A 56,723-nucleotide genomic window follows, 5' to 3' on the forward strand; every position below is an offset into this window, starting at 1 on the left:
CGTACTCGGCGCCGAACAGCTCCTTGACCCGGTCGATCGCGATCTGCTCGGCGACATCGACATGCTCACAGCCGCCGTAGTAACGCCTACCGGGATAGCCCTCGGCGTACTTGTTGGTGGCGACCGAGCCCTGCGCCTCCATCACCGCGATGGGCGCGAAGTTCTCGGAGGCGATCATCTCCAGGGTGGACTGCTGACGCTCCAGCTCGGCATCGAGCGCGGCCGCGATCGCCGGGTCGACCTCGTGCAGGGACTGGTTGAACAGGGTCATCGACGGTCTCCTCGGGTGTGGGTGCGGTGGGCGGCGTGGGCGTCGGCGAGGTTCTCGACAGGGGGAGGTGTCGCGGATCGAGTTCGGATGACGCGTGGACACGACGGGAACCGCACCGTGGTCTTCCGCCGGCGGTGCGGCCGTGCGACCATGCCGGCGGCCGAGGGAGTCGGGTGTGCCGGGATCCGGGCGTCCGAGCCCTCCCGCACAACCCCCTGCGATCCCACGCACCCCATGCCTATAGTTGCGTCATGAGCAACCACACCGCAGATAACGAGACAACGGGTCACGCGGTGAGCGGGGTGCAGTCCGTCGACCGCGCCATCAGTGTCCTGGAGATCCTCGCCCAGCGCGGCGACGCGGGCGTCAGCGAGGTGGCCGCCGAGATCGACGTCCACAAGTCGACCGCGTTCCGTCTGCTCGGGGCGCTGGAGGCGCGCGGCCTGGTCGAGCAGACGGCCGAGCGGGGCAAGTACCGGCTGGGTTTCGGCATCGTGCGCCTGGCCGGCGGGGTCACGGGCCGCCTCGACATCACCCAACAGGGCCGGCCGGTGTGCGAGCGGCTCAGCGAGGAGATCGGCGAGACGGTCAACATCGCTGTCCTGCAAGAGCACTTCGCGGTCAACCTCTATCAGGTGCGGGGCCCGGGCGCCGTCGGCACCCACAACTGGGTCGGGCAGCTCACCCCGGTGTACGCCACGTCGAGCGGCAAGATCCTGCTGGCCCACCTGCCGGCGAAGGAACGCACGCGCGTGCTCGCGGAGTCGGGGGTGCGCAAGATGACCCCGCACACGCTGACGGCCAGGACGAAGCTGGAGCAGAACCTCGCCGAGGCGCGGGAGCGCGGATACGCGCTGGCGCTGGAGGAACTGGAAATCGGCCTGCACGCCATCGCGGCCCCGATCCGGTCCCGCGAGGGCAAGGTCGTCGCCGCGCTCAGCGCCTCCGGTCCCACGTACCGCTTCACCGAGGAACGCATCCACACCATCGCGCCGATGCTGATCGACGGCGCGGAGGAGATCGGCCACCGGATGGGCTATCTGGGCTGAGCCCGCACCGCCGAGCTCGCAACGGCGAGGTTCCACAGGGGCGTTCATGGCGTCAGGTGCTGCGTGGTCGCCGGCTCGGCGCCCCAGCGAGCCGTCACGCGTACCGCGTCGGCCGTCGAGGCGACGTCGTGCACGCGCAGGCACCAGACGCCCTGCGCGGCGGCGAGCGCGGACACGGCGGTCGTCGCGGCGTCCCGCAGTGGTGCCGGGCGGGGTCGTCCCGTCGTCGGGTCCGCCAGCAGTCGGCCCAGGAACGCCTTGCGTGACGCCCCCACGAGGACGGGCAGGCCCAGCGCCCGCACCTCCCCGAGGCGGCCAAGCAGCTCCCAGTTGTGCCCGGACTCCTTGGCGAAGCCCAGCCCGGGGTCGATGATCAGTTGGCCCGGCGCGATCCCCGCCTTCAGCGCGGCGCCGATCCGCAGCCGCAGTTCGTCGAGCACCTCGGTGACGACATCGCCGTAGACGGCCTTCGTCTGCATGCCCGCGGAGTGCCCGCGCCAGTGCATCGCGACGTACGGCGTGCCGGCCCGGGCCATCAGCGGCAGCATCGCGGGGTCGGCGAGGCCTCCGGAGACGTCGTTGACCAGCCGCGCACCCGCGTCCAGCGCGCGGGCGGCGACCTCGGCCCGCATGGTGTCGACGCTCACGACCGCGCCCGCCGCGGCGAGTTCCCGGACGACGGGCAGGACGCGCCGCAACTCCTCCTCCACGGGCGGCCGTCTCGCGCCGGGCCGGGTGGACTCGCCGCCCACGTCCACGATGTCCGCGCCCTGTTCGAGCAGCGCGAGCCCGTGCGCGACGGCCGCGTCCGCGGCGAACGACAGCCCGCCGTCGGAGAACGAGTCCGGGGTGACGTTCAGGACGCCCATGACCAGCGTCCGCCCGGGTCGCGGCAGCCCGTGCGGGTGGGGAGCGGTGGCGGCTTGGGCCACGGAGGTCATAGGAATCCCGCCTTGGAACGTACGGAGATCACTCACGGACTGCGCGTTCATACGGCGGCGGTGTCCCGCTCGGCCGCCTCGACCACGTTGGCCAGCAGCATCGCCCGGGTCATCGGGCCCACGCCGCCGGGCATCGGCGCGAGCCATCCGGCGACCGTCGCGGCTTCCGGATGCACATCACCGACCAGGCCCTCCTCGGTGCGGGTGATGCCCACGTCCAGGACTGCCGCGCCGGGGCGCAGCATGTCCTTGGTGATCAGCCCTGGCGAGCCGGCCGCCGCGATGACGATGTCGGCCTCGCGGACATGCCAGGCGAGGCCCTTGGTGCCGGTGTGGCACAGGGTGACGGTGGCGTTCTCGGAGCGGCGGGTGAGGAGGAGGCCTATGGGGCGTCCTACCGTGATGCCCCGGCCGACCACGCACACCCGCGCGCCCGCGAGGGGCACTTCGTGGCGGCGGAGCAGTTCGACGATGCCGCGCGGGGTGCACGGCAGCGGGGCCTCCACACCCAGGGTGAGCCGGCCGAGGTTGACGGGGTGCAGGCCGTCGGCGTCCTTGGCCGGGTCCATGCGTTCCAGTACGGCGTTGGCGTCCAGGTGGCGAGGCAGCGGGAGCTGCACGATGTAGCCGGTGCAGTCCGGGTCGGCGTTGAGCTCGTCGATCGTGTCCTCGACCTGCCGCTGGGAGGCGTCGGCGGGCAGGTCCCGGCGGATGGAGGCGATGCCGACCTGGGCGCAGTCGCGGTGCTTGCCGGCGACGTAGGCACGGCTGCCCGGGTCGTCACCGACCAGGACGGTGCCCAGGCCCGGCGTGCGGCCGGCCGTGGCGGTCAGCTTGGTCACGCGTTCGGCGAGTTCGTGGCGGATGTCGGCGGCGGTCGCCTTGCCGTCGAGCAGCTGTGCGTTCACCGGCGGTGCTCCTTTTCCTTCGGTGCGGCCGTGGAGCGGGGCGTATCCCGATGTACATCGCCATCTCATGCACGACTGACACCCAACTGATATACGACAGATCTGTCAACCCTGCCGCCCACCTCCGGGCGCGACCGACTCCCTCTCGCACCCTTGACCGCCGACGACCTGCCATATAGCGTCACCACAACTGGTATATCAGTCGCGTGTCACTTGAGGAGGTTCCCATGGCAGAGGTCCCCCAGCAGGCCAAATGCGTCGTGATCGGGTCCGGCATCGTCGGCAACAGCCTGGTCCACCACCTGGCCCGGCTCGGCTGGCGCGACATCGTGCAGCTCGACAAGGGCCCGCTGCCCAACCCCGGTGGTTCCACCGGTCACGCCTCCAACTTCATCTTCCCCGTGGACCACTCCCGCGAGATCACCGATCTGACGCTGGACTCGGTGCGGCAGTACAAGGAGCTGGGCGTCTTCACCGAGTCCGGCGGCTTCGAGATCGCGCGCACCGAGGAGCGCATGGAGGAACTGCGCCGCCGGATGTCCAGCGCCAAGGCCTGGGGCATCGAGTCACAGCTGGTCTCCCCCGCCTTCGTCAAGGAGAAGGTGCCGTTCATCGAGGAGGACCAGTTCATCGGCGCCTTCTGGACCCCGAGCGTCGGCGTCGTGGACTCGCTGCGCGCGGGCACGATCATGCGTGACGGCGCCATCGAGAGCGGCGCGCTGACCAGCGTGCCCAACGTCGAGGTGACCGGCCTGGACGTCGAGGACGGCCGGATCCGCCGGGTGCGCACGAACAAGGGCGACATCGAGGCCGAGTACGTCGTGATCGCCTGCGGTGTGTGGAGCCCGAAGATCGGCGACATGGCCGGCGTCAGCATCCCGCTGACCCCCGCCGTCCACCAGATGATCTCCGTCGGCCCCTGCCCGCAGCTGTCCGGGCTGCCCGGCGAGATCAACTTCCCGATCGTCCGCGACATGGACACCTTCTGCTACGAGCGTCAGCACGGCGCCGACATGGAGGTCGGGTCCTACGCCCACCGGGCGATCCTGCACGAGCCGGAGGACATCCCGAGCATCGAGCAGTCCAAGCTCAGCCCCACCGAGATGCCGTTCACCTCCGACGACTTCGACCCGCAGCTGGAGCAGGCCTACGAGCTGATGCCCGAACTGCTGGGCGCCGAGGGCGCGGAGATGCGGTACGCGATCAACGGCCTGCTCTCGCTGACCTGCGACGGCAGCCCGATCCTCGGCGAGAGCGAGGTCAAGGGGCTGTGGACGGCGGCCGCGGTGTGGATCAAGGAGGGCCCCGGCGTCGGCCGCGCGGTCGCCGAGTGGATGGTCCAGGGCCACAGCGAGATCGACATCTCGCACTGTGACATCGCCCGGTTCTACCCCCACCAGAAGCGCCGTGACCACACCCGGCTGCGCACCACCGAGTCGTTCATCAAGACCTACGGCATCGTCCACCCCGCCGAGCAGTACGAGTCCGACCGCGAGCAGCGGCTCTCCCCCATGCACGAGTCGCAGAAGAAGCTCGGCGCGGTCTTCTTCGAGGCCGTCGGCTGGGAGCGGCCGCAGTGGTACGGGTCCAACGCCGACCTGTTGGAGGAGTACGGCGACCGGGTGATGCCGCGCGAGAACGAGTGGGACGCGCGCTGGTGGAGCCCCATCGTCAACGCCGAGCACCTGCGGATGCGTGAGTCCGCGGGCGTCATCGACCTGACCGCCTTCGCCATCTTCGACATCACAGGCCCCGGCGCGCTGGACGCCGTACAGCGCACCTGTGTCGCGCAGTGCGACGTGGCGGTCGGCAAGGTGATCTACACCCCGGTCCTCGACGGCAAGGGCGGCTTCCGCTCCGACCTCACCGTGATGCGCCTGGGCGAGAACCACTTCCGGGTCGTCACCGGCGGCGCGCACGGCATGGCGGACAAGAAGTGGTTCGCCGACCAACTCGGCGACGACGCCTCGCTGGTGGACCTCACCGACCAGGTCTCCACCATCGGGCTGTGGGGCCCCAAGGCCCGCGACATCCTCGCTCGGCTGACCGACGCGGACGTGTCCCACGGCCGTTTCGGCTTCCTCAGCTGCCGCGAGATCGACTTCGACGGCATCACCGTGCTGGCCTCCCGGATCTCCTACGTCGGCGAGCTCGGCTGGGAGTTGTACGTCCCCTTCGACCAGGCCGCCGCGGTGTGGGACAAGCTGCTCGCGACGGGTGCGCCCCTGGGCGCCCGCCCGGTCGGCATCGGCGTCTACGTGACCACGGGCCGGATCGAGAAGGCCTACCGCGCCTTCGGCCTCGAACTCGACGGCGAGCGCACCATCGTCGAGGCGGGCATGCAGCGGCCGAAGGTCAAGGGTGCCGACTTCATCGGCAAGGAGGCCTACCTGGCGCAGCGCGCCGCCGAGCCCGCGACCGTGCTGTGCACCCTGTCCGTGGACGACCACACCTCGGCGTCCGGGGTGAAGCGGTACATGCTCGGCGGCGAGCCGATCCTGACCCGCTCCGGCGGGACGCTGGTCGACGGACACGGACACCACCCATACGTCACCACCGCGGGCTCGGCTCCCTCGCTGGGCAAGCACCTGCTGCTGGCGTACCTGCCGGTCGATCAGGCGCGGGTCGGCACCGAGCTCGCGGTCTCCTACATGGAGGAGCTGTACCCGGTGACCGTGATCGGCAACGACGCCACCCCGCCCTTCGACCCGGCCAACGAGCGGATCCGCTAAGCCTGGAGAGGTGAACGATGACGAACGTTTTGGTCTGTATCAAGCGGGTCCCCGACTCCTCCGGTGAGGTCCTGCTCACCGACGACCAGCAGGGCGTCGACGGCAGGTACGTCGGCTTCACCGTGAGCAACCACGAGAGTTGTGCGGTCGAGCTGGCGGTCCAGACCGTCGAGGCGACCGGCGGCACGGTCACACTGCTCACGGTCGGCCCGTCCGAGGCCACCGAGCAGCTGCGGGACACGCTGGCGCTGGGCTGCCAGGCGGCCGTACTGGTGGAGGCGGAGCCGACCCGGCTCGGCCCGGCCGACGTGGCCCGGGAGATCGCCCACGTGGTGCGTGAGAAGGAGGCCGAGGGGACGACGTACGACCTGATCCTGCTCGGCAACGACGCCGCCGACAGCGGTGACTTCCAGGTGGGCATCCGGCTGGCCCACGCGCTCGGCCGGCCGGTGGTCAACGGCGTGTCGACGGTCGAGGTGGCCGACGGCCATCTGACCGCCCGCGGTGACGGCCCCGACGGTGAGGAGACCTACTCGCCGCCGTTGCCCGCCATCGCCACGGTGCTCGAGGGCGGGGTGGAGCCGCGCTATCCGACGCTGAGGGGCCGGATGGCGGCCAAGAAGGTCCAGATCGAGACCCGGCCCCTGTCGGCCGAGCCGGTCGGGGCGAGCCGGGTGCGGCTGCTGCTGCCCCCGCCCGCGCCGTCGACGGTCGAGGTGCTGGGCGAGGGCCCGGAGGCGGCCGGTGCGGTCGCCGACCTGTTCGGAAAGCTGGGGGTGACCCGATGATTCTGGTCCTTGTCGAGACCGAGAACGGCGCCGCGAGCGAGATCTCCCTGGAGACCCTCGCCTTCGCCCGGGCGCTGGCGGCCGAGGGCGGTGGCATCGCCATCCGCGCGGTGGTGGTCGGCGCGGTCGAGAACCGCGACGCGCTGGCGGCCGAACTCGGCACGCACGGCGCGGCCGAGGTCCATCACGCGGTGGGCGAGGCGTTCACGTCGTACGCCGGGGCCGCCTGGGCGGCGGCACTGCAGGCGATCCGCGAGTCGACCGGCTCGGTCGTGGTCACCGCCGCGGGCTCGCCCCGGGGCAACGAGGTGCTGGCGCATCTCGCCGCCCGGCTCGATGTGCCCATGGCCGCCAACGCGACCGCGTTCCAGGGCCTGGCGCCGTTCGTGGTGACCCGGCAGGTGGTCGGCGGGGCGGCCATGGAGGAGATGACGCTCGACCAGCGGCCCGCGATCCTCACCGTCGCCGGCCACTCATGGGCCGCGTCGCCGGTGTCGGGCGCGTCACCCGCCGCCTGGGTGGAGGTGACCCCCGAGGTCGCCGAGTCCGACCTCCTGGCGCGGGTCGTGTCGACCGGCACGAAGGAGGTCGACCACTCCGGCTCGCTGAAGTCCGCCAAGGTCGTCGTGGGAGCCGGACGCGGGGCGGGCGGTGCGGACGGCTTCGGCGCGGTCGCCGAACTCGCCGAGCTGCTCGGCGGCGCGGTCGGGGTGTCCCGGGTGGTCACCTCGCTGGGCTGGCGTCCCCACCACGAGCAGGTCGGCCAGACCGGCTCCCGGATCAGCCCGGACCTGTACATCCCGTGCGGGATCTCCGGTGCGATTCAGCACTGGGCGGGGTGTGCGTCGTCCAAGACGATCCTCGCGATCAATACGGACCCTGAGGCGCCGATGATGACCAAGGCGAACTACTCCGTTGTGGGCGATATGCATGAGGTGTTGCCCGCGATCATCGAGGAGCTGAAGTCGCGTGGGGTGCGCGGCTAAGACGCGCTCCGTTGGAAGGCCGAATGTCGCCTGCGGGTGCGTTGTGGCTGGTCGCGCCCGCGCGGCGGAGCCGCATATCGATGCAGCCCCGCGCCCCTTCCGGGGCGCGGGCACTCCCTGAGGAACCCTGATGCAGATCTTCGCCCTAGTGGCGTCGGCCGCACTCACGTTGGCCGCCCTCCTCGTTCTCGTCCCTGCGGTACGTCGCATGCTCCGGGTTGTCCGGATGGGCGGGCCCGCGAGTCCGGGGCGCACCGATGAACCGGTCGCTCGAACGGTCACCATGCTCAAGGAGACCGTGCTGCACACCCGGATGCTCCAGTGGACCTGGGTCGGCGTCATGCACTGGTTCGTGTTCGCGGCCTTCCTGTTCCTGAGCACCGCGGTGGCGGGCGCGTACGTCCAGCTCTTCGACCCCACGTGGGCGTGGCCGATCGTGGGCCACTGGTATCTCTTCGAGTGGTTCAGCGAGTTCATCGGGGCGCTGAGCACCGTCGGCATCGTCTGGCTGATCGCCTACCGGCAGAAGCACCACCCCCGCAGGGAGGGCCGTAAGAGCAGGTTCTACGGCTCGACGTTCTGGCAGGCCTACTTCGTGGAGTACCTGGCGCTGCTGGAGGGCGCGGCGATCCTGTTCATACGAGGTGCGGAGTATCACCTCGTCGACCAGGACCACGCGACGCGCGCGCACTTCCCCCTCTCCTCCTGGATCGGTGAAGCGCTCTATCCGGTCGGCCAGGGCGCCAACGAGAACCTCGTGTACTTCATCGCGTTCTTCAAGATCGCGTTGGCGATGGTCTGGTTGATCGTCATCGGCCGCAATCTGACCATGGGCATCGCCTGGCACCGGTTCACCGCCTGGTTCAACATCTGGTTCAAGCGGGAGGCTTCGGGCCGTACGGCGCTGGGTGCGGTGAAGCCGCTCGCCGTCGAGGGCCGGGCGATCACCCTGGACGACATCGACGACCTGGACGAGGACGTCTCGCTCGGCGTCGGGAAGATCGAGGACTTCTCCTGGAAGGGGCTCCTCGACTTCACCACCTGCACCGAGTGCGGTCGCTGCCAGTCGCAGTGCCCGGCCTGGAACACCCAGAAGCCGCTGTCGCCGAAACTGCTGATGAAGGGCCTGCGCGAGCACACCTACCTCAAGGCCGCCGGCCTGGCCGGACACACCGACCGGGCCCTGATCGGCAAGGGCGCCGCGGACCAGGGGGCCTACAACCCCGAGGGTGGCGAGTACGTCGTGGACGCGGACGTGCTCTGGTCGTGCACGACGTGCGGCGCCTGTGTCGAGCAGTGCCCGGTCGACATCGAGCACGTCGACCACATCATCGACATGCGCCGCTATCAGGTGCTGATCGAGTCGGACTTCCCCGCCGAACTCAACCAGGTCTTCAAGGGCCTCGAGAACAGGGGCAATCCCTGGAACATGGCGGCGAGCGCCCGCATGGACTGGGCCAAGGGTCTGCCGTTCGAGGTCAAGGAGGTCGGCAAGGACCTCGAGTCGCTGGAGTCGGTCGACTGGCTGTTCTGGGTCGGCTGCGCCGGCGCCTACGAGGACCGCGCCAAGAAGACGACGCGTGCGGTCGCCGAGCTGCTCCACATGGCCGGTGTCTCCTTCGGCGTCCTGGGCAACCGCGAGACCTGCACCGGCGACTCCGCCCGCCGCTCCGGCAACGAGTTCGTCTATCAGGCGCTGGCCCAGGAGAACGTCGAGACGTTCAAGGAGTTCAAGGTCAAGCAGGTCGTCGCGACCTGCGCGCACTGCTTCAACACGCTGAAGAACGAGTACAAGTCGTTCGGCATCGAGCTGGAGGTCGTCCACCACACCCAGTTGCTCAACCGTCTGGTGCGTGAGGGCAGGCTGAAGCCGGTCGCCCCCGAGCCGGGCACCACCACGCGGTCGATCACCTACCACGACCCGTGCTACCTCGGCCGGCACAACCAGGTCTACAGCCCGCCTCGCGAACTGCTGTCGGCGCTGCCGGGAGCCTCGTACGTCGAGATGGAACGCAACTCGGAGCGGTCCTTCTGCTGCGGGGCGGGCGGCGCCCGGATGTGGATGGAGGAGAGCCTCGGCGAGCGGATCAACATGAACCGCAGCACGGAGGCCGTCGGCACCGGGGCCGATCAGATCGTGGTGGGCTGCCCGTTCTGCCAGGTGATGCTCTCCGACGGCGTCACGGCCCTCCAGGCCAAGGACGAGGCCCGCGAGGAGGTCGAGGTCCTCGACGTGGCCCAGATGCTGCTCGCGTCGGTCAAGGGCGGCGAGACGACGACCAAGCCCGATACGACCCCCACCACCCCCACGCCCCCGGCTCCCCCCGCCACCGCTCCCGCCGAACCAACTGCTTCCAGCGCCGCGGGGCCCTCACTGTTCGACCAGCCCGAGACCCAACCGGCCACCCCGGCCACCTCACTCTTCGCCCAGCCCGACACCGAACCAGCAGCCTCACTCTTCGACCAGCCCGACACCGAACCAGCCAAACCAGCAGCCTCACTCTTCGACCAGCCCAAGACCCAACCGGCCGCACCAGCCGCCTCACTCTTCGCCCAGCCCGACACCGAACCAGCCAAACCAGCAGCCTCACTCTTCGCCCAGCCCGAGACGCAACCAGCCAAACCGGCCCCCTCACTCTTCGCCCCACCCGACACCGACCCGGCCCCCGCAACCCGCTCACTCTTCGACGTCCCGGAGACCGAGCCGAAGGTCGAACCGGAGACCGAGCCGGAGCAGCCCGAGGTCCCGGAGAAGCCGAAAGGCCTGTTCGACCTCTGATCGACCAGGCCCTGAAACCCACTTCGCCCTGCCGACATCAGCTCGGCAGGGCGAAACCGCTCTACGGCCCCGTCAGAGCACGCCCCGGATCTCCCGGGCGAACCCCGCGATGTGCTCACTGGTCAGCTGCTCCGCGCGGTCCGCGTCGCCGTCGGCCACGGCGTCGAGCAGGTCCGCGTGCTCGGTGATGTGGTGGGCGAGGTCGGGGAGGCGGTCGATGACCAGGCACCAGATGCGGGTGGCCAGGTTGTCGTAGCGGATCAGCACGTCCTCGAGGTGGGGGTTGCCGGCCGCCTTGTAGATGAGCCGGTGCAGCGACATGTCCGTCCGCATCATCGCGGTGCGGTCGCCGTGCGGGCGACTCTCACCGCTCCGCACCTCCTCGGCCTCGGCGCGCAGCGTGTCCCGCATGGCGTTGCCGGCGTGTACGGCGGCCCGCCGTGCGGCGAACGGCATGAGCTGCTCGCGGATGTCGGAGATCGCACCGAGCTCGGTCACGTCGATGGCGGTGGCGAAGGTGCCCCGGCGCGGGTAGGACACCACCAGATGGTCGGTCTCAAGCCGCTTGAGGGCCTCGCGGACGGGGGTGCGTCCGACGCCGATCTCCGCGGCGAGCTGGTTGTCGTTGATGGGCTCGCCGGGCCGGATGTCGAGCATGACCAGTCGGTCCCGCAGACGCTCGTAGGCCAGGTCGGCCAATGACACCGGCGCCGAGTCGGTGACCTGTGAGACCTCGGGGCTGCTCATCTTCCGGCCACCTCTTCCTTCGCGTGGAACTGGCGGCACCAGCATCTTGGACTCTGACATACTTCAAATATATCAGTAACCCTGAAGAGTGAGGGCCCGGTCGGCTGTGGGCGCAGCCTACCGGGCCCTGCTCAGTCGTACGGCTCTACTTGATCCAGGCCTCCACCTTGGCGCGGTTGGCCTCGACCCACTTCTTGGCCGCGGCCTCGGGGGCCATCTTGTCCACCGCGATGTACTTCGCCACGACGTTCTGGTCGTCGTTCGTCCAGTTGAAGTTCTTCACCAGGTCATAGGCGGGGCTGCCCGACTTGGCGAACTTCGCGCTGACGATCTTGTCCAGGTCGTACACGGGGTAGTCGCAGTTCACCTTCTCCGCGTCGGCGTCGCAGCCGTCCTTGTACTCGGGCAGCTTGACCTTGACCAGCGGCACCTCGGACATGAACCACTGCGGCTCGTAGAAGTAGCCGATCACCCATTCCTTGTCCTTCTCCGCCTTGCGGAAGGCCTGGATGAGGGCGGTCTCACTGCCCGCGTACACCACCTTGTAGTCCAGCTTCAGGTTCTTCACCAGCGCCTCGTCGTTGGTGACGAACGACGGGTCGCCGTCGAGGAGCTGGCCCTTGCCGCCGGACTCGGACGTCTTGAACTCGGCCGCGTACTTGTCGAGGTTGTTCCAGTCGGTGATGTCCGGGTGCGCCTTGGCCAGCCACGGCGGCACGTACCAGCCGATCAGGCCCTTGTTGCCGGTGGTGCCGGCCTCGACGGCGGTCTTCTGGTCGGTGATGTACTTCTTCTTCAGGTCGTCGTGGCCCCAGTTCTCCACGACGGCGTCGACCTCACCGGTCCCGAAGCCCTGCCAGGCGATCTCCTCCTTGAGGTCCTTCTGGGTGACCTTGCAGCCGAGGTCGTGCTCCGCGACGTACGCGATGACGGCCGCGTTCGCCTCGTAGCCGACCCACGGGTTGACCGCGAGGTTGAAGGTGCCGCACTTGCCCGAGCTGTCCGAGCCGCCCGCGCTGTCCTCACCGACCTTCGCTCCGCCGCAGGCGGTCAGGGTGAGGCCGAGGATCGCTATGCCGGCCGCGCCGGCCCGCCATTGTCTTGCCATGGTTGTGGTGCTCCTTATGCGCCGGCGCGGCGAGCCGCTGCCTGGGTGATCCGGTCGAACATGACTCCGAGAAGGACGATGGCGAGCCCGGCGGCGAGCCCCTTCCCGTACAACTGGCCCTGGGAGAAGCCGGCCACGACGTCGTAGCCGAGGGCGCCGGCTCCCACCAGGCCGCCCACCACGACCATCGACAGCACGTAGATCAGGCCCTGGTTGGTGGCGAGTGTCAGGGCGCTGCGGGCCATCGGCAGCTGGACCTTGGTGATGATCTGCCAGGTGTTGCATCCGGCAGAGGTGGCCGCCTCGACGGTGGTCTCGGGGACGGCCCGGATGCCGTCCGCGATGATCTTCATCGCGACGGGTGCGCCGTAGACGATCGCGGCGACGATGGCGGTGAAGCGGGTGGCGCCGAACAGGGCGAGGAACGGCACGAGATAGACGAACGGCGGCATGACCTGGGCCGCGTCCAGCGTGGGCCGGATCAGCCGGTCCACGAGGGTGCTGCGCCCCATCCACACGCCGAAGACGATGCCGAGCACCATCACCAGGACGGTCGCGACGAGGGTCGAGGCCAGCGTCGTCATGCCGTCCGACCACAGGCCGGTGCCGACAAGCAGGCCCACGCACACGGCTGTGGTGATGCCCGCGCGCCACCCGCCGAGGACCACGGCCAGCGCGATCAGCACCGCGCCCACGAGCCACCACGGGGAGTCGGTGAGCAGGGTCTGGAACGGGTTGAGCAGACCGTTGGTGATGGCGTCGCGGAAGGCGTTGGTGAGCCCGGACAGGTTGTCCTGTGCCCAGGTGGTCACCGTGTCCGCACCGCGGGCGATGGCGCTGCCGGTGCTGCCCTCGCCGGGGAACTCCGCCGCCCAGAGGTAGGTGTGCGAGAGGTAGACGAGGACGGCCGCGATCGCCGCGCCGGCGCCCAACAGCGGGCGGCGCCAGGCGAGGAAGCGGTTCTTCGAGTTCCGGGCGGCCTCCTCCCGTGTGCTCGCCGCGGTGGTGACGCGGTCCAGGACGATGGCCATGACGACGATGGCCAGGCCCGCGTTGAAGGCCGTACCGACGTCGAGCGACTGGAGGGCCTGGACGACGGTCTTGCCGAGGCCGGGCGCGTCGATCAGGGCGGCGATGGTCACCATGGCCAGGGCGGCCATGATGGTCTGGTTGACGCCCATCACCACGGTCCGCTTGGACATCGGCAGCAGGACCTTCAGCAGCGACTGCCGTCGCGTGGCGCCAAGCGAGTCGGCCGCCTCGACCGTCGTCTTCGACACGTTGCGGATGGCGTGCGCCGTGATGCGGATCGTCGGCGGGGCCGCGTAGATGACGGTGGCGATGGTGGCGGAGGCGCCGCCGATGAGGAAGAACAGCGTCAGCGGGGCCAGGTAGACGAAGGTCGGCATCGTCTGCATGAAGTCGAGCAGGGGCGTGATGATCCGGTTGACCCGGTCGGAGAGACCCGCCCACACCCCCAGCGGAATCGCGAACAGCAGCGCGACGAGGACCGCGGAGAGGGTCAGCGCCAGGGTGTCCATGCTCTCCTGCCACAGGCCCTGCAGGCCCAGGAAGGTGAAGCCGGCGACGGCCAGCAGCGCGACACGCCAGTTGCCGACGGCCCAGGAGACATAGCCGGCGATGCCGACGATTCCGAGCCAGCCGATCTGCGGGACCGGGCGGTCACCGGTCGGCTGGGAGATCAGCTCCTGGACGAAGGTCACCAGGGAGTCGATGACGAGGCGGATCTCGTTGAAGAAGTACAGGAAGAGCGGGTTGGAGTTGCGGTTGGCGCCGATGGAGTCATTGAGGTCGTTGATCCACCGGTGCAGATCGGTGAGGTCGGCCGCCGCGAGGGTGAGCGTCTGCTTCCCGCGCAGTACGGCGAACAGCACCAGCCAGACGACCAGGATGGCGCCGATCACCATGGACCGGCTGATCCTGCGGGTCTCCTTGACGGGGGCGGCCGGGGGTTCGGCGATGCCCGTCTTCTCGGGTTTCTCGACGGCGACGGTCATCACGCGCCGCCTTCGCGCCCGGCGACCACCGCGAGGATCTCGTCGTCGCCGACGATGCCGAGCAGCTTGCCGTTCTCGACGACCTTGACGGGCTTGTCGGCCGCGAGCACCGCCCGGGTGGCCTCCTTGACCACGACGTCCGGGCCCAGTTCGGGACCGTCCAGCTCGTCGCCGTCCTCGGCGGGGCGCATGATCCAGCGCAGGGTGAGGACGTCGCCGCGCGGCACGTCCTTGACGAACTCGCGGACGTAGTCATCCGCCGGCGCCCCTACGAGTTCATCGCCGGTGCCGCACTGGACCATCTTGCCGTCGCGCATGATGAGGATGCGGTCGCCCAGTTTGAGGGCCTCGGAGAGGTCGTGGGTGATGAACACCATGGTCTTGCCGACCTCGTGGTGCAGCCGGATGACCTCGTTCTGCATGTCACGGCGGATCAACGGGTCGAGCGCGGAGAACGGCTCGTCGAAGAAGAGCACGTCGGGGTCGCCGGCCAAGGCCCTTGCCAGGCCCACGCGTTGCTGCATACCGCCGGAGAGCTGGTCGGGGTAGGAGTTCTCGTAGCCCTCCAGGCCGACCAGTTCGACGACCTCCTGGGCCCTTTTGACGCGCTCGGCCCTGCCCATGCCGCGGATCTCGAGCCCGAACGCCACGTTGTCCACGACGCGGCGGTGGGGCAGCAGACCGAAGTGCTGGAAGACCATGGAGAACTTGCGGCGCCGCAGGTCGCGCAGGCGTGCCGCGTCGGCCTCGCGGATGTCCTCGCCCTCGAAGACGATCTCGCCCGCGGTGGGTTCGATCAGCCGGGTGAGACAGCGCACCAGGGTGGACTTGCCGGAGCCGGACAGTCCCATGACGACGAAGACCTCGCCGGGTGAGACGTCGAAGTGGACATCGCGTACGGCGGCGGTGCATCCGGTGCGGTCCATGAGCTCGCGGCGGGTGAGGCCGCACAACTCCTCGGATTCCGGCACCAGTTCGGCCTTGGGCCCGAACACCTTCCACAGCCCTCGCACGGATATGACCGGGGTGGAGCCCGAGTCCTGGGGCGTGCCGCGCCGCTGCGGCACCTCGGTCTGAGTGGTCACGATCGACCTCATTTCGGCGTTCAGCCGCGGAACCAGTGCTGCGGCCGGGGTTGGATGTTCTGCCAGATGTGTTTGGGCTCTCGGTACTCGTTGAGGCCGCTCGGTCCGAGCTCCCGGCCCACGCCCGAGTGCCCGAAGCCACCCCATTCCGCCTGCGGTACATAGGGGTGGTAGTCGTTGATCCAGACCGTGCCGTGGCGCAGCCGCCGGGCGACCCGCTGGGCCTTGCCGCCGTCCTGCGTCCACACGGCCCCGGCGAGTCCGTACTCGGTGTCGTTGGCGATGCGTACGGCGTCGTCCTCATCGGTGAAGCGCTCCACGGTGAGCACGGGCCCGAAGGACTCCTCGTGCACCACCCTCATGTCCTGCCGGCACTCGTCAAGGACGGTGGGCAGGTAGTAGTGGCCGTTCGCGAGCGCCGGGTCGTCGGGCCGGGCGCCGCCGCAGCGCAGTACGGCCCCCTCGTCCAGCCCTGCCGCGACGTACGCCTCGACCTTCTCCAGGTGTTGCGCGGAGATCAGTGCCCCGGTCTCGGCGTCGGGGTCGAAGGGGCCGCCGAGGCGGATCTGCCGGGCGCGGCGCACGACCTCGTCGACGAAGCGGTCGTGCAGCGAGTCCTCGACGATCAGCCGGGCGCCTGCCGAGCAGACCTGCCCGGAGTGCAGGAACACGGCCGTGAGGGCGAAGTCGACGGCCGTCTCGAAGTCGGCGTCGGCGAAGACGACATTGGGGTTCTTGCCGCCGAGCTCCAGCGCGACCTTCTTCACGGTCGCGGCGGCGGTGGCCATGATCCGCTTGCCGGTCTCCAGGCCCCCGGTGAAGGAGACCATGTCGACGGCCGGGTCATCGGAGAGCGGTGCGCCCACCTCGGGCCCGGCGCCCAGGACGAGGTTCGCGGCACCGGCCGGGAGCCCGGCCTCCTCCAGCGCCTTCATCAGCAGGATGGAGGTGGAGGGGGTCAGTTCGCTGGGCTTGAGGACGATCGTGTTCCCGGCGAGGAGCGCCGGGGCGACCTTCCAACTGGCCTGCAGCAGCGGGTAGTTCCAGGGGGTGATGAGCCCGCTTACACCGACCGGCTCGTAGACGACCCGGCTGACGGCATCGTCCCGCCCGGTGTCGATGGCCCGCCCCGCGTCGGTGCCCGCGAGGCCTCCGTAGTAACGGAAGCAGGAGACGACATCGGCGATGTCGTACTCGCTCTCCACCAGCCGCTTGCCGGTGTCCAGGGACTCGGCGCGGGCGAAGACCTTCGCGTCGCGCTCCATGATGTCGGCGGTGCGCAGCAGCAGCGCACCGCGCTCACGCTCAGGGGTGTTGGGCCAGTGCCCGCCATCGAAGGCACGCCGGGCCGCCGCGATCGCGGCCTCTGTATCGGGCCGGGTCGCTTCCGAAACGGTCGCCACCAGCGCGCCGTCGCCGGGACATCGGATGTCCCGGTGCCCGCCGGCCACCGGTTCCCGCCATTCGCCATCCACGTACAGGTCTGCCACGCGCCGAGCCTTTCAACCGAAATTCGTTGCGCATTGTGCACCCGATTGCTTGTGGTGGAACACCCTTGCCAATGCGCAGACCGACGTCAAGAGGTTGGCGGGTGACGATTTGGCCATGCGCACACTATCCCGACCGCTCTTGACCGCAAGCGCCACCGAGCCGACCATGTTGCGTATCGCTCATCTTGTTGTGCAATGCGCACTGACGGAGGCCGCCCTATGTCCCCTCGTCCCCAACCCGGCCGCGAGTACGTCCTCACCCTCTCCTGTCCCGACAGGACGGGACTGGTGCACGCGGTGAGCGGCTTCCTCGTCAGGAACTCCGGCAACATCCTGGAAAGCCAGCAGTTCGACGACCGACTTCAGGACCGTTTCTTCATGCGGGTCCACTTCGACGTCTCCGACCCCGGCGCCCGACTGGAAGAGCTGCGGCACCGCTTCGGCCCCGTCGCCCAGGCGTACTCCATCTCCTGGTCCCTGACCGAGGCGGCCACACCGACCCGGACCCTGATCATGGTGTCGAAGTTCGGGCACTGCCTGAACGACCTGCTGTTCCGCAGGCGCACCGGCGACCTCAACATCGAGATCCCGGCGATCGTCTCCAACCACCGCGACTTCGAAGGCCTCGCCGAGACGTACGGCGTCCCCTTCCACCACATCCCGGTCACCAGGGACACCAAGCCGGAGGCCGAGGCGCGGCTGCTGGAGATGGTGCGTGAGCTGGACGTCGACCTGGTGGTGCTGGCCCGCTACATGCAGGTCCTCTCGGACGACCTGTGCAAGAAGCTGGAGGGCAAGGCGATCAACATCCACCACTCCTTCCTCCCCAGCTTCAAGGGCGCACGCCCCTATGAGCAGGCCCACCGGCGCGGCGTGAAACTCGTCGGCGCCACGGCGCACTACGTCACGCCCGAACTCGACGAGGGGCAGATCATCGAGCAGGACGTGGTCAGGGTGGACCATTCGCTCGACCCCGGCGACCTGGTCACGGTCGGCCGGGACGTGGAGGCACAGGTGCTCGCGCACGCCGTGAAGTGGCACAGCGAGAGCCGCGTGATGGTGGACGGCAACCGCACGGTGGTCTTCCGCTGAGCCACACACAGGACGGGGGCGGGACCGGCCGACGGTCCCGCCCCCGTCGTATACAACTGTCGTATACGGCTGTCGCATACGGCTCGGTCGAGCCGCCGTCGACTAGCGCTCCGCCTGCTTCTGGGCGTCGCGGTGGCGGTAGTACGCGGCCTTCGACGGTGGCTGCGGCTCCTTGCCGAGGATCAGGTCGGCGGCCTTCTCGGCGATCATCATCACCGGTGCGTAGATATTGCCGTTGGTGACGTAGGGCATGACGGAGGCGTCCACGACGCGCAGACCGTCCAGGCCGTGCACCCGCATGCTGGCCGGATCCACGACGGCCATGTCGTCGGTGCCCATCTTGCAGGTGCAGGACGGATGCAGGGCCGTCTCGCCCTCCTTGGCGACCCAGGCGAGGATCTCCTCGTCGGACTCGACCTCGGGGCCGGGTGAGACCTCACCGCCGTTGTAGGGGGCGAGCGCGGGCTGGTCGAGGAGTCTGCGCGCCACCCGGATCGCCTCGACCCACTCGCGGCGGTCCTGCTCGGTGGAGAGGTAGTTGAAGCGCAGCGCCGGGTGTTCGCGCGGATCCTTGCTCTTGATCTTCACCGAGCCGATGGCGTCCGAGTACATGGGCCCGACGTGCACCTGGTAGCCGTGGCCGCCGGCGGGCGAGGAGCCGTCGTAGCGGACCGCGACCGGCAGGAAGTGGAACATCAGGTTGGGGTAGTCGACGTCCTCGTTGCTGCGGGCGAAGCCACCGGCCTCGAAGTGATTGGTGGCGGCGGGACCCTTCCGGAACAGCCACTGGAGGCCGATGAAGGGGGCGCGCCATTTCGCCATGTACGGCTGCATGGAGACGGGCTGCTTGCAGGCGTACTGGACGTAGACCTCCAGGTGGTCCTGCATGTTCTCGCCGACGCCGGGGAGGTCGTGGACGACGTCGATGCCGAGGGTGCGCAGTTCGGCCGCGTTGCCGACGCCGGAGAGCTGGAGCAGTTGCGGGGAGTTGATGGCGCCGCCGCACAGGATGACCTCACGGGCGCGGACCTGCTGGGGCGCGCCCCGGCCGCGCCGGTACTCCACGCCGACGGCCCGCTTGCCCTCGAACAGGACGCGGGTGACATGGGCGCGGGTGCGGACGGTGAGGTTGGGCCGCTTCATCGCGGGCTTGAGGTACGCCTTGGAGGCGGACAGCCGACGGCCCCGGTGAACATTCCGGTCGAACTTGGCGAAGCCTTCCTGCCGATAGCCGTTGACGTCATCGGTGGGCGCGTAGCCCGCCTCCTCGGTGGCCTTGAGGAAGGCGCCGAAGAGGGGGTTGGTCGCCGGGCCACGCTCCAGCACCAGGGGGCCGTCATGGCCGCGGAACTCGTCGTCGGGGTCGGCGGCCAGACAGTTCTCCATCCGCCGGAAGTACGGCAGACAGTGCGCGTAGTCCCAGGTCTCCATGCCCGGGTCGGCCGCCCAGCGCTCGTAGTCCATGGGGTTGCCGCGCTGGAAGATCATGCCGTTGATGCTGCTGGAGCCGCCGAGCACCTTGCCGCGTGCGTGATAGACGCGCCGGCCTCCCATGTGCGGCTCGGGCTCGGACTCGTACTTCCAGTCGTAGAACCGGCTGCCGATGGGGTAGGTCAGCGCCGCGGGCATATGGATGAAGACGTCCCACGGGTAGTCCGACCGGCCTGCCTCCAGGACCAGTACCCGGTTCGCCGGGTCCGCGGAGAGCCGGTTCGCCAGCGCACTGCCCGCCGAACCGCCACCGACGATGACGAAGTCGTACTGCACAGGAGCCATGGTCCCTCGTCTCGCTCGCGCCGTAGATGTGCGACGCATGCTAGACCGGGGCGCACCATACGCACCAGGTTGCGAGCAGCGCAACTTCCGAAATGTGACCCAGAAGATCGTGCGGCGGGCTACGAGCCCCCGCCACCGACCAGACTTCCCGCGCCTTCCCCCTTCGGTCCCCCGCGCAGACCGCCGCGATGCCTTCCATGCCGGACTCACCGAAAGCCGGCAGGCCCTCGGCCGTTGTCACCTTCGTGGGGGCGCCGTTGGTCTCGACTCGGAAGCCGTCGATGGTGCCGGAGGTGGCGTTCTGGACGTAGGCAAACCTCTCGTCCTCCGTCACGTCGAGGTCGATCGCCCCCTGCGACTTGGCGGAGGGCGGGGTGGCGATGCCCACTTCATTGGTCAGGGAGAGCTTGCCGCGCTTGTCCATGCGGTAACCGCTGACGGTGGAGTTGCCGGTGTTGCCGCCGTAGAAGAAGTTGCCCGCGCGCTCCAGCCAGCACAGGACCTCCTGACCACTGGCCAGGGGCTGCTGAAGGACCTTCAACTTGCCATCGTCGCCCCGCGCGAACACGTGGATGGTGTTGCCGTCAAGCTCGTTGCCCTGGACGAACACGGCGTGATCGGCCCCGGCGGCAGGTCCGGAGCGCCCGCTCGGGTCATGGTGCTCGCCGTGGCCTTTGTCCATGTCGATGTCCATGCGCATGCTCCATTCCTCCGTGCCCGTGTGACGCCGCCCGCGACTGCGGACGGCGTCAGAGTGGCCAGAGAGAAGGGCGTGCCGGTACGGAACGACGGCCGCGTCGGACTCTCGTAAGAGGTCCCTCGCGGATCGGTCTATACCAGGAGAAAACGCCTGGTCAGGATACCGACAGGTAACAGCTTGTGCCGTAGTGCGCGTATAGTTTCACTGTGAGCAACTACAGCCCTGACTCGGAAACGTCGAATTCATCCGCCGGCGGCGTGCAGTCGGTCGACCGCGCCATCAGTGTTCTGGAGATCCTCGCTCAGCGTGGCGAGGCGGGCGTGAGCGAGGTGGCGGGGGAGATCGACGTCCACAAGTCGACCGCGTTCCGGCTGCTCGGCGCCCTGGAAGCGCGTGGCCTGGTGGAGCAGGCGGGAGAGCGCGGGAAGTACCGACTGGGCTTCGGCATCGTGCGCCTCGCCGGCGCCGTCACCGGCCGTATCGACATCACCCAGCAGGGCCGGCCGGTCTGTGAACGCCTCGCGGAGGAGCTCGGCGAGACGGTCAACATCGCCGTCATGCAGGAGCACTACGCGATCAACCTGTACCAGGTGCGCGGCCCCGGAGCCATCACTGCCCACAACTGGGTCGGCCAGCTCACCCCCTTGCACGCCACGTCCAGCGGCAAGGTCCTGCTGGCGTACATGCCCACCGAGGACCGCGCCACGCTGCTGTCCGAGGCCGGCATGAAGAAGGTCACCTCGCGCACCATCACCGCCAGGACGAAGCTCGAGAAGAACCTCGCCGAGACGCGCGAGCGGGGCTACTCCTTCACCCTGGAGGAACTGGAGATCGGCCTGCACGCGATGGCCGCCCCGGTCCGCAACCGGGACGGCGACGTCATCGCCGCGCTCAGCGCCTCCGGCCCCGGATACCGCCTGACCGAGAAGCGCCTGCACGAGCTCTCCCCGGTACTGCTCAAGGGCGCCGAGGAGATCAGCCACCGGATGGGCTTCCTGGGCTGATTCAGGCCTGAGGGGTACCCAGGCGCTCGTTCACCCAGTCGTGGAACGCGCCGATGTGATGCTCACTGGGCACCAGCACACCCCCCTTGGCATACATACGGGAACTCATCGCGGGCTGGGTGCGTTCGCACGCCTCGAAGTCCTGCTGATTGACCCGGTGGAAGAGCTCCACGGACCTGCTCACGTCCTTACCGCTCTCCACGACATGCGGCAGATACAGCCAGTCGCACTCGACGACGGTGCGGTCCTCCGACATCGGGTACATCCGGTGGAAGATCACATGGTCGGGCACGAGGTTGATGAAGACCTGCGGGCGGACGGTGATCGCGTAGTAGCGGCGGTCCTGGTCCTCCGCGACACCCGGGATACGGTCCAGGCCCTCGGAGCCGTCCACCGTGAACCCCCGCACCTCGTCGCCGAACTCCGCGCCGTGACCGACGTAGTACTGGGCGGCGTAGCCGTCCGCGAACTCCGGCAGCACCTCGGTCAGTTCGGGGTGGATCGTGGCGCAGTGGTAGCACTCCATGAAGTTCTCGATGATGAGCTTCCAGTTGGCCTGCACGTCGTAGACGATCCGCTTGCCGACGGAGAGGTTCTCGATGCCGTAGCGCTCGATGGACTCGACGTCGCCGAGGCGGGCCACGATCTCGCCCATGACCTCCTCCTCGAAGGAGGGCGGGTGCTCCGCGAGACAGACCCAGACATAGCCGAGCCATTCCCGGACGGCCACGCTCACCAGGCCGTATTCGGTACGGCCCACATCGGGCATCTTGGTGAGGTTGGGCGCGGCGACGAGCTTGCCGTCCAGGCCGTAGGTCCAGGCGTGGTACGGGCATTGGAAGGCCCGCTTGACCTCGCCGGACTCCTCGGTGCAGAGCCTGGCCCCGCGATGCCGGCACACGTTGAAGTACGCCCGGACGCTGTTGTCCCTGGCCCGGGTGATCAGGATGCTCTCGCGGCCCACCTGGTAGGTGCGGAAGGCGCCGGGTTTCGCCAGGTCGGAGGCGCGGGCGGCGCAGAACCACATGGTCTCGAATATGCGCTCCTGCTCCTGGGTGAAGATCGCCGGGTCCGTGTAGGCGGAGCCGGGCAGAGTGGCGATCAGACTGTCCGGCAGGCTGGTCGAAGTCGAGGTCACGGTGCACTCCTCGGAGAACGTCGGGGAGAGGTCATTCACGCGCCGGGAAGAGCGACTCCGGACGGTGTTGGGTACGAGCGGATACTGCTGCTCAGGACGCGGTGGCGGCCAACTGCTTGCGCCAGCGCGTGAACAGCCGCGGCTGGTTCATCCCGAGCACGGCGACCGGGTTCCCGGCCCGCCGGTAGACGGCGAGGACGTCGCGGTCGTCCGCGGCGCCCGCCTCGATGGTGACGCTGTCCGCGCCGGCCGCGTGACCGGCGAACTGGATCTTCACGCCGTACTGGTCGGACCAGAAGTACGGCGGCCGGGGCACCCCCGGTTCCACCGCGCCGCCCGCCAGCAGGGTGGCGACCGCGGCGTCGGCGCGCTCGCGTGCACCGGTCCAGTGCTCGACGCGGCGATGGAAACCGGCCCGCGGGTCGTACCAGTTGGCACAGTCGCCGACCGCGACCACGCCGGCCAGGTTGGTGCGGCCGTCGGCGCCGCACTTGACGCCGTTGTCGAGGACGATGCCGGAGCCCTCCAGCCAGTCGACGCACGGGCGGGCGCCGACACCGACGACCACGATGTCGGCGGGGATGCCCCGTCCGTCCTCCAGCAGCACGGAGTCGACGCGGGCTTCCCCGCTCAGCCCCTTGACGCCCACCCCGCACTCCAGCCGTACGCCGTGGTCGGTGTGGAGCGCGGAGACGACGGCGCCCATGGTCTCGCCGAGCGGTCCGGCGAGCGGGGTCGGCGCCGCCTCCACGACGGTCACGTCGAGCCCGAGGGTGTACGCGGTGGAGGCGACCTCGGCTCCGATGAAGCCGCCGCCGATCACCACCAGCCGTCCACCGCGGGCCAGTTCGTCCCGCAGGGCGCGGGCGTCGTCCAGGGTGCGCAGGGTGTGCACTCCGGCCAGCCCCTCGGAACCGGGCAGGGCGCGGGCCACGGCGCCGGTCGCGATGACGACGCCGTCCGCCCGCACCTCCCGCCCGTCGGCGAGCCGCAGGGTACGTGTCGCGTGGTCGAGTCCGGTGGCCCGGACGCCGAGCAGCCACTGTGCCCCGAGGTCCTCGCCGTCGGCCTCCAGGGCGAGTTCGGCCTCGCCGAGCGTGCCGGCGAGGAACTCCTTGGACAGCGGGGGCCGGTCGTAGGGGCGGTGGAGCTCGTCCCCGATGACGACCAGCCGGCCGTCGTAGCCCTGCTTGCGCAGGGAGCGCGCCGCCGACAGTCCGGCCAGCGAGGCACCGACCACGGCGACGCTCCTCACGCCACTCCCCCGACGAGCTTGGCGGCGATGCAGGGCGGCAGGTTGGGCGCGTCCGTGGACAGCTGGACGTAGATCATGCCGTCCTCGACCAGGACCTCGTGCGTCCGGACCGGAAGCTTGGCCGGCGGGGCGTCGACCGCACCGGTCTTCAGGTCGAACTTGGAAGCATGCAGCGGGCATTCCACCTCGCGACCCTCCAGCCAGCCGTCGGCGAGCGACGCGTCCTGGTGGGTGCAGGTGTCGTCGATGGCGAAGAGTTCGCCGTCGTCGGTGTGGAACACGGAGACCGGCGGATGGACATCGAGCCGGTGGGCCTCGCCTCGCGGAAGGTCTGCGAGCCGGCACGCGGGAATCATCATGACACCTCGGTGCGTATAGCGAAACGGATTGCGGTAAGCGCAACGTCAGTTTGGGGGCCGCTCAGAAGCGTTGTCAAGCCGTCAAAAGGCCTCGTTCGGACACACCTCGCGGCCCTGTCTCCGGGCAGCCCGAAGCGCCCGCTCCACCTGCGGAAACAGGCGGTACGGGCGCCCCGCGCGGCGGGTCTCAGAAGCCGCGGTCGAGCCATTCCTGGAGATGTGGCGCCTCGGCGGCGACGGTCGTCGTCTCCCCGTGCCCGGTGTGCACGACGGTGTCCCCCGGCAGCGTCAGCAGCCGGTCCCGGATCGACGCGACGATGGTCGGGAAGTGGCTGTACGACCGCCCCGTCGCCCCGGGCCCGCCGGCGAACAGCGTGTCGCCGCTGAACAGAGCCGTCAGGGCCGGTGCGTACAGGCACACCGCGCCGGGGGCATGGCCCGGTGTGTGCAGCACGGTCAGCTCGACACCGGCCACCGCGATGGTCTGGCCGTCGGCCAGTTCGGCGTCCGGCGCCCGCTCGGGGTGGGTCTGCTTCCACAGCGGCAGATCGTCCGGGTGGAGGAGGACGGGGGCGCCCGTGGCCTCCGCGAGGGCGGGCGCGGCGTCGATGTGGTCGTTGTGGGCGTGGGTGCACACGATGGCGCGAAGGGCCCGGTCGCCGAGCGCCCGCGCGATGGCCTCGGCGTCGTGGGCCGCGTCGATGACGATCGCCTCGGTGTCGTCGCCGACGATCCAGACGTTGTTGTCGACGTCCCAGGTGCCGCCGTCCAGCGAGAACGTCCCCGAGGTCACGAGGTGCTCGATCCGAGCCGCCATCACAGCACCACCACCGAGCGCAGCACGTCACCGTGGTGCATCCGCTCGAAGGCCTTCTCGACCTCGTCCAGGGCGATGGTCTCCGTGACGAACGCGTCCAGGTCGAGCCGGCCCTGCAGATAGAGGTCGATGAGCATCGGGAAGTCCCTGCTGGGCAGGCAGTCGCCGTACCAGGAGGACTTCAGCGCCCCGCCCCGGCCGAAGACGTCGAGGAGCGGCAGTTCCAGCTTCATCTCCGGGGTCGGTACGCCGACCAGGACGACGGTGCCGGCGAGGTCGCGGGCGTAGAAGGCCTGCTGGTACGTCTCCGGGCGGCCGACCGCCTCGATGACGACGTCGGCGCCGTGGCCGCCGGTCAGCTCACGGATCGCCTCGACGGCGTCGCTCTCCTTGGAGTTCACGGTGTGGGTGGCGCCCAGCCTCCGGGCGGTCTCCAGCTTGCGGTCGTCGATGTCGACGGCGATGACCTTCGCCGCGCCCGCCAGGCTCGCCCCGGCGATCGCCGCGGCCCCGACCCCACCGCAGCCGATGACGGCGACCGAGTCTCCGCGGCCGACATTGCCGGTGTTGATGGCCGCGCCGATGCCCGCCATCACGCCACACCCGAGCAGTCCTGCGGCCGCCGCCGACGCGGCCGGGTCCACCTTGGTGCACTGTCCGGCCGCGACCAGCGTCTTCTCCGCGAAGGCGCCGATACCCAGGGCCGGTGCGAGCTCGGTGCCGTCGAGCAGGGTCATCTTCTGCTTGGCGTTGTGGGTGGCGAAGCAGTACCAGGGTCGGCCCCGCAGACAGGCCCGGCAATTCCCGCACACGGCACGCCAGTTGAGGATGACGAAGTCACCGGGCGCGACATCGGTGACCCCCTCCCCCACCGACTCCACCACACCCGCCGCCTCATGCCCCAGCAGGAACGGGAAGTCGTCGTTGATCCCGCCCTCCCGATAGTGCAGATCGGTGTGACAGACCCCGCAGGCCTCGACCCTCACCAGCGCCTCACCCGGACCCGGGTCGGGCACGACGATCGTCTCCAGGCTGACGGGGGCGCCCTTGCCCCGCGCGACGACAGCACGGACCTGGTGCGTCATGACCACTCCTCGGCTGGCTCGATGTTTGAAACTGATGTTGCTCATTACGGCACACATCTCACGTGTCGCAACTCAGCATCATGGAGCACCGACCGCGGGTCAAGCGGTTCGCGCGCTTCGTCGCCGCCCCGCCCGCACCGGGAATCACCCCACCCCACCCGCTGTTGTCCGGAACATCAGCCCGTGCCCGACCCAAGGAGACCCAGCGTGTACGGCGACCAGGCGACAGTGCGCAAGATCCTCACCGAGCTCGGCGACACCTGGGCGATCGTGGGGCTGTCCTCGAACCAGCGGCGCGCGGCGTACGGGGTCGCCGATGTGCTTCAGCGGTACGGCAAGCGCATCGTGCCCGTGCATCCGAAGGCGGAGACGGTGCACGGCGAGCCCGGCTATGCCTCGCTGGCGGACATCCCGTTCGACGTGGACGTGGTCGACGTGTTCGTGAACAGCGACCTCGCAGGGGCGGTCGCCGACGAGGCGGTGGCCAAGGGCGCCAAGGCGGTCTGGTTCCAGCTGGACGTCATCGACGAGGCGGCGTACGAGCGCACACGCGCGGCGGGCCTGGAGATGGTCATGGACCGCTGCCCCGCGATCGAGATCCCCCGCCTGGGCTGACCCCTCCCCTCCGCGGGTCGGCCGCCCGCATAATGCTCGGGTGACTTCCACCTCCCCCCACCCCGCACAGCGATTTCCGGTCGTGATCGTGGGCGCGGGACCGGCCGGCCTCACCGTCGGCAACATCCTGCGCGCGGCGTCCGTCGACTGCCTGGTCCTGGAGACCGAGACGCGCCAGTTCATCGAACAGCGCCCGCGGGCCGGGGTGTTGGAGGAGGGCGCCGTACGCGGACTTCAGCGGCGGGGCCTCGCCGACAACCTGCTGGCGCGGGCCCTGCGGCACACCGAGTGCGAGTTCCGGTTCGCCGGGGAGCGCTACCGGTTGGAGTACGCGCGGATGACGGGCGTTCATCACTGGGTCTACCCGCAGCAGTTGCTGGTGACGGACCTGGTGCGGGAGTACGCCGATGTGCGCGGCGGGGCCGTGCGGTTCGGGGTGCGGGACGTGGAGCTGCACGACCTCGACACCGACCAGCCCTCGGTGTCGTACATCTGCCCGGAGACGGGTCGGCGCGAGGTCGTGCACTGTGACTTCGTCGCCGGCTGCGACGGGGCGCGCGGGGCCACCCGCGGCGCGCTGCCCGCCGATCGCGCCCATGTCTCCCGCAGCGACTACGGCATCGGCTGGCTGGCGCTGCTCGCCGAGGCGCCGCCGTCCTCCGACTGCGTCCTGTTCGGCATGCATCCGCGCGGGTTCGCCGGGCACATGCCGCGCAGCGCCGAGGTGACCCGCTACTACCTGGAGTGCCCGCCAGGCGACGACCCTGAGAACTGGTCGGAGGACCGGGTGTGGACGGAGCTGCAGCAGCGGCTCGGGGCGAACGGCGCGCCGCCGCTGACGGAGGGCCGGCTGATCGAGAAGCGCGTCCTCGACATGCACAACTACGTCGTCGAGCCCATGGTGTTCGGCCGCCTCTTCCTGGCCGGTGACGCCGCCCATCTCACCGCCCCCATCGCCGCCAAGGGCATGAACCTCGCCCTGCACGACGCGTTCCTGCTCGGCGACGGTCTCGTCGCGCACCTCACGAAGGGCGACGACACCGGCCTGGACGGCTACTCGACGGCCTGTCTGAACCGGGCATGGGACTACCAGGAGTTCTCCCTCTGGCTCTCCGAGGTCTACCACGGCCAGTCGTCCGGCGACCCGTACCGCGCGGGCACCACCCTCGCCCGCCTGCGCCGCCTCTTCGACTCCCCGACGGCGGCGATGGCCTTCGCGGACCAGTACCTGGGCAGGCATCCCGAGGGCTGAGAACCCCCAGGTCAATCGTGCAACGGCCGGTCGCTGAGCCGGTGATCCGCCACGTTCAGGGCCTCGTCCACGAGGCGGCGCAGATGGCCGTCCCCCAGTGAGTAGATCACCCGGCGACCCTCCTTGCGCGTGTTCACCAGGCCCGCGAGACGCAGCCGCGCCAGGTGCTGGCTGACGGCGGGCCGGGCCGCGCCGCACGCCTCGGTGAGCGTGGTGACATCGGCCTCCCCCTCCGTCAGGGCGTGCAGCAGCGTGAGCCGGGTGCGGTCGCCGAGCAGGGCGAGGAGTTCCGCGGCGAGCGCGAACTGCTCCTCGCCGGGGGTGCGCGGATGCGCATCGTGCGCAGGTGATAGGTGCATGCGTGCGCTCATACGCACATAATGGCGTCGTGGGCGGCTTCGCGTCCACACCCGCGCGCAGGAAGGGGACCGCCGTGAGCGACCGGCACGAGCACGGGCATGACCATGGGCACGGACATGTCGACGGGCCTGAGCACGGGCACCATCACCACCACGGCCGCATCCACCGCCTCACCCACCTCCTCAAACCCCACTCCCACGCGTCGGCCGACAAGCTCGACTCCGCCCTGGAGTCCTCGGCCCGCGGCATGCGCGCCCTGTGGGTCTCCCTGGCGGTCCTCGGGGTGACGGCCCTCGCCCAGGCGGTCGTCGTGGTCGTCTCCGGCTCGGTGGCGCTGCTCGGCGACACGGTGCACAACACGGCGGACGCGCTGACCGCCGTACCGCTCGGGATCGCCTTCGTACTGGGCCGGCGTGCCGCCACCCGCCGCTTCACCTACGGCTACGGCCGGGCCGAGGACCTCGCGGGCATCGTCATCGTGCTGACGATCGCCGCGTCCGCGGCCTTCGCGGCGTGGACGGCCGTCGACCGTCTCCTCGACCCACGGCCGATGCAGCAGATCCCGGCCGTCGCCGTGGCGGCACTCGTCGGGTTCGCGGGCAATGAGTGGGTGGCGCGCTACCGGATCCGGGTGGGCCGTGACATCGGCTCGGCGGCGCTGGTCGCGGACGGGCTGCATGCCCGTACGGACGGATTCACCTCACTGGCCGTCCTGTTGAGCGCGGGCGGCGCGGCGCTGGGGTGGCAACTCGCGGACCCGATCGTGGGGTTGGCGATCACGGCCGCCATCACGCTGGTGCTGCGGGACGCGGCGCGCGAGGTGTTCCGGCGGGTGATGGACGCCGTGGACCCGGAGCTGATGGACCGGGCCGAGCAGGCGCTCCGGGAGGTGGCCGGGGTGCGCGAGGTGGGCGAGCTGCGGCTGCGCTGGATCGGGCATCGGCTGCGCGCCGAGGTGGCGGTCGTCGTGGACGGCGAGGCGACGGTGCGTCAGGCGCACTCCATCGCCGTCGACGCCGAACACGCCCTGCTGCACGCCGTTCCCCGGCTCACCGCGGCCCTGGTCCACGCCGATCCGGCACCGGTGCCGGGCGAGGCGGACCCGCATCTGGCGCTCGCCCACCACCTGTGATCTAGGCGACGCCGAGCCCCTCCAGCACGACGGCGCCCGGCAGCTCCGCGAACGCCTTTCCCGGCACCAGCAGCTTGCCGCGCCGACGCCCGCTGCCGACCAGGACGTACGGCAGGTCGACGACGGCCGAGTCCACCAGCACCGGCCAGTCGGCGGGCAGTCCGAGCGGGGTGATGCCGCCGTACTCCATGCCGGTCTCGCCGGTCGCGGTGTCCATGGAGGCGAAGGACGCCTTGCGGGCGCCGAGTTGGCGGCGCACCACGCCGTTGACATCGACCCGGGTGGTGGAGAGCACGACGCACGCGGCCAGCGTGGTCTCGCCCCCTCGCTTGCCGGCGACGACCACGCAGTTCGCGGACTGTTCGAGGAGTTCCCGTCCGTAGTGCTCGACGAAGACGGCCGTGTCGGCCCACTCCGGGTCGGTCTCGACGTAGACGATCTGGTCGGCGGGGACGCTGCCGTGCCAGTGGCGTACGGCGTCGGCGACCGGGCGGGTGAGTTCGTCGAGGCGGTCCGGGGCGGGGGCGGCGTTGTCGAAGCGTCCGATGGGTGCGTCCATGCCCGCACCGTAACAGCCGCTCACTGCACGGGCGGCACCGAGACGGCCATGATCATTTCCATCGGTACGGTGCCCTGATTGCCGTATGTGTGCTGGCTGCTGGCCTCGAAGGTGGCGCTGGCGCCGGCCGGGACGAGGTGGTCGACGCCGTCGACGGTCAGCGTCAGCTCGCCTGCCGTGACATGGACCAGCTCGACCGTGCCCTGGGGGTGCGGTTCCGAGGAGCTGTTCTCGCCCGGCATCAGCCGCCAGTCCCACATCTCCAGCGGTCCGGGGGCCTCGGTGCCCGCGAGCAGCCGGTTGTAGCTTCCGGCGTCGGTGCTCCACAGCCGTACCGCCCGGTCGGCCGGGACGATCTGGACCTTGGGGCCGCTCTCGTAGTCGAGGAGGGTGGTGATGCTGATCCCGAGCGCGTCGCCGATCTTGACGACGGTGCCGAGGCTGGGATTGGTGCGGGCCTGCTCGATCTGGATGAGCATGCCGCGGCTGACACCGGCCCGAGCGGCGAGCACGTCCAGCGTGAAGCCGCGCACCGCGCGCCAGTGTTTGACGTTGCGCGCGAGGGACTGGGTCAGCAGGTCGAGGTCCGACACATTCCGTCCAATTCCATCCGGGATTCCGGAGTCCAATATTCTGGATGACAGGGTCTAGCGTGCTGCACTACGGTGGGGTGCACCCGATCGTGCACCGAACTGTACTGCGAGGCCCCCGTGACAGCACTCTTCGCCCTGGCCACCAGCCTGCTGTGGGGCTTGGCCGACTTCGGCGGCGGACTGCTGACCCGGCGCACCCCGGCGCTGACGGTGGTGGTCGTCTCGCAGGCGATCGCGGCGGTGGTGCTCGGCGTGATCGTCGTGTCCACCGGCGCCTGGAGCGAGGCCGGTGATCGGCTGTGGTTCGCCGCCGCGGCGGGGGTGGTGGGCCCGGTCGCCCTGATCTGCTTCTACAAGGCGCTCGCGCTCGGCCCGATGGGCGTGGTCTCACCGCTCGGCACCGTGGGGGTGGCCGTTCCGGTCGGCGTGGGCCTCTTCCTCGGCGAGCGGCCCGGACTGGTGCAGCTCGCGGGGATCGCGGTCGCCGTCTTCGGCGTGGTGCTCGCGGGCGGACCGCAGCTGCGGGGCGCGCCCGTGCAGCGGCAGGCGATCGTGCTCACGCTGGTCGCGGCCTTCGGCTTCGGCACGGTGTTCGCGCTGATCGCGGAGGCGTCGACCACCGTCACCGGCCTGTTCCTCGCGCTCTTCGTCCAGCGGCTGGTCAATGTGGTCGCGGGCGGCCTCGCGCTGTACGCATCCTCGCGCCGAGGCGTCCCCGCCCTCCCCGACGGCGGCGGGTTCCCCTGGCGTTCGCTGCCCGCGCTCGGCTTCGTCGGCCTCGCGGACGTCGCGGCGAACGGCACCTATGTGATCGCCGCCCATCATGGCCCGGTCACGGTGGCCGCCGCGCTCGCCTCGCTGTATCCGGTGGTGACGGCCTTGGCCGCGCGCGGATTTCTGCGGGAGCGGTTGTTGGCGGTGCAGGCCGCGGGGGCGGGGCTTGCGCTGGTCGGCACGGTGTTGCTGGCAGCCGGCTGAATCAGGACTCGTCCAGTACGGCGAGCCCGGCCACCGCGTCCTCGTCCAGTTCCGCCAGTGCCTGGAGCTGCTCCGGGGTGACCCCATCGGGTATCGGCACCGGCGGCGGCGTCCGCAGCGGCGGCTGCCATCCTTCGTCGGGCGTCCAGCGTCGTACGACACGGGCGGGCGCCCCCGCCACCACGGCATGGTCGGGCACCGTGCCCCGGACCACCGCGCCGGCCGCCACCACGACGTTCCGCCCGATCCGGGCCCCCGGCAGGATCACCGCGCCGGTGCCGATCCAGCACCCCGGGCCTATCTCGACCGGCTCCATGCGCGGCCACTGCCGGCCGATGGGCTCGTGGGGATCGTCGTAGGAGTGGTTGGTGGAGGTGACGTAGACATACGGCCCGAAGTAGCAGTCGCTTCCGATGGTGACCGTCGTGTCGGCGATGACATGGCTGCCGCGGCCCAGCACGACGCCGTCCCCGATGCGCAGGATCGGCTCGGGGCCGAGGTCGAGGTCGGGCATCAGACCGGCCGTCAGGGTCACCTGCTCGCCGACGATGCAGTGGGAGCCGAGGTGGATCCAGCGTTCGCCGAAGACGGTGCCCAGCGGGAAGGCGAGGCGGGTGGCTTCGCCGATCGAGCCGAAGTGGAAGCGGCCGGGGTGCTCGGCCGTCACCGAGCCCGTGCGCTGCACCCAGGCCCAGGCGGCGTGGACCGCGCGCTGCGTGAGGCCGCGCCGCCAGGACGAGAACGTGTTCTTGCGCTTGGACACGCGTTCACCGTACTGAGCGGGCGGCGCCCGTATGCGGTCGTGGGGCTGTGATCTTCGCCCTACCGGGTGGCGGTAGCGTTCCGGTGTACCTCGGACGACAGGAGACGGTGATGACGCACAAGCCTCTGATCAAGGGCATCGGCGGGAGGGAGCCGAAGATCGACGGTGAGGCTTTCGTGGCGCCCACGTCCGTGGTGATCGGGGACGTGACGTTGGAGGCGGGGGCGAGTGTCTGGTACGGCGCTGTGGTGCGGGGGGATGTCGAGCGGATCTCTGTCGGGGCGCAGTCCAATGTCCAGGACAACTGCACGCTGCATGCGGACCCCGGATTTCCGGTGAGCATCGGGGAGCGGGTGTCTGTCGGGCACAACGCCGTCGTTCATGGGGCGACCGTGGGCGACGACTGTCTGATCGGGATGGGGGCGACCGTGCTGAACGGGGCGGTGATCGGGGCGGGGTCGCTGGTCGCCGCGCAGGCCTTGGTGCCGCAGGGGATGGAGGTGCCGGCCGGGTCGCTCGTCGCGGGAGTTCCCGCGAAGGTCAAGCGGCAGCTGACTGAGGAAGAGCGTCAGGGCGTCACGCTCAACGGGACCTTGTATGCGGAGTTGGCCAAGGCTCATCGGGAAGAGCACGGGGCCTGAGGAGCAAAGGGGCGTTTCAGTCCCCGGCGACCGCAGGCTCCGGCTCCTGGTGTGCCGTCTGGGCCTTGCTCGCCTTGCGCTTGATGATCAGCATCGACGTCAGGCCGATCAGGACCGCCGCCACCAGGCCCAGCCACGAGAAGCGCTTCAGCCAGGACTCGGCGACTACACCGACGTAGTAGATGACCGCGGTCGTGCCGCCCGCCCAGACGATGCCGCCGAGGACGTTGGCGGTCAGGAACTTCCAGTACGGCATCCGCAGCACACCCGCGAGCGGGCCGGCGAAGATGCGCAGGAGGGCGACGAAGCGGCCGAAGAAGACGGCCCACATGCCCCACTTCTGGAAGGAGCGCTCGGCGGTGGCGATATGGCCCTCGCTGAAGTGCTTGGGGAACCTTCCGCCCAGCCAGGCCAGCAGGGGACGCCCGCCCTTGCGGCCGATGGCGTAGCCGATGGAGTCACCGATGATCGCGCCCGCGCTGGCGCAGGCGCCGAGCACGAACGGGTCGATGTCGCCGTGCTGGGAGGCGAGCAGCGCCGAGGAGACCAGGATGATCTCGCCGGGCAGCGGGATGCCCAGGCTCTCCAGGCCGATGACCAGGCCGACCAGCAGATAGATGGCCAGCGGGGGCACCGTTTCGAGCCATTCCTGGACGTGCAACGCCGCTTCCTCTCAAGTCCTGGACCGTGTGTTCCCGGCGCACGCTCGGCTGTGAGCGTGCGCCGGGGCAGCCTACCCGTTCTGTGTGACGCTCCCGGTGTCCCACAGGTTGCACCGGTGCTCACTGTGCACGGTGGCGCTCGACACGTTCCCGCCGGCGGACGAGGTGCGCAGGGCCAGCACCGTGCCGGGCCTCGCGGGCATCTCGGGCTGTCCCGCCGCGCGCGGCACCCCGTCGCGGACGAAGGAGCCCCAGTACTGGACCATCTGCCGGGCCAGCGTCCGCTGCTCGGCGTTCAGCGGGGTCTCAAGACCGAAGTGCTTGAAGAGGTACTGCACCTCGTTGACATGGGTCGCGCCGAAGTCGAAGTCGGTGCCGAGGTCGCGCAGCGAGGCGAAGGGCGGGGAGGTGCGGTCGGCGAACTCGTACGCGTAGACCTTGCCGCGTCCGGCGAGCGTGCCGTCGAGGCGGAGCGCCGGGCAGGCGAAGAGCTGGTCGCCCTGGGCGGTGGCGTAGGCGATGGTCGGTGAGGGGTACGACGACAGGGGGTAGCGCGCGAGGGCCTCGTCGCCGTAGTCCGTGCGCATGACGGTGGGGTACTGGTCGGCGGTGAGCGGGGTGCCGTTCAGGTCGAAGCGGGCGAAGGCGAAGAGCCGGCCCTCGTCCTGGTTGGCTCCGTTCATGACCGGCACGCCCGCCGCGGCGCCGTGGTCGAAGGCCTCCTTCGGCTGCCTCGGCAGGAAGGCACCCCCGGCCACGGGTGCCCAGTCGAGGCCGCCCTGCGCGGCCAGGATCTCGGCGGCCGGCTTGGCGCGCAGACAGGCCAGGTCGGTGCAGCCGAGCCGCTCGGCGAAGGAGGCGCCCTGCGCCACGGCCGCCTCGTGGGTGCGGGCGGCGCAGTCGCCGTACGCCCCGCTCTGGATGATCCCCGCGCGGAAGAGGCCCTTCGCCGTCGGTGAGGCGAGCTGGGTGCAGACCGAACGGCCGCCCGCCGACTCGCCCGCGATGGTGACACGGCCCGGGTCGCCGCCGAAGCGGCCGATGTTTGCCCGCACCCAGCGCAGTGCGGCCTGCTGGTCGAGCATGCCGAAGTTGCCGGAGACGCCGTCGCGGGCCTCGCTGTCGAGGCCGGACGTGGCGAGGAAGCCCATCGCGCCGAGGCGGTAGTTGGCGGTCACGACGACGGTGCCGGTCCGCCGGGCGAAGGTGTCGGGGACGACGTCCCGGCCGGCCCCGGCGGTGAGCCCGCCGCCGTGGAACCAGACCAGGACCGCACGGCGGGCGGCGCCCTCGGGGGCGTACACATTGAGGTCGAGACAGTCCTCGGTGTGGCTCGGCTGCTCATAGCCGGGGTCCCAACTCGCGCTCTGCACACACTTGTTGCCGAAGTCCCGGGCGCCGCGCACCCCTTGCCAGGGCCGTACCGGACGCGGCTCCTTCCAGCGGAGTCCGGCGACGGGCGGCTGTGCGTAGGGGATGCCGAGGAACTGCCGTCCCTCGGCTGTGGTTTCGCCCTTGACCCAGCCGGCGTCGGTGCGGACGACGGGCGGGTCGGCGGCCTGCGCCGGCACGGGTGTGACGAGCGCGGCCGCGAGGGCCATCAGTGCGACGGACATACGACGGATCACCGGTCCACCTCCGCTGTGGGGCATGGGACAGCACGGGTGCGGCGGGAAAACTATGAACGTCAGTGACTCGTGTCAATCATGGGAACGAGAAACGGCCGAATGACGTCAGGGGTGACCCCCGTGGGGTCACCCCTGGCTAGCGGAGGGTGGAGTCGAGCAGCGTCGTGGCCGTGCCCAGGGCCGTCGTCACGGAGTCCGATGCCTCGGCGGGGAGGGTCACGACCTTGTCGACGGGGGTGGCGGGGGCGGATTCGTCGCCGGATTCGGCCTGGACGTACCGCGTCTCGTACGGCGACTGCGGCTGGTCCTCAGGGTCCTCCGGCTCGCTCTTCGAGGGCTCGGGGATGGCGTCGTGCGGGGAGCCGCGGTCGGGCTCAATGGGCGCCTTGTCCTTGCCCTCCTTGTCGCGCGGCCCGTCCTCGCCGTCCCGGCGGAGATCGTTCTCGGGCGGCTGTGCCTCCTCCCCGCTGCTCACGTCCGCCAGGCCGCCGTCGAGCATCCAGCGCTGGGCGTCGGAGCCGTCCCGTTCGGCGACGACCACGCTCACGCCCTTGCCGCCCGCGACCGCGAGTCGCTCGGCCCGGCGCAGCAGGAGCTCGCCGTGGACGGTGAGGTCGTAGTGCACCTCGCCGGCGTGCGCGAGGCAGTGCGCCAGGACGACCGCGCCCTCGTCTGGATCGGAGTCGAGGCACAGGGTGGGATCAGCGGCGCTGCGCAGGACACCGTTGTCGCGGTACGACCAGAGTTGTGACGCGGCGGACGAGCACTCCGACAGCTCGGCCGGCGCGCCGGCGCGGACCTTGCCGTCGCGCAGGTCCAGGCACAGGCCGTCGTCGAGGTTGCGGAGCCTGCCCTGGGCGATCTCGACGGGGTCCTCCGCCGAGGCGGCCGAGGGTGACCCGGCGGTGGATGGCGGGGACACGGGGCCGGGCCGGACGGTCTTGCCGCTGGGCGCGCCCCAGGTGGCGTGCGGGCCGGGGACGCCGTTCTCCTCGGTCCAGCCCTTCGCGGTGAGCACGGTCACGAGCAGGGCGAGAGAGGTCAGACCGACTCCCACGGCGACGGCCTTCGCGCGTCCGCGGGGCGGGACGATCCGCTCCGGGCGATGACGTCCGCCCCTTCGGCGGCGATCACAGGCCGTCACTCCGGAGCCGCCCCGCCCGGGTCTGGAGTCGAGGTAGCGCCGGGCGCCCCAGCCGAGCACGGTCTCGGCGAGCAGCACCTCCAGACCGCCCTCGAAATGGCTCAGCTGCTCGGCGGCGTGCCGGCAGTAGCGGCACTCCATCAGATGCTGCTGGACATCGGGCAGCAGGGCACCGCCGCGGCGAATGGGGACGTCGAGCAAGCGGTTGTAGAAGCGGCATTCCCGGGTGGGCGCGAGTTCGCCGTGGGCGCGGACACAACCCCGGCGGAATTGCTCGCGCACACCCTCCAGGGCGGCGGTCGCGGTGGCCTCATCGACCCCCAGCAGACCAGCGGGTATGGTTATCGGTTCCGCCTCGACCTCGGTGTGCCAGAGCAGGCATTGCGAGGCACCCGGCAGGGCCTCGAATGCGCGCTCGGCGATCTGCCGTCTTTCGGGCGTCACGGACCGCGCGGCACGCAGTCCGCGCCCGCCGGTCGGTTTGCCGAGTTCCGGCAACAGACCGGCAATACGGTCGTCGGCCGCCCACTCCTTCACCATGTCCCGTACGGCTACGAGGAGTTGGGGACGCAGTGCGCCGCCGGCCGGTCGGCGGAGCACACGATGGAACGCCGCGGCGGCCACCATGGAGGCCGAACTCTCCGTGGAGACCAGGCAGATGGCCGCGTAGTCGTGGGTGGCACGCCAGTGCCGGGCCATCAGCAGGGCTACGGCACGGGAGTCCGCGCCGGCCTTGCCGAGGCTCGCGACGAGATCACGGTCGGACTGTCCGGGGTTCGTTCCGGGCCGTGGCGGGTACGGCGGTCGTGGGGGGTACGGGGATTGCACTGAGCCATTTCCTTCCCAGCCGCAGGACGTCTTGGGGAATGCACGTCCGTCGGAAAAGCAGGCGCCTGATTGGTGCATACCTGGGCCGTGTCATCTGTGGACCGGCTATCGGGCCGCTCACTTTCGCACAAGCGGCGCACAGGAAACAAGAAGTTCGAGTGACCGATGTTCAAAAAGCGAGGAATTCAGAAAAGTTACCGCCGGTATCCGTACCCGCATTCGACGACATCGTCGAACTCGGCCTCAAGTTGTGTACGCCCAAAGAACATCGGTCCACGGAATCTTCAATTCCGCATGCCGCACAGCTCACTCCGAGGTTTCTCTCGGCGTGCTCTCATCCCCGTACCTCAGCATGGGCCGCATGATCGTCCCCCACACGACACCCGTCCCCGGCACGCCCCGCACCGTCCGCAAGGCGGTCGTCCCGGCCGCGGGCCTCGGCACACGCTTCCTGCCCGCGACGAAGGCGACGCCCAAGGAGATGCTGCCAGTCGTCGACAAGCCCGCCATCCAGTACGTCGTGGAGGAAGCCGCCGCGGCCGGTCTCGACGACGTACTGATGATCACCGGCCGGCACAAGCGGGCCATCGAGGACCACTTCGACCAGGCCTTCGAGCTGGAGCAGGCGCTGGCCGCGAAGGGCGACGCCGTACGGCTGGACGCGGTGCGCGACCCGGCCCGGCTCGCCGACATCCACCACATCCGCCAGGGCGATCCGCTCGGCCTCGGTCACGCGGTGCTGTGCGCCCGCCGGCATGTCGGCGACCAGCCCTTCGCCGTCCTGCTGGGCGACGATCTCATCGACCCGCGCGAGACGCTGCTCAGCCGGATGCTGGAGGTCCGCGACCGTCACAAGGGCAGCGTGATCGCGCTCATGGAGGTCCCGGCCGAGCAGATCCACCTCTATGGCTGCGCGGCCGTCGAACCCTCCGGCGAGGACGGCGTGGTCCGCGTCACCGGCCTGGTGGAGAAGCCTTCGCGCGAGAACGCGCCGAGCCGTTACGCGGTCATCGGGCGCTATGTCCTCGACCCGGCCGTCTTCGGCGTCCTGGAGCGCACTCCGCCCGGCCGCGGCGGCGAGATCCAGCTCACCGACGCCCTCCAGGAACTGGCGACCGGCGGGACGGTCCACGGCGTCGTGTTCGACGGTCTGCGCTACGACACCGGCGACAAGGCGGACTACCTGCGCACGGTGGTCCGGCTGGCGTGCGCACGGCCGGATCTGGGGCCGGAGTTCGTGGCCTGGCTGAAGGAGTTCACGGCGGGGCTGGAGGACGGTGGTGCGCGGCGCGAGCGACGCGTGGCCTGAGCTGCCCGGCGGTAAGGCCGACGGCGCCCCGGGCGACCGTCATCTCTCGGTGTGCACGTCTCCCTGAGCCGTGAGGACGACCGATTCCCGCTGGGGCAGGACACCGGGTGGGATGCCGGGGAGGGAGCCCGTCGGGGTGGCCGGCTCCTGGCCGGCGGAGTGGCCCAGGGTCAGGCGGGTCACGATGCGGTAGCGGTCGCCGCGGTAGATGGAGTGGACGTATTCGACGGCCCGGCCGTCACTGTCGCTGGTGAGGCGCTCGAAGAGGAGCGCGGGAGACAGATGGGGCACGGCGAGGATCCTGGCCTCGGCCGGGCTGACCACCGTGGGTTCGATCGTCTGGACGGCCTCGCTCACCCGGATGCCGTGGCGGTGGTGGAGGTGGTCGTACAGGTCGCCCGCCTCCAGTTCCTGTGCGGTGAGCGCGGGCACCAGGTCCGCGGGGATGTGCAGATGCTCGATGGCCATGGGGGCGCCGTCGACGAGCCGCAGCCGGGCCACGTAGACGATGTCGGCGGCCGGTGACAGGTGCAGCTTGCGGCCGACCCGGGCGCCGGCGGCGATCGTGGTGAACTCCAGGAGCCGGCTGGTCCAGGCGCCGGAGGCCTGTGGCACGGCCATGGCCTGCTGGTCCGGCACGAGTTCCTGGGTGATCTTCTCCGGCGCCACGAACATCCCGCGTCCGTGTTCGCGCACGAGGAGCCCCGCCGCGACGAGTTCGTCGACGGCCGCGCGCAGGGTCGGCCGGGAGACGTTCAGGGCGGCGCATAGGGAGCGTTCGGAGGGGATGGCGTCACCGGGGCTGAGCGATTCGATGAGTTCGAGGATGTGATCCCGGACGCGTTCCCGCTTGAGGACCGCCCCCGACCCGCCTGAATTCATGTCACCGCTCCCGCCCCACCGTCCGTGAACCACCTGACCAGACCCATCACTTCTTACCACTGCCGAGGTACTGGTCAGACGCAGTGTAGCCATCATCCACTCCACCAGGACACGCCCGAGCTGGATACATGCGCTCAAGAACCCGACAGACGTGAGGGGTTGACGCCTCAATTGGTCTATGCCAACTTCATCGACCAACAAGAGGTCACCTGACCAGTCAGCCAACTGGTCAGGTGGGTCGGCGTTTTCCTCCAAGGGGTGAACTGTGAAGCTCCGTGTGCTTGCGGGCGTTTCCGCGCTGGTGATCGCCGGGGGCCTCAGTGCCTGCGGCAGTGGCTCGGAGTCGTCCGGCGACTCCGCCGACGGCAGGACCACGATCGATGTCTGGCTGATGCGCGACAGCGTCTCGGCGGAGTTCCAGAAGGAGTTCGTCGCGGGCTTCGAGAAGGCTCACCCCGACATCGAGGTGAAGGTCCAGATCCAGGAGTGGGACGGCATCGGCGAGAAGGTCACCGCCGCGCTCGCCAGCAATGACGCCCCGGACGTCATCGAGACGGGCAACACCCAGGTCGCCCAGTTCGCGCAGAGCGGCGGTCTGACGGACCTCAGCGGCAAGGTGGACGAGCTCGGGGGCGGCGACTGGCTCAAGGGGCTGGCGGAACCCGGGGCGTACGAGGGCAAGCAGTACGGCATCCCGTACTACGCGGCGAACCGGGTCGTGATCTACCGGACCGATCTCTTCAAGAAGGCTGGTATCGACGCCGACGAGATCAAGACCCGGGATCAGTGGATCGAGGCGACGGAGAAGCTCAACTCCTCGGGCACACAGGGCATCTACCTGCCGGGGCAGATGTGGTACGCGCTCGCCGGGTTCATCTGGGACGAGGGCGGCGACCTCGCCACCGGTTCCGGCGGCGACTGGAAGGGGGCGCTCGACACCCCGGAGGCGCTGCGCGGCATGGACTTCTATCAGCGGCTCCAGTCGCTCGGCAAGGGCCCCAAGGACGCCGACGAGGCTCAGCCGCCGCAGGCCGAGGTCATGGCCAAGGGGCAGGTGGCGCAGATCATCTCGACGCCCGGCGGCGCCAACGTGGTCACCGAGAACAATCCCGAACTCAAGGGCAGGCTCGGCTACTTCCCCATCCCGGGCAAGTCCGCCGCACAGCCCGGTTCGGTGTTCATCGGCGGCTCCGACCTCGTCATCCCGGCGGCGTCCGGCAAGCAGGACGCGGCCTTCACGTTCGTCAAGGAGCTCACCGGTGACGCCTGGCAGCGCAAGCTCGCCGCCGCCATGAGCTACGTACCGAACAAGACGACCCTCGCCGACGCGGTCGCCTCCGATCCGGGCGCCTCCGCGATGGCGGCGGGTGCCGCCGTGGGCCGGGCGACGCCCAACACCCCCGGCTGGGCCGCCGTGGAGGCGAAGAACCCGATCAAGGACTACATGACGGCCGTGCTCACCGGTGCCGATGCCAAGTCGGAGGCGGCGAAGGCGTCCGCGGCGATCACGGCGGCGATGAAGACCGGTTCCTGAGCCCTCCCTCGTCCGCCGCGCACGGAAAGGAGACGACGTCGTGACGGTCATCCGCGAAACCGGCGCGCCCCCCGCGCCGCCCGCGCCGCTCAGCCGGCCGTCCCGGGGCCGCCCCGCCCTGCCGCGCCGGCGCCGCGGCGGCGGAGTCTGGCCCTATCTGCTGGTCGCCCCCACGCTTCTGGGCACGCTCTATCTGCTCGTGTATCCCCTGGCCCGCGCGGTGCTGATCTCGCTCCAGGACTTCCAGCTGCGTCAACTCATCCTGGGCGACGCCCCGTTCGTGGGGCTGCGGAACTACCGGACCCTGCTGACGGACGACCGGTTCTGGGAGGTCGTACGGCGCACGTTCCTGTTCATGGCCGTCAGCGTCGTGCTGATCATGGTGTTCGCCACGCTGGTCGCCCTGATGATCGAGCGCCTGGGCCGGGTGGCGCGTACGACCGTGCTGAGCGCGCTCGTGCTGGCCTGGGCGATGCCGGTGATCGCCGCCACGACGGTCTTCCAGTGGCTGTTCCATTCGGAGTTCGGCGTCGTCAACTGGGCGCTCCAGCAGCTGGGATTCGGCTCGTTCGAGCGGTATCCCTGGTTCGCGCACGGAACGGCCGCCTTCACGATCCTGGTGCTGCTGGTGGTCTGGCAGTCGGTGCCGTTCGCGGCGATCACCCTGTACTCGGCGCTGGTCACGGTGCCGACGGAGCTGTACGAGTCGGCGCGTATCGACGGTGCGTCCGCGCGGCGGGTGTTCAGCGCCGTCACGTTCCCGATGATCCGGCCGATCTTCATGCTGGTGCTGTCGCTGGAGGTCATCTGGACCTTCAAGGCGTTCGTGCAGATCTGGGTGATGACGAACGGCGGCCCGGGCGACGCCACGACCACGCTGCCCGTCTACGCCGTGCAGACCGCTCTGTCGAGCCAGCGCTACGACCTGGGCTCGGCGGCCTCGATGGTCTCCGTACTGATGATGGCCACGGTGCTCGTCCTCTACTTCCGTCAGATGTTCCGTCAGGAGAGCGAGGCCCCATGAGTTCCGTGCGCCCGCGCCTTCGCCGGGTCCCGCTGCACATCGCCGCCACGGCGACGGTGGTGATCTGTCTCTTCCCCGTGTACTGGATGGTCGCCACCGCGTTCAAGCCGAACCGGGACATCCAGTCGAGCAGTCCCCAACTCCTGCCCCGGACCTGGACGTTGGACCACTTCCGGGCCGCCGTCGACGCCGACGGGTTCGCGCTGTTCTGGCGCAACAGCATCCTGGTGACGCTGAGCGCGGTCCTGCTGTCGCTGGTCGTCGCGCTCGGGGCGGCGTTCGCGGTGGCCCGGCTGCGCTGGCGGGGCAGGCGGCAGTTCATGCTGATGGTGTTCATCGCGCAGATGGCGCCGTGGGAGGCGCTGATCATCCCGGTGTACATCATCTCCCGCGACACCGGCATGCTCGACCGGCTGCCCACCCTGACGCTGGTCTACTTCATGATGACGCTGCCGTTCACCATCGTGGTGCTGCGCGGCTTCATCGCCGCGATTCCGCCGGAGCTGGAGGAGGCGGCACAGGTCGACGGCTGCACGCGGCCGAGCGCCTTCCGTCACATCGCGTTTCCCCTCCTCGCACCGGGGCTCATGGCCACGTCACTCTTCGGTTTCATCACCGCCTGGAACGAGTTCGCGTACGCCAACTTCCTGATCATCAAGCATCAGGACAGCCGCACCCTGCCCGTATGGCTGTCCTCCTTCCAGAACGTCTTCGGCACGGACTGGGGCGCCACCATGGCCGCCTCGACGCTCTTCGCCCTTCCCGCGCTGGCCGTGTTCCTGCTGCTCCAGCGCCATGTGACGGCCGGCTTCGCGGCCGGCGCCGTCAAAGGCTGACCCGACCCCCGGGAGACAGTTGTGCCCGCATCCTCACTGCTGCCCCGCCCCACCGAAGCCCGAGCCGGAACAGGGCACTTCACGTTCACGCCCGCTACGTGCCTACGCATCGGCGAGGGCACCGAGCCCGCCGCCCGGCTGCTGCGCACCTTGCTCGCCCCCGCGACCGGGCTCCCCCTGCACCCCGCCGCCGACGGAACCCTCGCCCTCACCCTCGACCCGGCCCTCACCGACCTGGGCGACGAAGGCTACGGCCTGACGGTCGACCCGGACTCGGTCCTGCTGCGCGCCGCCCACCTCACCGGGCTGTTGCGTGGAGTGCAGACGATCCGTCAACTCCTGCCCGCCTCCGCCCTTTCTGTCTCGCCCCAGCGCGGTCTGCGCTGGTCACTGCCCTGTGTGGAGATCACGGACGTCCCCCGGCACCGCTGGCGCGGGGCGATGCTCGATGTGGCCCGGCACTTCCAGCCGGTGTCGTATCTGCGCCGCTACGTCGATCTGCTCGCCCTGCACAAGATCAACGTCTTTCATCTGCACCTGACCGACGATCAGGGATGGCGGATGCCGGTCGCGGCGTACCCCAAGCTCACCGAGATCGGCGGCCACCGCGCCCCGCCGATGCCGGGCGGCGGGGCGTACACGCGCTCCGAGCTGGCGGACCTGGTGGAGTACGCGGCCGCGCGCGGCATCACCGTGCTGCCCGAGATCGAGATGCCGGGTCACGTCCGGGCCGCCCTGGCCGCCTATCCGCAGCTGGGGAACCGTCCCGAGCGCGCTCTGGACGTGTGGACCAGGTGGGGCGTGTGCGACACCGTCCTCGGGGTGCACGAGGAGGTCTTCGACTTCTGCCGCACGGTGCTGGAAGAGGTCATGGACGTCTTCCCCTCCCCCTACGTCCACATCGGCGGCGAGGAGTGCCCGGTCACCGAATGGGAGGAGAGCCCGCGGGCCAGGGCGCGTGCCCGGGAGGCGGGTCTGAGTGGTCCCGCCGCGCTGCACGGGTGGTTCCTCGGGCGGATCGGGGCGTTCCTGGTGCGCAACGGGCGGCGCCCGGTCGGCTGGGCCGAGACCGGCGCCGAGCTGCCCGCCGACTTCACCGTGATGGCCTGGCGCGACCCCGCCCACGCCCTCGCCGCCGCCGGACGCGGCCATGACGTGATCAACGCCCATCACCGGGCGACGTACTTGGACTATCCGCAGAGCGACCGGCCCGAGGAGCCGCCGGGCCAACCGGGCGCCGTCGTCGGCCTCCGGGACGTACACGCCCACGATCCCGTCCCCGAAGGAGCGGCTCCGGATACGGCCGCCCGGGTGCTGGGCGCCCAGACCCAGCTGTGGACCGAGTACGCGACGACGCCCGCCCGCCTGGAGTACCTGACCTATCCCCGCCTGTGCGCCCTGGCCGACCGCACCTGGAGCGGCCCCACCCCGTGGGCCGACTTCCGCTCCCGCCTGGACCGGCACACGGCACGCCTCGACGCGCTGGAGGTGAGCCGACACCCCTGAAGCCGCAGCACGGCACGGCCCCGGTCCCCCGGGCCCGCCGTACCCCCCACCTCGTACCGGAAGGAATCAGCATGAAGCCCATCAGCGTGAAACCGATGCGTACGAAGCCCCCTGCCCGTTCGAGCCGGCTGCGTGTCGCCGCCGCCGTCACCGTGGTCATGGCCCTGGGCACCGCCGGACTCGCCGCGCTGCCCGGCACGGCGAGCGCCGCCGCCGACAACGTCACGGTCCAGTACCGGACCAGCGCCACGGGCGCCACCGCGGACCAGTCCGAGCCCTGGCTCAAGGTCAGGAACACCGGCGGCGGCACCGTCCAGCTCAGCGACGTCAAGATCCGCTACTACTTCAAGGCCGACTCGGCCGGTGCCACCTACCGCTTCGCCTGTTCCTGGGCGGTCAAGGGCTGCGCCAACATCACCGGCACATTCGGCACGCTGGCCAACCCCACGGCCACGGCGGACCGTTACCTGGACATCGGCTTCACCGGCGGGGCGGGCACCCTCGCCCCCGGCGCCGACACCGGCGACATGCAGCTGCGCTTCCACCGCTCGGACTGGCAGTCGCTCAAGCAGAGCGACGACTACTCCTTCGGCGCTTCCCAGACGTCGTACGCCGACTGGTCGAAGATCACTGCCCAGCTGTCCGGCAACACGGTGTGGGGCACGGCCCCCGAGGGCAACGACCCGACCGATCCCCCCACCGACCCGCCCACGGATCCCCCGGCCGAGGGGCAGAGCCTGTTCGACGACTTCAACTACAGCAGCTCCAGCGACCCGAAGATCGGAGCGAACGGCTGGAGCGTCCGCTCCAACTCCGGCGGCCCGGGGGTGCCCGGCGCCACCTGGTCCCCGGAGAACGTCACCTTCGCGAGCACCGGCGGCAACTCGGTGATGAACCTGCGGACGTCGACGGCGGGGACGGCCGAGTCGACGAAGCAGACCGAAGTCCTCACCAAGGCCATGAAGTTCAAGAACGGCACCTACGCCGCACGGGTCCGGTTCTCCGACGCGCCGCTGTCCGGCCCCGACGGCGACCACCTCGTCCAGACCTTCTTCACCATCAACGACCTCAAGGCACCCATGGCCGACGACTACGCGGAGTACGACTTCGAGTATCTGCCCAACGGAGGCTGGGGCGAGCCGGCGAACATCCTCTACACGACGTCCTGGGAAACGTACAACCCCGACCCGTGGCAGGCCGTCAACCAGCACACCGAGTCCCGCCAGAGCTACGCCGGCTGGCACGACCTGGTGCTCACGATCGACAACAGCAGCATCAAGTACTACGTCGACGGCCAGCCCTTCGGCACTCATGACGCCGCTTACCTGCCCGAGCGCCCCATGTCCATCAACTTCAATCAGTGGCTGATCGACCTCGCGGGCCAGACGAGCAGCACTGCCCGTGCCTACGACGAGCAGGTCGACTACGTCCTGCACGTCAAGGACCAGGTCCTGACGCCGGCCCAGGTGACGAGCAAGGTGAACGCCTACCGCACGGCGGGCACGGCCTTCGAGGACACCGTGCCGGGCAGCTAGGCGATGGCCCCGGTACGGTCGCTCAGCCGTTGGGCCGCAGCGTCCACACCACGGTCATCTCACCCGTGACAGCTCCGTCCTCGCGGTGGATGGCGATGTCGACCGGGAACTCCGGCCGTCCACCCTCATCGAGCTCGGCGACCACCTCGGCCACCGGACGGCCGAGGGTCGCCGTGGCCGTCACCGGACCCATGGCGAGCTTCTTGTAGCCGATCTCGGCCCGCACCGCGAGCGGCACCGCACGGGAGAGCTGGTCACCGAAGGCCTTGAGCACGATGGCACCGCTGGCGGACTCGGCCAGGGTGAACATGGCGCCGGCATGCGGGCCGCCGATGTGGTTGTGGTAGTCCGGCTGGTCCGGCAGCCGCAGCACGGCGCGCTCCGGGGTGACTTCGACGAACTCCAGGTTCAGGGTCCGCACCATCGGAACGGCGGCGGCAAGCATTTCGCCCATCGAGGCGCTCTCAACTGTCATGCGCAAGATGTTACCCACGAGTAGGAGGTCGGCTGATGCAGTTGTGACGAGCGTCGCATCACCAAGGTCCGTACGGGGCGCATGCGCCCGTGACCTGCGGCCCGCTTGGCAAACCGAGGGCCGGGCGGCGATAGTCGGGCGGTGAAGTCCGCCGCCGATCTCCCCCGCCGATCCCGCCGTCCTCGCCGCCCCGCCTGGGCGGGCCGCACCTACAGCCTGCTGACCGCCTCCGCGTTCGTGACGAACCTCGGCAGTCATGGCGCGCTGATCGCCGCGGCGTTCGCGGTGCTGGAGGCGGGCGGCGACGGTGGCGACGTGGGCCTGGTGGCCGCCGCACGCACCCTGCCGCTGGTGCTGTTCCTGCTGATCGGCGGCGCCGTGGCGGACCGCCTCCCCCGGCACCGGGTCATGGTCGCGGCCAACGCTCTGAACTGCCTCTCGCAGGCCGCCTTCGCCGTACTGGTCCTCGCTGGCGAGCCCCGGCTGTGGCAGATGATGCTGCTCACCGCCCTCGGCGGCACCGGCCAGGCGTTCTTCAGCCCGGCCGCCGAGGGCATGCTGCTGTCCTCGGTCCAGGGGGAGCAGGCGAGCCGGGCCTTCGCCGTGTTCCGGATGGCAATGCAGGGTGCGGCGGTGGGCGGTGCCGCGCTGGGCGGCGCGATGGTGGCCGCGATCGGTCCCGGCTGGGTGCTGGCGGCGGACGCGGTGGCCTTCGCGGTCGCCGGGGCGATGCGGGCCTTCCTCGATGTGAGTCACATTCCGCGGCGCACGCCGGGCGGCGGCATGCTCGCCGATCTGCGGGAGGGCTGGCGGGAGTTCGCCGGGCGGCCGTGGCTGTGGGGCATCGTCGTCCAGTTCTCCCTCGCCAACGCGGTCGTGGCCGCGGCCGACGCGGTCTACGGTCCGCTCGTCGCCCGGGACCATCTGGGCGGGGCGGGCCCCTGGGGCCTGGCGCTGGGCTTCTTCGGGGCGGGCACGGTCGCGGGCGCCCTGCTGATGACCCGCTGGAAGCCGCGCCGCCTGCTTCTCGCGGGCACCCTGTGCGTCTTCCCGCTCGCCCTGCCCTCCGCCGCGCTCGCCGTACCGGTGCCGATCACCGTGCTGTGCGCAGTGATGTTCCTGACCGGCGTGACCCTGGAGGTGTTCGGTGTCTCCTGGATGACCGCGCTCCATCAGGAGATACCGGAGGACAAGCTGTCCCGGGTCGCCGCCTACGACTGGTTCGGCTCCGTCGCCATGGTTCCGCTGGCGACGGCCCTGGCCGGCCCGGCGGAGTCGGCGTTCGGGCGCACCTCGGCGCTGTGGGGCTGCGCCGTGCTCATCGTGGTGGTCACGGCGGCGGTGCTGTGCGTTCCTGACGTACGGAATCTACGGCGCCGTAGCAAGGAGGTCGCCGTCTCGCCGAGCGAGCAGGCCACCTCAGCCGATACCGAAAGCCCCGTCCGGGGGCTCGGGTGACGGCACCGCGTCCGCGTCCCGCGCCGGCCGCGCCCCGCCGATGAACTCCCGCAGGGCAGCCCCTTGTTCGACCCGGGCCGGAAACGCGTCGGAGGCGGTGCGCCTGGCGAGCGCGGCCGTGTCGACGGGGTGGTGCGAGGCGACCAGTACGGCGTTCCCGAATCGCCGCCCTCGCAGCACGCCCGGCTCGGCGATCAGGGCGAGTTCCTCGAACTCCGTGGCGAAGTTGGCGAGTTGGGACCGCAGAAAGGCGAACGGCGCGGCATCCGCGAGGTTGGCGAGGTAGACCCCGCCACGCCTGAGCACCCGCGCCGCCTCCCGGGCGTACTCGACGGACGTCAGCTGCGCGGGCACCCGGGAGCCACCGAACACGTCGGCGACGAGGATGTCGGCCGATGCGGTGGGGGCGGCTTCGATCCAAGCGCGCGCGTCGGCGGCGTGCAGCGCTATACCGGCCCCCTCGGGCAACGGCAGCTGCTCGACGATCAGCTCCAGCAACCCCCGGTCGGCCTCGACGACGTCCTGCCGGGAACCGGGCCGGGTGGCGGCCACATAGCGGGGCAGGGTGAGGGCCCCACCGCCGAGATGCAGCACATCCACGGCCAGCCCGGCGTCCACGACGGTGTCGAGTACGTGCCCGAGCCGGCGGGCGTACTCGAACTCCAGGTGCGTGGGCTCGTCCAGATCGACATACGACTGGGGAGCCCCGTCCACGGTCAGCAGCCAGGCCCGCTTGCGATCGACGTCGGGCATGAGCTTGGCGAAGCCGTAGTCGGTGGTCCTGGCGACAGGTATGGAGTCGTTCACTCCCCCATTGTCGGTGAGAGTGCCGACCTGAGGGGCGCGGGGCTGTATCGACATGCGGCTCCGCCGCGTGGCGCGACCAGCCACGCCGGCCCCGCGGTCCCCCACCGACCTCACACCACGGCAGTCACGGTCCCCGCCCCGACCGTCCGACCACCCTCACGAATGGCGAACCCGAGCCCCGGCTCCAAAGGAACCTCCCGCCCCAGCTCAACGGTCATCGTGACCGTCTCCCCGGGCCGAGCGACCCCCACCTCACCGAGGTCGACGTCCCCGACGACATCCGCCGTACGGATGTAGAACTGCGGCCGATACCCGGTGGAGACCGGCGTGGACCGACCCCCTTCACGCGTCGACAGCACGTACACCTGCGCGGTGAACCGCCGCCGGGGCACCACACTCCCCGGCGCCGCGACGACATGCCCCCGCCGGACGGCGTCCCGCGGAACGCCCCGCAGCAGCAGCGCCACGTTGTCCCCGGCCTGCGCCTCGTCCATGGGCTTGCCGAAGGTCTCCAGACCGGTGACCACGGTCTCGACCTCCGCGCCGAGCACTTCGACCCGGTCGCCCACCCGCACGGTGCCCCGCTCGACGGCCCCTGTGACGACGGTGCCTCGACCGGTGATGGTGAGCACGTTCTCCACGGACAGCAGGAACGGCGCGTCCACATACCGCTCCGGCATCGGAACGTAGGTGTCCACCGCGTCGAGCAGCGCCTCGATGGACGCCGTCCACTGGGGGTCGCCCTCCAGCGCCTTGAGCCCCGAGACCCGTACGACGGGCGCGGCGTCGCCGCCGTAGCCGTGCTGGGTGAGCAGGTCGCGGACCTCCAGCTCGACGAGGTCGATGAGCTCCTCGTCGCCCGCGTCGGCCTTGTTGAGGGCGACGACGATGTGGTCGACGCCCACCTGCCGGGCGAGCAGGACGTGTTCGGCGGTCTGCGGCATGATCCCGTCGAGCGCGGAGACGACGAGGATCGCCCCGTCGAGCTGCGCGGCGCCGGTGACCATGTTCTTGACGTAGTCGGCGTGGCCCGGCATGTCGACATGCGCGTAATGACGGGTGTCGGTCTCGTACTCGACGTGCGCGATGTTGATGGTGATGCCGCGCGCGGCCTCCTCCGGCGCCCGGTCGATGCGGTCGAAGGGCACGAAGGTGCCGGAGCCGCGCTCGGCGAGGACCTTGGTGATGGCGGCGGTCAGGGTGGTCTTGCCGTGGTCGACATGGCCCATGGTGCCGATGTTGAGATGCGGCTTGGTGCGCACGTATGCGGTCTTGGACATGGCTGTACCTCGAAGCCTCATAGCTGTGGATGGGGACCCCAAGGACTTGCCGACCCTCCCCCTGCGGGGTCCGCCGGACTTTCCGGAGAGGGTCAGCTTCGGGCGCCGTCGACTGTGGTCAGGAAGACCGGAACGGCAGCCTTCGGAGCATCCGCGACTGCGGATGCTGCGAGGACGAAGGCGTGCCGGAACATGACGTCGATCATTGCCGACGCTTTGCCCGACGTCGAATGGTTTTCAGCGGTACGGGACTTCAGGCCCCGATGTTCTTCAAGGCCTCCCGCACCGACAGCGGCGCGAAGCGCCCCCGCTCCCCCGCCAGGAAGTCCCGTACGGCGTCCGCGTCCGTCTTGGCGTACTCGCGCAGGCACCAGCCGATGGCCTTGCGGATGAAGAAGTCGGGGTGCCCGGACTGGCGCAGGCAGTAGGCGAAGAGGCGTCCGGTGTCGGTCTGTTCCTTGTAGCGCAGCTGATGGAGCAGGGCGGTGCGGGCGACCCACAGGTCGTCGTCCGCGATCCAGGCGTCCATGTCGGCCGTGAGCTTCGGATCGGCGGCGACGAGTCCGCCGACGACATGGGCGGCGAGCAGGTCGACGGTGTCCCACCAGGGGACGGTGGTGATCAGATGCCGGGTCACCGGAAGGAAGCCGGAGGAGCAGCGGGTCACATGCCGGCGCAGATAGTCGACGGCGAAGTAGTGGTACTCGCGCTCCGGCAGTTCCCAGCAGCGCAGGGCGATGGCGGTGCAGTCGGCCTCGTCGGGGCGGGGCGTGCCCTGGAGGACGGTGCGGGACAGGGCGCGGCGGGCCGGGGTCGTCAGGCCGAGGAAGGGGGCCACGTCCTTCATGTACGCCCGCATGGACACGGCACGTTCGGGGTCGGCCGCCGGGCCGTACGCGGCGACGAGCCGCTCCAGCACCGTGTCGGCCAGGGCACTGCGCGGAACTTCCAGTGTTCCCGTACCTGTGACGCCCATGAGACGAACCATACGGCGATCACACATGTTCGTCGGTTACTGTCGCCGAATGCTCGATGCCACCACCCGCTCTGGGGGCACCGCAACGGCCTCGTCGGAGGCCGCCGCCACGGAGCTCACCGTCCCCGTGACCGCCCCGGCGAACTTTGCCGTGCGCTGCACGAGAGTGCTGCGCTCGCCCTGGTCACGGCTGTCCCTGCTGCTGGTCCTGCTCGCGGCCGCCGCTGCGTCCGTCCTGCTCTTCGAGCCGCACAAGCTCCTGGCGAACGGCTGGCCGCCCCAGGTCGGCGGGCCGGTGGCGCTGGTGGTGTTCGCCGTTGCGTACGGGGTGATCACGGTGGCCTTCGTGCCACGGCCGCTGCTGAATCTCGCGGCGGGTGCGCTCTTCGGTTCGGAGCTGGGTATCGCCGCGGCCATGGTGGGCACCGTGCTCGGGGCCGGGATCGCCTTCGCGCTCGGCCGGATGCTCGGGCAGGACGCGCTGCGCCCGCTGCTGCGCGGGCGGCTGCTCAAGGCCGCGGACAACCAGTTCAGCAAGCACGGTTTCCGGTCGATGCTGGCGGTGCGGCTGTTCCCGGGGGTGCCGTTCTGGGCCGCGAACTACGCCGCCGCCGTCTCCCGTATGGGCTACTTCCCCTTCCTGCTGGCCACGGCGCTCGGGTCGATCCCGAACATCGCCGCGTATGTCGTCGCCGGTGCCCGGGCCTCGTCTCCGACGTCCCCGGTGTTCCTGATCGCGGTGGCCGCGATCGCGCTGCCCGCGCTGGCAGGGGCGGTGGTGGCCTGGCGCAAGCGCCACCACCTGCGGCGCCGCTGAGCGGATCGGGACCAGTTCCCCTATCGGACCGACTCGATGATCATCGCGTTGGCCAGGCCGCCCGCCTCGCACATCGTCTGCAGTGCGTAGCGGGCGCCGCGCTCACGCATCGCGTGCACCAGGGTCGTCGTCAGCCGGGTGCCGCTCGCGCCGAGCGGGTGGCCGATCGCGATCGCGCCGCCGTGCACATTGACCTTGCCGAGGTCGGCGCCGGTCTCCTGCTGCCAGGCGAGGACGACGCTGGAGAAGGCCTCGTTGACCTCGAACAGATCGATGTCGGCGAGGGACAGCGACGCCCTGCGCAGCACCTTCTCGGTCGCCGGGATGACTCCGGTGAGCATGAGGATCGGGTCGGAGCCGGTGACGGCGAAGCTGTGCAGCCGGGCGAGCGGGCGCAGGCCCAGGCGGGCCGCCGTCTCGCTGGAGGTGATCAGCACGGCGGAGGCGCCGTCGTTGATGGGGCTGGCGTTGCCCGCGGTGACGTTCCACTCGATCTGCGGGAAGCGCTCGGCGAACGCCGGGTCGTGGTAGGCGGGCCTGAGTCCGGCGAGGATCTCGGGAGTGCTGCCCGGACGTACGCACTCGTCGCGCGAGACGCCGTCCAGGGGCGCCACCTCGGCGTCGAACAGGCCCTGCTCCCAGGCGGCGGCAGCCTTGTGGTGCGAGGAGACGGCGAACGCGTCCATCTGCTCCCGGGTGATCGACCACTTGGCGGCGATCAGCTCGGCGCTGATGCCCTGCGGGACGAGCCCCTCCGGGTAGCGCTCGGCGATGCCGGGGCCGAAGGGGTCCTTGTCGGGCGGCACGTTCGACCACATCGGCACCCGGCTCATCGACTCGACGCCGCACGCGACGACCATGTCGTACGCCCCCGACATCACGCCCTGGGCCGCGAAGTGCACGGCCTGTTGGGAGGAGCCGCACTGGCGGTCCACGGTGGTCGCCGGGACCGTCTCCGGGAAGCCCGCCGACAGGGCGGCGTAGCGGGTGGTGTTCATGGCCTGCTCGCCGACCTGGTCGACGGTGCCGCCGATGACGTCGTCGATCAGCGCCGGGTCGACGCCCGTGCGCTCGACGAGGGTGCGCAGGGTGTGGGCGAGTAGCTGGACGGGGTGGATGTGGGCCAGGGAGCCGTTCGGCTTGCCCTTGCCTATCGGGGTGCGTACGGCTTCGACGATGACTGCGTCACGCATGGTGCGGGCCTCCGCGATTACCGGTGAGTAGGAAATCTGGACTCACCATAGCTCGCAGGGTTGGAAAATCAAACCCACCTGAGTTGGAAAGTCGAACCCACCCGAAGCAGCCCCCTAAACTGAGCGGCATGGCCGCCCCCAAAGACCCCCGCCCCTGTTCCATCGCCGACGCCCTGGCGCTCGTCGGCGAGAAGTACTCCCTGCTCGTCCTGCGCGAGGTGTGCCTGGGCAACGGCCGCTTCGACCAGCTCGTGCGCAACATCGGCGCCCCGCGCGACATCCTGGCCACCCGGCTGCGCCGTCTCGTCGACGCCAGGATCCTGACCAAGCGCGCCTACAGCGAGCGCCCGCAGCGCTTCGAGTACCGGCCCACCGAGGCGGGTCTGGAACTGGAGCCGGTCCTGATGACCCTCATGACGTGGGGCGACCGCCATCTGCGCGGGGACGAAGACCGCCCCATGGTGATCGAGCACAGCTGCGGCAATGAACTGGTCCCGGTCGTCACCTGCCGGGCCTGCGGCGACCCGGTGAGCCATGAGGACCTCACGGCGCACCCTCAGGTGCCGGGTTGGTCGGTGGCGGGACCGACGGCGGCCTGATCCGGACCGGCCGGGCCCGCGTTCACCAGGGGTGCGTCCGCAGGTACTTGGCGATCTCCTCCTGCTCCCACGTCCCGTCGGCCACGACGACCCGGTAGCGGCGGGTGAGGGTGGCGCCCGGCGCCAGCACCAGCTCGTCGTGGAACGCCCAGGACGGGGCCACACCCGCGAAGGGCTCGTTGCGTACGAACCAGTGGGCGGGATGGGCGCCCCGGTCACCGGCGTGGTCGTTCTCAGGCGCGTGCGCGAAGACGAGGGTGGCGTAGCCGTCGCTGCCGTCGTGCTCGCCGGCGTAGGCGAGCCAGGGCGCCTGTCCGCCCATCAGGCCGGGGCCCTCGGCATCCGACGCGAGGATCCGGCCGCCCTGGAAGGCACGTGGGCCGCGCCAGAACAGGCCCGTGTAACCGGCCATCTCACGCCCGGCGGTGGTGGGGCTGCCGAACCGCAGCGGCTCCTCGCGCCGGTTGGTCACGGCGCTCGTCCAGGTCAGCGCCCATGAGCCGGACTCCGCCTCCACGTCGTGCACCTCGATCCGGCGCCGCTCCTCGGCCCACAGCTCACCGCCGTGGGGATGCCAGGTCAGCCGCTCGGCGATGACGACCCGGTCGCCGTCCGAGGAGACCTCGTCGAAGGCGAGGTGCGCCATCGACCCGACGCGCTCGGGGAGTTCGAGATACCCCTCACCGTGGACGTAGCTGTTGCCGCCCCACAGATTCGCCCCCGACAGATGCGAGGCCGTCAGCGAGAGGCCCTTGTGCCAGCGGTGGTCGTTGGGCCGGTAGTCGGTGACGACGTCGCCGGCGAGGGTGCGCATCGGGTGGATGTACGGCTTCGGGGCCTCCCAGGCGGCCTCCGGCCGGTAGACGTAGGCGAGCAGCTCGACGCCGGTGACCGGCTCGGTCACCGTGATGCGGTCGCCGTACGCGTGGACGATGCGCAGCCCGCTCACGCGCCCGCCTCCTCGGGGGCCCATCCGGGCGTGCCTCCGTGCATGGCCGTATAGAAGGGGTCGCCGGGGCCGATCTCCCCCGCCCGGACCGTCGCGTCCGTGAACGCCGACTTGTACAGCGCGGCGATCAGCTCCAGGCTCGTCCGCCCGTCAGCGCCGCTGCTGCGCGGACGCTCCCCGGCGCGCATGCTCGCGACCAGTTCCCGCAGCTGCGCCAGATGCGAACTGGGCACGTCCGCGCCGAAGTCCTGCCAGGCGGCGGCCTCGGCGTCGGGCACATCGCGGGCCGGGGTGATGCGCCAGCTGTCGTTGCGGTGGCCGTAGAGGTGGGTCAGTTCGACGGTGGCGCGCTCGCAGTCGACGCGGATGCGGCTGACCTCGTCGGGGCTGAGCACGCTGTTCACGACGGTCGCCATCGCACCGTTCGCGAAGCGCACCAGGGCGGTCGAGACGTCCTCCGTCTCGACGTCGTGCACCAGCCGGCCCGCCATGGCGCGGACCTCGCTCCACGGACCGAGCAGATCCAGCAGCAGATCCATCTGATGGATGCCGTGCCCCATCGCGGGACCGCCGCCCTCGGTCCGCCAGCGACCTCGCCAGGGCACGGCGTAGTAGGCGGTGTCGCGGTACCAGGTGGTCTGGCAGTGCGCGACGAGCGGCCGCCCCATGGCCCGCTCGGCGAGCAGCCGCCGTACATGCCGGGTGCCGGAGCCGAAGCGGTGCTGGAAGACGATCGAGGCGTACGGCCCGCCCTCCTTGCCCTCCTCCGCCTCGATGGCGTCGAAGTCGGCGAGGGTCGGCACCGGAGGCTTCTCGCACCACACCCAGGCACCGGCGCGCAGCGCCGCGACGGTCTGGTCGCGGTGCAGGGTGGGCGGTGTGCAGATGACGACCAGGTCGGGCCGCTCCTCGGCGAGCATCCGGTCGAGGTCGGTGTAGCCGCGCAGCGCTCCGCCGGCCTCCTCGCGGAAGGACTCGACAGACGCCGCGTCGATGTCGACGGCGGCGACGAGCTCCGTCTCGCCCTCCTCGGCCAGTGCGGCGACTGCGGGCAGATGCGAGTCGCGGGCGATGGCGCCGGTGCCGATCACGGCGACCCTGATACGGCGGCCGGTGAGCGGAGCGGTCTCGGATGCGGCCATGGTTGTGATCGGACTCCTCCGGGACGGACGCGGCCGCTGTCACTGGCATGGACATGGACAGAGACAAGGACAGCAAGCTCGACAGCAAGCGCTTTCGGTTCGCTGAAACGTAAGCGTCGGCCCCACCGCAGGTCAACACCGGTTCCGCCGAGGCCGGCGCTCGGCTGCCGAACCCCCTGTGCCGGAGCTGTCATCGCGGGACGCTACGCTGCCCCTCGACACCCGCGATCACTGATCACTGCGCCGCCGACGCGGTGTCCCCATCACCCCTTGCCACGATCAGCACTTGGACTCCGTAACTTCATGTCTTGGTTTGAATCCCTCATCCTCGGACTCGTCCAGGGGCTGACCGAGTTCCTCCCCGTGTCCTCCAGCGCGCACCTGCGGCTGACCGCGGCGTTCTCGGGCTGGGAGGACCCTGGTGCGGCCTTCACCGCGATCACTCAGATCGGCACGGAGGCCGCGGTGCTGATCTACTTCCGCAAGGACATCGGGCGGATCATCGCGGCGTGGCTGAAGTCGCTGACCAACAAGGAGATGCGCCGGGACCACGACGCCCAGATGGGCTGGCTGGTCATCGTCGGCTCGATCCCGATCGGTGTGCTCGGTCTGACGCTCAAGGACCAGATCGAGGGCCCCTTCCGTGACCTGCGCATCACCGCGACGATGCTGATCGTCGTCGGCATCATCATCGGCGTCGCCGACCGGCTGGCGGCCCGCGACGAGACGGGCGGGCGGCACCGGGCGGCCAAGCAGCGCAAGTCGCTGGAGAGCCTGAACGTGAAGGACGGCCTGGTCTTCGGCCTCTGCCAGTCCGCGGCGCTCATCCCCGGAGTCTCCCGCTCCGGCGCCACCATCAGCGGCGGCCTCTTCATGGGCTACCAGCGCGAGGCCGCGGCCCGCTACTCCTTCCTCCTCGCGATCCCCGCCGTCCTCGCCTCCGGCCTCTTCGAGCTCAAGGACGCGATGGAGAGCGACCATGTCTCGTGGGGCCCGACGATCTTCGCCACGGTCATCGCCTTCGCGACCGGCTACGCGGTCATCGCGTGGTTCATGAAGTACATCTCGACCAAGAGCTTCATGCCGTTCGTCTGGTACCGGATCGCGCTCGGCATCGT

The 56,723-nt window shown here is 70.2% G+C and carries 50 protein-coding genes and 2 pseudogenes (1 of these 52 running past the window's edge); 22 read left to right on the plus strand and 30 right to left on the minus strand.

Annotated features, from left to right (window positions below; translation table 11 throughout):
* A pseudogene (locus IE325_RS41830) lies at positions 1–271 on the minus strand (serine hydroxymethyltransferase); the annotation flags it as partial.
* 251 nt (positions 272–522) lie between these two features.
* On the opposite strand from IE325_RS41830, the gene IE325_RS41835 reads away from it, so the two are divergent.
* Positions 523–1,320, plus strand: a complete 798-nt coding sequence (locus tag IE325_RS41835; protein ID WP_190075440.1) for an IclR family transcriptional regulator — start codon at positions 523–525, stop codon at positions 1,318–1,320.
* Positions 1,321–1,364: 44 nt separating this feature from the next.
* On the opposite strand, the gene folP is transcribed toward IE325_RS41835, so the two are convergent.
* Positions 1,365–2,261 (minus strand): dihydropteroate synthase, encoded by an 897-nt coding sequence (gene folP / locus IE325_RS41840; protein ID WP_373315338.1) that lies wholly within the window; start codon positions 2,259–2,261, stop codon positions 1,365–1,367.
* A gap of 47 nt (positions 2,262–2,308) precedes the next feature.
* The gene (locus IE325_RS41845; RefSeq protein WP_190075441.1) at positions 2,309–3,169 is read right to left on the minus strand and encodes a bifunctional methylenetetrahydrofolate dehydrogenase/methenyltetrahydrofolate cyclohydrolase; all 861 of its coding nucleotides are present in this window, start codon (positions 3,167–3,169) and stop codon (positions 2,309–2,311) included.
* Between the two features lie 227 nt (positions 3,170–3,396).
* On the opposite strand from IE325_RS41845, the gene IE325_RS41850 reads away from it, so the two are divergent.
* From IE325_RS41850 to IE325_RS41865, 4 genes and pseudogenes are all read left to right on the plus strand, one after another.
* Entirely contained in the window at positions 3,397–5,901 is a 2,505-nt protein-coding gene (locus IE325_RS41850; protein WP_190075442.1) for a GcvT family protein, read from the plus strand.
* A gap of 17 nt (positions 5,902–5,918) precedes the next feature.
* Positions 5,919–6,689, plus strand: coding sequence for an electron transfer flavoprotein subunit beta/FixA family protein (locus IE325_RS41855; protein WP_190075443.1), 771 nt, complete (start codon positions 5,919–5,921; stop codon positions 6,687–6,689).
* Positions 6,686–7,675 (plus strand): electron transfer flavoprotein subunit alpha/FixB family protein, encoded by a 990-nt coding sequence (locus IE325_RS41860; RefSeq protein ID WP_190075444.1) that lies wholly within the window; start codon positions 6,686–6,688, stop codon positions 7,673–7,675. The genes IE325_RS41855 and IE325_RS41860 overlap by 4 nt, the downstream gene beginning before the upstream one ends.
* Positions 7,676–7,805: 130 nt before the next feature.
* A pseudogene (locus tag IE325_RS41865) lies at positions 7,806–9,986 on the plus strand ((Fe-S)-binding protein); the annotation flags it as partial.
* 540 nt (positions 9,987–10,526) lie between these two features.
* Here the strand turns inward: IE325_RS41865 and IE325_RS41870 are convergent.
* The 5 genes from IE325_RS41870 to IE325_RS41890 all read right to left on the minus strand — a co-directional run bounded on the left by IE325_RS41870 (position 10,527) and on the right by IE325_RS41890 (position 16,902).
* A complete protein-coding gene (locus IE325_RS41870; protein ID WP_190075446.1) occupies positions 10,527–11,201 on the minus strand; it encodes a GntR family transcriptional regulator in 675 nt (224 codons plus the stop codon).
* Between the two features lie 145 nt (positions 11,202–11,346).
* Positions 11,347–12,309 (minus strand): ABC transporter substrate-binding protein, encoded by a 963-nt coding sequence (locus IE325_RS41875; RefSeq protein WP_190075447.1) that lies wholly within the window; start codon positions 12,307–12,309, stop codon positions 11,347–11,349.
* A gap of 14 nt (positions 12,310–12,323) precedes the next feature.
* Positions 12,324–14,327: an ABC transporter permease gene (locus tag IE325_RS41880; protein ID WP_190075448.1), complete on the minus strand. Its 2,004-nt coding sequence runs from the start codon at positions 14,325–14,327 to the stop codon at positions 12,324–12,326.
* Complete coding sequence (locus IE325_RS41885; protein ID WP_190075449.1) at positions 14,327–15,424, minus strand: quaternary amine ABC transporter ATP-binding protein; 1,098 nt, start codon at positions 15,422–15,424, stop codon at positions 14,327–14,329. The genes IE325_RS41880 and IE325_RS41885 overlap by 1 nt, the downstream gene beginning before the upstream one ends.
* Positions 15,425–15,432: 8 nt before the next feature.
* Complete coding sequence (locus IE325_RS41890) at positions 15,433–16,902, minus strand: aldehyde dehydrogenase family protein (RefSeq protein WP_190075450.1); 1,470 nt, start codon at positions 16,900–16,902, stop codon at positions 15,433–15,435.
* A gap of 219 nt (positions 16,903–17,121) precedes the next feature.
* Between IE325_RS41890 and purU the strand changes: the two genes are divergently transcribed.
* Entirely contained in the window at positions 17,122–17,994 is an 873-nt protein-coding gene (purU, locus tag IE325_RS41895) for a formyltetrahydrofolate deformylase (RefSeq protein WP_190075451.1), read from the plus strand.
* A gap of 102 nt (positions 17,995–18,096) precedes the next feature.
* Here purU and betA read toward each other — a convergent pair whose 3' ends face one another.
* Both betA and IE325_RS41905 read right to left on the minus strand, forming a co-directional pair.
* Positions 18,097–19,770 (minus strand): choline dehydrogenase, encoded by a 1,674-nt coding sequence (gene betA, locus IE325_RS41900; protein WP_190075452.1) that lies wholly within the window; start codon positions 19,768–19,770, stop codon positions 18,097–18,099.
* A gap of 40 nt (positions 19,771–19,810) precedes the next feature.
* The gene (locus IE325_RS41905) at positions 19,811–20,464 is read right to left on the minus strand and encodes a lactonase family protein (RefSeq protein ID WP_229912447.1); all 654 of its coding nucleotides are present in this window, start codon (positions 20,462–20,464) and stop codon (positions 19,811–19,813) included.
* Positions 20,465–20,727: 263 nt separating this feature from the next.
* Here IE325_RS41905 and IE325_RS41910 point away from each other — a divergent pair, with 263 nt between their 5' ends.
* A complete protein-coding gene (locus IE325_RS41910) occupies positions 20,728–21,474 on the plus strand; it encodes an IclR family transcriptional regulator (RefSeq protein ID WP_190075570.1) in 747 nt (248 codons plus the stop codon).
* Position 21,475: 1 nt separating this feature from the next.
* Here IE325_RS41910 and IE325_RS41915 read toward each other — a convergent pair whose 3' ends face one another.
* The 5 genes from IE325_RS41915 to IE325_RS41935 form a co-directional block, all read right to left on the minus strand.
* Positions 21,476–22,612 carry an aromatic ring-hydroxylating oxygenase subunit alpha gene (locus tag IE325_RS41915; RefSeq protein WP_190075453.1) on the minus strand — a complete coding sequence of 379 codons (1,137 nt, stop codon included), beginning with the start codon at positions 22,610–22,612 and terminating at the stop codon, positions 21,476–21,478.
* Between the two features lie 91 nt (positions 22,613–22,703).
* Positions 22,704–23,867, minus strand: a complete 1,164-nt coding sequence (locus IE325_RS41920; protein ID WP_190075454.1) for an NAD(P)/FAD-dependent oxidoreductase — start codon at positions 23,865–23,867, stop codon at positions 22,704–22,706.
* The gene (locus tag IE325_RS41925; protein WP_190075455.1) at positions 23,864–24,226 is read right to left on the minus strand and encodes a bifunctional 3-phenylpropionate/cinnamic acid dioxygenase ferredoxin subunit; all 363 of its coding nucleotides are present in this window, start codon (positions 24,224–24,226) and stop codon (positions 23,864–23,866) included. The genes IE325_RS41920 and IE325_RS41925 overlap by 4 nt, the downstream gene beginning before the upstream one ends.
* A 187-nt stretch (positions 24,227–24,413) precedes the next feature.
* Positions 24,414–25,043 (minus strand): MBL fold metallo-hydrolase, encoded by a 630-nt coding sequence (locus IE325_RS41930; protein WP_190075456.1) that lies wholly within the window; start codon positions 25,041–25,043, stop codon positions 24,414–24,416.
* Positions 25,043–26,128, minus strand: coding sequence for an S-(hydroxymethyl)mycothiol dehydrogenase (locus tag IE325_RS41935; protein WP_190075457.1), 1,086 nt, complete (start codon positions 26,126–26,128; stop codon positions 25,043–25,045). Before IE325_RS41935 ends, IE325_RS41930 begins: the two co-directional genes overlap by 1 nt.
* A 207-nt stretch (positions 26,129–26,335) precedes the next feature.
* Between IE325_RS41935 and IE325_RS41940 the strand changes: the two genes are divergently transcribed.
* Positions 26,336–26,743 carry a CoA-binding protein gene (locus IE325_RS41940; RefSeq protein WP_190075458.1) on the plus strand — a complete coding sequence of 136 codons (408 nt, stop codon included), beginning with the start codon at positions 26,336–26,338 and terminating at the stop codon, positions 26,741–26,743.
* 40 nt (positions 26,744–26,783) lie between these two features.
* Entirely contained in the window at positions 26,784–27,995 is a 1,212-nt protein-coding gene (locus tag IE325_RS41945; protein ID WP_190075459.1) for a 4-hydroxybenzoate 3-monooxygenase, read from the plus strand.
* A gap of 11 nt (positions 27,996–28,006) precedes the next feature.
* Here IE325_RS41945 and IE325_RS41950 read toward each other — a convergent pair whose 3' ends face one another.
* Entirely contained in the window at positions 28,007–28,366 is a 360-nt protein-coding gene (locus IE325_RS41950; RefSeq protein ID WP_190075460.1) for an ArsR/SmtB family transcription factor, read from the minus strand.
* Between the two features lie 62 nt (positions 28,367–28,428).
* On the opposite strand from IE325_RS41950, the gene IE325_RS41955 reads away from it, so the two are divergent.
* Positions 28,429–29,487 (plus strand): cation diffusion facilitator family transporter, encoded by a 1,059-nt coding sequence (locus IE325_RS41955; RefSeq protein WP_190075461.1) that lies wholly within the window; start codon positions 28,429–28,431, stop codon positions 29,485–29,487.
* 1 nt (position 29,488) lies between these two features.
* On the opposite strand, the gene IE325_RS41960 is transcribed toward IE325_RS41955, so the two are convergent.
* Positions 29,489–30,046 carry a YbaK/EbsC family protein gene (locus tag IE325_RS41960; RefSeq protein ID WP_190075462.1) on the minus strand — a complete coding sequence of 186 codons (558 nt, stop codon included), beginning with the start codon at positions 30,044–30,046 and terminating at the stop codon, positions 29,489–29,491.
* A gap of 20 nt (positions 30,047–30,066) precedes the next feature.
* Positions 30,067–30,639: a helix-turn-helix domain-containing protein gene (locus IE325_RS41965; protein ID WP_190075463.1), complete on the minus strand. Its 573-nt coding sequence runs from the start codon at positions 30,637–30,639 to the stop codon at positions 30,067–30,069.
* A gap of 117 nt (positions 30,640–30,756) precedes the next feature.
* Between IE325_RS41965 and IE325_RS41970 the strand changes: the two genes are divergently transcribed.
* Positions 30,757–31,617 carry a DMT family transporter gene (locus tag IE325_RS41970; RefSeq protein WP_190075464.1) on the plus strand — a complete coding sequence of 287 codons (861 nt, stop codon included), beginning with the start codon at positions 30,757–30,759 and terminating at the stop codon, positions 31,615–31,617.
* 1 nt (position 31,618) lies between these two features.
* Here IE325_RS41970 and IE325_RS41975 read toward each other — a convergent pair whose 3' ends face one another.
* Complete coding sequence (locus IE325_RS41975; RefSeq protein ID WP_190075465.1) at positions 31,619–32,380, minus strand: acyltransferase; 762 nt, start codon at positions 32,378–32,380, stop codon at positions 31,619–31,621.
* A 110-nt stretch (positions 32,381–32,490) separates the two neighbouring features.
* On the opposite strand from IE325_RS41975, the gene IE325_RS41980 reads away from it, so the two are divergent.
* Entirely contained in the window at positions 32,491–33,021 is a 531-nt protein-coding gene (locus IE325_RS41980; protein ID WP_190075466.1) for a gamma carbonic anhydrase family protein, read from the plus strand.
* Between the two features lie 16 nt (positions 33,022–33,037).
* Here IE325_RS41980 and IE325_RS41985 read toward each other — a convergent pair whose 3' ends face one another.
* From IE325_RS41985 to IE325_RS41995, 3 genes are all read right to left on the minus strand, one after another.
* A complete protein-coding gene (locus IE325_RS41985) occupies positions 33,038–33,682 on the minus strand; it encodes a DedA family protein (RefSeq protein WP_190075467.1) in 645 nt (214 codons plus the stop codon).
* 72 nt (positions 33,683–33,754) lie between these two features.
* Positions 33,755–35,311, minus strand: coding sequence for a carboxylesterase/lipase family protein (locus IE325_RS41990; protein ID WP_229912449.1), 1,557 nt, complete (start codon positions 35,309–35,311; stop codon positions 33,755–33,757).
* Between the two features lie 136 nt (positions 35,312–35,447).
* A complete protein-coding gene (locus IE325_RS41995; protein WP_229912450.1) occupies positions 35,448–37,283 on the minus strand; it encodes an RICIN domain-containing protein in 1,836 nt (611 codons plus the stop codon).
* A gap of 361 nt (positions 37,284–37,644) precedes the next feature.
* Between IE325_RS41995 and galU the strand changes: the two genes are divergently transcribed.
* On the plus strand, positions 37,645–38,592 hold the full coding sequence (gene galU / locus IE325_RS42000; protein ID WP_373315340.1) for a UTP--glucose-1-phosphate uridylyltransferase GalU: 948 nt from the start codon (positions 37,645–37,647) through the stop codon (positions 38,590–38,592).
* Between the two features lie 39 nt (positions 38,593–38,631).
* On the opposite strand, the gene IE325_RS42005 is transcribed toward galU, so the two are convergent.
* Positions 38,632–39,474: a GntR family transcriptional regulator gene (locus IE325_RS42005; RefSeq protein WP_190075469.1), complete on the minus strand. Its 843-nt coding sequence runs from the start codon at positions 39,472–39,474 to the stop codon at positions 38,632–38,634.
* A 265-nt stretch (positions 39,475–39,739) separates the two neighbouring features.
* Between IE325_RS42005 and IE325_RS42010 the strand changes: the two genes are divergently transcribed.
* The 5 genes from IE325_RS42010 (at position 39,740) to IE325_RS42030 (ending at position 45,909) form a co-directional block, all read left to right on the plus strand.
* The gene (locus tag IE325_RS42010; protein WP_190075470.1) at positions 39,740–41,008 is read left to right on the plus strand and encodes an extracellular solute-binding protein; all 1,269 of its coding nucleotides are present in this window, start codon (positions 39,740–39,742) and stop codon (positions 41,006–41,008) included.
* A 40-nt stretch (positions 41,009–41,048) separates the two neighbouring features.
* A complete protein-coding gene (locus IE325_RS42015; RefSeq protein WP_190075471.1) occupies positions 41,049–42,032 on the plus strand; it encodes a carbohydrate ABC transporter permease in 984 nt (327 codons plus the stop codon).
* Positions 42,029–42,868, plus strand: coding sequence for a carbohydrate ABC transporter permease (locus IE325_RS42020; protein WP_190075472.1), 840 nt, complete (start codon positions 42,029–42,031; stop codon positions 42,866–42,868). Before IE325_RS42015 ends, IE325_RS42020 begins: the two co-directional genes overlap by 4 nt.
* 21 nt (positions 42,869–42,889) lie before the next feature.
* Positions 42,890–44,374: a beta-N-acetylhexosaminidase gene (locus tag IE325_RS42025; protein WP_190075473.1), complete on the plus strand. Its 1,485-nt coding sequence runs from the start codon at positions 42,890–42,892 to the stop codon at positions 44,372–44,374.
* Between the two features lie 71 nt (positions 44,375–44,445).
* Positions 44,446–45,909, plus strand: coding sequence for a cellulose binding domain-containing protein (locus IE325_RS42030; RefSeq protein WP_190075474.1), 1,464 nt, complete (start codon positions 44,446–44,448; stop codon positions 45,907–45,909).
* 22 nt (positions 45,910–45,931) lie between these two features.
* Here the strand turns inward: IE325_RS42030 and IE325_RS42035 are convergent, their stop codons facing one another.
* On the minus strand, positions 45,932–46,384 hold the full coding sequence (locus IE325_RS42035) for a DUF4442 domain-containing protein (RefSeq protein WP_190075475.1): 453 nt from the start codon (positions 46,382–46,384) through the stop codon (positions 45,932–45,934).
* A 141-nt stretch (positions 46,385–46,525) separates the two neighbouring features.
* Here IE325_RS42035 and IE325_RS42040 point away from each other — a divergent pair, with 141 nt between their 5' ends.
* A complete protein-coding gene (locus IE325_RS42040) occupies positions 46,526–47,842 on the plus strand; it encodes an MFS transporter (RefSeq protein ID WP_190075476.1) in 1,317 nt (438 codons plus the stop codon).
* On the opposite strand, the gene IE325_RS42045 is transcribed toward IE325_RS42040, so the two are convergent.
* The 3 genes from IE325_RS42045 to IE325_RS42055 all read right to left on the minus strand — a co-directional run bounded on the left by IE325_RS42045 (position 47,804) and on the right by IE325_RS42055 (position 50,905).
* Complete coding sequence (locus tag IE325_RS42045) at positions 47,804–48,649, minus strand: spermidine synthase (protein WP_190075573.1); 846 nt, start codon at positions 48,647–48,649, stop codon at positions 47,804–47,806. The two genes, IE325_RS42040 and IE325_RS42045, sit on opposite strands and share 39 nt — an antisense overlap.
* A gap of 110 nt (positions 48,650–48,759) precedes the next feature.
* Positions 48,760–49,929 carry an elongation factor Tu gene (gene tuf, locus IE325_RS42050; protein ID WP_190075477.1) on the minus strand — a complete coding sequence of 390 codons (1,170 nt, stop codon included), beginning with the start codon at positions 49,927–49,929 and terminating at the stop codon, positions 48,760–48,762.
* A gap of 253 nt (positions 49,930–50,182) precedes the next feature.
* Positions 50,183–50,905: a DNA alkylation repair protein gene (locus IE325_RS42055; RefSeq protein WP_190075478.1), complete on the minus strand. Its 723-nt coding sequence runs from the start codon at positions 50,903–50,905 to the stop codon at positions 50,183–50,185.
* A 49-nt stretch (positions 50,906–50,954) separates the two neighbouring features.
* Here IE325_RS42055 and IE325_RS42060 point away from each other — a divergent pair, with 49 nt between their 5' ends.
* Positions 50,955–51,722: a TVP38/TMEM64 family protein gene (locus IE325_RS42060; RefSeq protein WP_190075479.1), complete on the plus strand. Its 768-nt coding sequence runs from the start codon at positions 50,955–50,957 to the stop codon at positions 51,720–51,722.
* Positions 51,723–51,742: 20 nt separating this feature from the next.
* On the opposite strand, the gene IE325_RS42065 is transcribed toward IE325_RS42060, so the two are convergent.
* Positions 51,743–52,915, minus strand: coding sequence for a thiolase family protein (locus IE325_RS42065; protein WP_190075480.1), 1,173 nt, complete (start codon positions 52,913–52,915; stop codon positions 51,743–51,745).
* A 128-nt stretch (positions 52,916–53,043) separates the two neighbouring features.
* Here IE325_RS42065 and IE325_RS42070 point away from each other — a divergent pair, with 128 nt between their 5' ends.
* On the plus strand, positions 53,044–53,514 hold the full coding sequence (locus IE325_RS42070) for a winged helix-turn-helix transcriptional regulator (RefSeq protein WP_190075481.1): 471 nt from the start codon (positions 53,044–53,046) through the stop codon (positions 53,512–53,514).
* Between the two features lie 22 nt (positions 53,515–53,536).
* Here the strand turns inward: IE325_RS42070 and IE325_RS42075 are convergent, their stop codons facing one another.
* Positions 53,537–54,463, minus strand: coding sequence for a DUF6807 domain-containing protein (locus tag IE325_RS42075; protein WP_229912452.1), 927 nt, complete (start codon positions 54,461–54,463; stop codon positions 53,537–53,539).
* Positions 54,460–55,605, minus strand: coding sequence for a Gfo/Idh/MocA family protein (locus IE325_RS42080; protein ID WP_190075483.1), 1,146 nt, complete (start codon positions 55,603–55,605; stop codon positions 54,460–54,462). Before IE325_RS42080 ends, IE325_RS42075 begins: the two co-directional genes overlap by 4 nt.
* A gap of 303 nt (positions 55,606–55,908) precedes the next feature.
* Between IE325_RS42080 and IE325_RS42085 the strand changes: the two genes are divergently transcribed.
* Positions 55,909–56,723: the 5' portion of an undecaprenyl-diphosphate phosphatase gene (locus tag IE325_RS42085; protein ID WP_190075484.1), read on the plus strand. Its footprint extends 61 nt past the window's final position; the window shows 815 of its 876 coding nt (coding positions 1–815); its start codon is at positions 55,909–55,911; its stop codon lies off the right edge, out of view.

This window comes from Streptomyces lanatus (assembly GCF_014655715.1).
In the GTDB taxonomy this organism is placed as follows: domain Bacteria; phylum Actinomycetota; class Actinomycetes; order Streptomycetales; family Streptomycetaceae; genus Streptomyces; species Streptomyces lanatus.

Excerpts from the sequence above, each read along its gene's own strand:
- IE325_RS41835 (WP_190075440.1), top strand. The coding sequence starts at position 523 with ATGAGCAACCACACCGCAGATAACGAGACAACGGGTCACGCGGTGAGC.
- folP (WP_373315338.1), bottom strand. The coding sequence starts at position 2,261 with ATGACCTCCGTGGCCCAAGCCGCCACCGCTCCCCACCCGCACGGGCTG.
- IE325_RS41850 (WP_190075442.1), top strand. The coding sequence starts at position 3,397 with ATGGCAGAGGTCCCCCAGCAGGCCAAATGCGTCGTGATCGGGTCCGGC.
- IE325_RS41855 (WP_190075443.1), top strand. The coding sequence starts at position 5,919 with ATGACGAACGTTTTGGTCTGTATCAAGCGGGTCCCCGACTCCTCCGGT.
- IE325_RS41860 (WP_190075444.1), top strand. The coding sequence starts at position 6,686 with ATGATTCTGGTCCTTGTCGAGACCGAGAACGGCGCCGCGAGCGAGATC.
- IE325_RS41870 (WP_190075446.1), bottom strand. The coding sequence starts at position 11,201 with ATGAGCAGCCCCGAGGTCTCACAGGTCACCGACTCGGCGCCGGTGTCA.
- IE325_RS41875 (WP_190075447.1), bottom strand. The coding sequence starts at position 12,309 with ATGGCAAGACAATGGCGGGCCGGCGCGGCCGGCATAGCGATCCTCGGC.
- IE325_RS41880 (WP_190075448.1), bottom strand. The coding sequence starts at position 14,327 with ATGACCGTCGCCGTCGAGAAACCCGAGAAGACGGGCATCGCCGAACCC.
- IE325_RS41885 (WP_190075449.1), bottom strand. The coding sequence starts at position 15,424 with ATGAGGTCGATCGTGACCACTCAGACCGAGGTGCCGCAGCGGCGCGGC.
- purU (WP_190075451.1), top strand. The coding sequence starts at position 17,122 with ATGTCCCCTCGTCCCCAACCCGGCCGCGAGTACGTCCTCACCCTCTCC.
- betA (WP_190075452.1), bottom strand. The coding sequence starts at position 19,770 with ATGGCTCCTGTGCAGTACGACTTCGTCATCGTCGGTGGCGGTTCGGCG.
- IE325_RS41905 (WP_229912447.1), bottom strand. The coding sequence starts at position 20,464 with ATGGACATCGACATGGACAAAGGCCACGGCGAGCACCATGACCCGAGC.
- IE325_RS41925 (WP_190075455.1), bottom strand. The coding sequence starts at position 24,226 with ATGATGATTCCCGCGTGCCGGCTCGCAGACCTTCCGCGAGGCGAGGCC.
- IE325_RS41930 (WP_190075456.1), bottom strand. The coding sequence starts at position 25,043 with ATGGCGGCTCGGATCGAGCACCTCGTGACCTCGGGGACGTTCTCGCTG.
- IE325_RS41935 (WP_190075457.1), bottom strand. The coding sequence starts at position 26,128 with ATGACGCACCAGGTCCGTGCTGTCGTCGCGCGGGGCAAGGGCGCCCCC.
- IE325_RS41950 (WP_190075460.1), bottom strand. The coding sequence starts at position 28,366 with ATGAGCGCACGCATGCACCTATCACCTGCGCACGATGCGCATCCGCGC.
- IE325_RS41960 (WP_190075462.1), bottom strand. The coding sequence starts at position 30,046 with ATGGACGCACCCATCGGACGCTTCGACAACGCCGCCCCCGCCCCGGAC.
- IE325_RS41980 (WP_190075466.1), top strand. The coding sequence starts at position 32,491 with ATGACGCACAAGCCTCTGATCAAGGGCATCGGCGGGAGGGAGCCGAAG.
- galU (WP_373315340.1), top strand. The coding sequence starts at position 37,645 with ATGATCGTCCCCCACACGACACCCGTCCCCGGCACGCCCCGCACCGTC.
- IE325_RS42005 (WP_190075469.1), bottom strand. The coding sequence starts at position 39,474 with ATGAATTCAGGCGGGTCGGGGGCGGTCCTCAAGCGGGAACGCGTCCGG.
- IE325_RS42020 (WP_190075472.1), top strand. The coding sequence starts at position 42,029 with ATGAGTTCCGTGCGCCCGCGCCTTCGCCGGGTCCCGCTGCACATCGCC.
- IE325_RS42030 (WP_190075474.1), top strand. The coding sequence starts at position 44,446 with ATGAAGCCCATCAGCGTGAAACCGATGCGTACGAAGCCCCCTGCCCGT.
- IE325_RS42035 (WP_190075475.1), bottom strand. The coding sequence starts at position 46,384 with ATGACAGTTGAGAGCGCCTCGATGGGCGAAATGCTTGCCGCCGCCGTT.
- tuf (WP_190075477.1), bottom strand. The coding sequence starts at position 49,929 with ATGTCCAAGACCGCATACGTGCGCACCAAGCCGCATCTCAACATCGGC.
- IE325_RS42055 (WP_190075478.1), bottom strand. The coding sequence starts at position 50,905 with ATGGGCGTCACAGGTACGGGAACACTGGAAGTTCCGCGCAGTGCCCTG.
- IE325_RS42060 (WP_190075479.1), top strand. The coding sequence starts at position 50,955 with ATGCTCGATGCCACCACCCGCTCTGGGGGCACCGCAACGGCCTCGTCG.
- IE325_RS42065 (WP_190075480.1), bottom strand. The coding sequence starts at position 52,915 with ATGCGTGACGCAGTCATCGTCGAAGCCGTACGCACCCCGATAGGCAAG.
- IE325_RS42070 (WP_190075481.1), top strand. The coding sequence starts at position 53,044 with ATGGCCGCCCCCAAAGACCCCCGCCCCTGTTCCATCGCCGACGCCCTG.
- IE325_RS42080 (WP_190075483.1), bottom strand. The coding sequence starts at position 55,605 with ATGGCCGCATCCGAGACCGCTCCGCTCACCGGCCGCCGTATCAGGGTC.